The 40,435-nt window shown below is 72.0% G+C and carries 27 protein-coding genes and 2 pseudogenes (1 of these 29 running past the window's edge); 13 read left to right on the top strand and 16 right to left on the bottom strand.

Features of this window, described 5'->3' with window-relative positions; genetic code table 11:
• The 4 genes from RM479_RS04225 to RM479_RS04240 form a co-directional block, all read left to right on the top strand.
• A protein-coding gene (locus RM479_RS04225) for a TrkH family potassium uptake protein (protein WP_311510366.1) crosses the window boundary here: on the top strand, positions 1 to 997 show its 3' portion. It extends 458 nt beyond the left edge of the window; the window shows 997 of its 1,455 coding nt (coding positions 459–1,455); the start codon falls outside the window, past its left edge; its stop codon occupies positions 995 to 997.
• Positions 998 to 1,016: 19 nt separating this feature from the next.
• Positions 1,017 to 1,688 carry a potassium channel family protein gene (locus RM479_RS04230; protein WP_311510367.1) on the top strand — a complete coding sequence of 224 codons (672 nt, stop codon included), beginning with the start codon at positions 1,017 to 1,019 and terminating at the stop codon, positions 1,686 to 1,688.
• A gap of 78 nt (positions 1,689 to 1,766) precedes the next feature.
• Entirely contained in the window at positions 1,767 to 2,813 is a 1,047-nt protein-coding gene (locus tag RM479_RS04235) for a metal ABC transporter substrate-binding protein (protein WP_311510368.1), read from the top strand.
• A 290-nt stretch (positions 2,814 to 3,103) separates the two neighbouring features.
• The gene (locus RM479_RS04240) at positions 3,104 to 3,337 is read left to right on the top strand and encodes a DUF397 domain-containing protein (protein WP_311510369.1); all 234 of its coding nucleotides are present in this window, start codon (positions 3,104 to 3,106) and stop codon (positions 3,335 to 3,337) included.
• Between the two features lie 209 nt (positions 3,338 to 3,546).
• Here the strand turns inward: RM479_RS04240 and RM479_RS04245 are convergent, their stop codons facing one another.
• Both RM479_RS04245 and RM479_RS04250 read right to left on the bottom strand, forming a co-directional pair.
• Positions 3,547 to 4,410, bottom strand: a complete 864-nt coding sequence (locus RM479_RS04245) for a helix-turn-helix domain-containing protein (RefSeq protein WP_274808095.1) — start codon at positions 4,408 to 4,410, stop codon at positions 3,547 to 3,549.
• Positions 4,411 to 4,641: 231 nt separating this feature from the next.
• Complete coding sequence (locus tag RM479_RS04250; protein WP_311510370.1) at positions 4,642 to 5,139, bottom strand: ATP-binding protein; 498 nt, start codon at positions 5,137 to 5,139, stop codon at positions 4,642 to 4,644.
• A 279-nt stretch (positions 5,140 to 5,418) separates the two neighbouring features.
• Here RM479_RS04250 and RM479_RS04255 point away from each other — a divergent pair, with 279 nt between their 5' ends.
• On the top strand, positions 5,419 to 6,177 hold the full coding sequence (locus RM479_RS04255) for an SDR family oxidoreductase (RefSeq protein ID WP_311510371.1): 759 nt from the start codon (positions 5,419 to 5,421) through the stop codon (positions 6,175 to 6,177).
• 110 nt (positions 6,178 to 6,287) lie between these two features.
• Here the strand turns inward: RM479_RS04255 and RM479_RS04260 are convergent, their stop codons facing one another.
• The 6 genes from RM479_RS04260 to RM479_RS04285 all read right to left on the bottom strand — a co-directional run bounded on the left by RM479_RS04260 (position 6,288) and on the right by RM479_RS04285 (position 10,579).
• Positions 6,288 to 7,274, bottom strand: coding sequence for a serine hydrolase (locus tag RM479_RS04260; protein ID WP_311510372.1), 987 nt, complete (start codon positions 7,272 to 7,274; stop codon positions 6,288 to 6,290).
• 145 nt (positions 7,275 to 7,419) lie between these two features.
• On the bottom strand, positions 7,420 to 8,034 hold the full coding sequence (locus tag RM479_RS04265; RefSeq protein ID WP_311510373.1) for an energy-coupling factor transporter transmembrane component T family protein: 615 nt from the start codon (positions 8,032 to 8,034) through the stop codon (positions 7,420 to 7,422).
• Positions 8,031 to 8,711 carry an energy-coupling factor ABC transporter ATP-binding protein gene (locus tag RM479_RS04270; protein ID WP_311510374.1) on the bottom strand — a complete coding sequence of 227 codons (681 nt, stop codon included), beginning with the start codon at positions 8,709 to 8,711 and terminating at the stop codon, positions 8,031 to 8,033. Before RM479_RS04270 ends, RM479_RS04265 begins: the two co-directional genes overlap by 4 nt.
• Positions 8,711 to 9,376 carry a biotin transporter BioY gene (locus RM479_RS04275; RefSeq protein ID WP_311510375.1) on the bottom strand — a complete coding sequence of 222 codons (666 nt, stop codon included), beginning with the start codon at positions 9,374 to 9,376 and terminating at the stop codon, positions 8,711 to 8,713. The genes RM479_RS04270 and RM479_RS04275 overlap by 1 nt, the downstream gene beginning before the upstream one ends.
• A gap of 188 nt (positions 9,377 to 9,564) precedes the next feature.
• Complete coding sequence (locus tag RM479_RS04280) at positions 9,565 to 9,762, bottom strand: DUF397 domain-containing protein (RefSeq protein ID WP_311510376.1); 198 nt, start codon at positions 9,760 to 9,762, stop codon at positions 9,565 to 9,567.
• The gene (locus RM479_RS04285; protein ID WP_311510377.1) at positions 9,734 to 10,579 is read right to left on the bottom strand and encodes a helix-turn-helix domain-containing protein; all 846 of its coding nucleotides are present in this window, start codon (positions 10,577 to 10,579) and stop codon (positions 9,734 to 9,736) included. The genes RM479_RS04280 and RM479_RS04285 overlap by 29 nt, the downstream gene beginning before the upstream one ends.
• 211 nt (positions 10,580 to 10,790) lie before the next feature.
• On the opposite strand from RM479_RS04285, the gene RM479_RS04290 reads away from it, so the two are divergent.
• Both RM479_RS04290 and RM479_RS04295 read left to right on the top strand, forming a co-directional pair.
• Complete coding sequence (locus tag RM479_RS04290) at positions 10,791 to 11,288, top strand: ATP-binding protein (protein ID WP_311510378.1); 498 nt, start codon at positions 10,791 to 10,793, stop codon at positions 11,286 to 11,288.
• Positions 11,285 to 11,512: a hypothetical protein gene (locus RM479_RS04295; protein WP_311510379.1), complete on the top strand. Its 228-nt coding sequence runs from the start codon at positions 11,285 to 11,287 to the stop codon at positions 11,510 to 11,512. The genes RM479_RS04290 and RM479_RS04295 overlap by 4 nt, the downstream gene beginning before the upstream one ends.
• 434 nt (positions 11,513 to 11,946) lie before the next feature.
• Here RM479_RS04295 and RM479_RS04300 read toward each other — a convergent pair whose 3' ends face one another.
• Positions 11,947 to 13,146 (bottom strand): lactonase family protein, encoded by a 1,200-nt coding sequence (locus RM479_RS04300; protein ID WP_311510380.1) that lies wholly within the window; start codon positions 13,144 to 13,146, stop codon positions 11,947 to 11,949.
• A gap of 420 nt (positions 13,147 to 13,566) precedes the next feature.
• Between RM479_RS04300 and RM479_RS04305 the strand changes: the two genes are divergently transcribed.
• Together RM479_RS04305 and RM479_RS04310 are read left to right on the top strand one after the other, a co-directional pair.
• Positions 13,567 to 14,064 carry a globin domain-containing protein gene (locus tag RM479_RS04305; RefSeq protein WP_311510381.1) on the top strand — a complete coding sequence of 166 codons (498 nt, stop codon included), beginning with the start codon at positions 13,567 to 13,569 and terminating at the stop codon, positions 14,062 to 14,064.
• 51 nt (positions 14,065 to 14,115) lie between these two features.
• Positions 14,116 to 14,748: a pyridoxamine 5'-phosphate oxidase family protein gene (locus RM479_RS04310; RefSeq protein WP_311510382.1), complete on the top strand. Its 633-nt coding sequence runs from the start codon at positions 14,116 to 14,118 to the stop codon at positions 14,746 to 14,748.
• A 53-nt stretch (positions 14,749 to 14,801) separates the two neighbouring features.
• Here the strand turns inward: RM479_RS04310 and RM479_RS04315 are convergent.
• Positions 14,802 to 14,930, bottom strand: a pseudogene (locus RM479_RS04315) (DUF3418 domain-containing protein); the annotation flags it as partial.
• A 109-nt stretch (positions 14,931 to 15,039) separates the two neighbouring features.
• Here RM479_RS04315 and RM479_RS04320 point away from each other — a divergent pair.
• Together RM479_RS04320 and RM479_RS04325 are read left to right on the top strand one after the other, a co-directional pair.
• On the top strand, positions 15,040 to 15,312 hold the full coding sequence (locus RM479_RS04320) for a type II toxin-antitoxin system TacA family antitoxin (protein ID WP_274807443.1): 273 nt from the start codon (positions 15,040 to 15,042) through the stop codon (positions 15,310 to 15,312).
• A 7-nt stretch (positions 15,313 to 15,319) separates the two neighbouring features.
• Positions 15,320 to 15,811 carry a GNAT family N-acetyltransferase gene (locus tag RM479_RS04325; RefSeq protein ID WP_311510384.1) on the top strand — a complete coding sequence of 164 codons (492 nt, stop codon included), beginning with the start codon at positions 15,320 to 15,322 and terminating at the stop codon, positions 15,809 to 15,811.
• A 40-nt stretch (positions 15,812 to 15,851) separates the two neighbouring features.
• Here RM479_RS04325 and hrpA read toward each other — a convergent pair whose 3' ends face one another.
• Positions 15,852 to 19,850 carry an ATP-dependent RNA helicase HrpA gene (gene hrpA / locus RM479_RS04330; protein ID WP_311510385.1) on the bottom strand — a complete coding sequence of 1,333 codons (3,999 nt, stop codon included), beginning with the start codon at positions 19,848 to 19,850 and terminating at the stop codon, positions 15,852 to 15,854.
• Positions 19,851 to 20,034: 184 nt separating this feature from the next.
• Between hrpA and RM479_RS04335 the strand changes: the two genes are divergently transcribed.
• Both RM479_RS04335 and RM479_RS04340 read left to right on the top strand, forming a co-directional pair.
• The gene (locus RM479_RS04335; RefSeq protein WP_311510386.1) at positions 20,035 to 20,598 is read left to right on the top strand and encodes a TetR/AcrR family transcriptional regulator; all 564 of its coding nucleotides are present in this window, start codon (positions 20,035 to 20,037) and stop codon (positions 20,596 to 20,598) included.
• A gap of 95 nt (positions 20,599 to 20,693) precedes the next feature.
• The gene (locus tag RM479_RS04340; RefSeq protein WP_311510387.1) at positions 20,694 to 21,056 is read left to right on the top strand and encodes a cupin domain-containing protein; all 363 of its coding nucleotides are present in this window, start codon (positions 20,694 to 20,696) and stop codon (positions 21,054 to 21,056) included.
• Between the two features lie 36 nt (positions 21,057 to 21,092).
• Here the strand turns inward: RM479_RS04340 and RM479_RS04345 are convergent, their stop codons facing one another.
• The 5 genes and pseudogenes from RM479_RS04345 to RM479_RS04365 all read right to left on the bottom strand — a co-directional run.
• Positions 21,093 to 27,278, bottom strand: coding sequence for a type I polyketide synthase (locus RM479_RS04345; RefSeq protein WP_311510388.1), 6,186 nt, complete (start codon positions 27,276 to 27,278; stop codon positions 21,093 to 21,095).
• Positions 27,279 to 27,317: 39 nt separating this feature from the next.
• Positions 27,318 to 30,614 carry a type I polyketide synthase gene (locus tag RM479_RS04350; protein ID WP_311510389.1) on the bottom strand — a complete coding sequence of 1,099 codons (3,297 nt, stop codon included), beginning with the start codon at positions 30,612 to 30,614 and terminating at the stop codon, positions 27,318 to 27,320.
• On the bottom strand, positions 30,601 to 38,649 hold the full coding sequence (locus RM479_RS04355) for an SDR family NAD(P)-dependent oxidoreductase (protein WP_311510390.1): 8,049 nt from the start codon (positions 38,647 to 38,649) through the stop codon (positions 30,601 to 30,603). Before RM479_RS04355 ends, RM479_RS04350 begins: the two co-directional genes overlap by 14 nt.
• Before the next feature lie 389 nt (positions 38,650 to 39,038).
• Positions 39,039 to 40,298 (bottom strand): styrene monooxygenase/indole monooxygenase family protein, encoded by a 1,260-nt coding sequence (locus tag RM479_RS04360; protein ID WP_311510391.1) that lies wholly within the window; start codon positions 40,296 to 40,298, stop codon positions 39,039 to 39,041.
• A 71-nt stretch (positions 40,299 to 40,369) separates the two neighbouring features.
• Positions 40,370 to 40,435 (bottom strand): annotated as a pseudogene (locus RM479_RS04365) (ATP-binding protein); the annotation flags it as partial.

Genomic DNA, 40,435 nt, shown 5'->3' on the forward strand with positions numbered 1-40,435 from the left:
CCGCGCCCTGGCGGTGGGACAGGTCAGGGGCATCGCCACCCGGGTGCTGAAGGTCAGCCTCATCATCGAGGGCCTCATCCTCGCCCTGATCTTCCCTCGCATGTGGCTGGCCTACGACATGTCCTGGTGGGAGGCGCTCTACTCGGGCGTCTTCCACGCCGTCTCGGCCTTCAACAACGCCGGCCTGTCCCTGTACGGGGACAGCCTGACGCGCTTCTCCGGCGACGCCTTCATCCTCTTCCCCGTCGCGGCGGCGGTGATCCTCGGCGGCATCGGCTTCCCCGTCCTCATCGAACTGCGCCGCTCTTTCCGGACCCCGCACGCCTGGAGCCTCCACACCAAGATCACCATCGCCACGAGCGGTGCCCTGTTCCTCGTCACCATCGTGCTGGTGATCATCATGGAGTGGAACAACCCCCTCACCCTGGGGCGTCTGGACTGGTGGGCCCGCATCACCGACGGCCTCTTCCACGGCGTGATGCCGCGCAGCGGGGGGTTCAACGTGGTGGACACCGGCTCCATGAACGATTCGACCCTGCTGCTCACCGTCATGATGATGTTCGCCGGCAACGGGAGCGCCGGAACCTCGGGCGGGATCAAGGTGGCGACGCTGGCCGTCCTCTTCCTGGTGGTGTGGTCGGAGATCAGGGCGCACGACCGGGTGCACGTCTTCGGCCGCCGGCTGGCCCCGGAGGTCATCCGGCAGGCGCTGAGCCTGACGTTCCTGTCGATGACGGTGGTGGCGGTCAGCACCGTGATCCTGCTGCACACCACCCCCTTCACCTTCATGGAGACCCTCTTCGAAGTCGTCTCGGCGGTCGGAGTGGTCGGGCTCTCCACGGGGATCACCCCCGACATGGAGCCCTGGTCCCAGCTCTTCCTCACCTTCCTCATGGCCGCGGGCCGGATCGGCCCGGTGACGTTCGCGACCGCGATCGCCTTCCGTGAGCGCAAACGCCGCTACGACTTCGCCGAAGCCCGGCCGATCATCGGCTGATCTCTCTAGGAGCTCCGACATGCCGCAACAGAACAAACTGAAGGACAAGCGGATCCTCGTGATCGGGCTGGGACGCTTCGGCAGTTCCCTCGCCCTGGAACTGGTCAACCACGGCTGGGAGGTGTTGGGCATGGACTCCAACCCCCGCCTGGTGCAGTCCTACTCCGAGGCCCTCACCCACACCGTGATCGCCGACGCCACCGACGACGAGGCGCTGCGCCAGGTGGGCGCGGCCCAGTTCCAGAGGGCCGTGGTGGCCATCGGCACCCACCTGGAGGAGAGCATCCTCGCCACCTCCCAGCTCGTCGACCTGGGGGTGCCCGACATCTGGGCCAAGGCGATCAGCAGGCGTCACGGGCGCATCCTCGAACAGGTCGGGGCCCACCACGTCGTCCTGCCCGAGCACGACATGGGTGAGCGGGTGGCCCACCTGGTGTCGGGGCGGATGCTCGACTACGTGGAGTTGGAGGAGGGGTTCTCCCTCGGCAAGACCAAGGCGCCCAAGGAACTCCTCGGCCGGCCGTTGCGCGAGACCAAGGTGCGCCAGAAGTACGGGATCACGGTGGTCTCGGTGAAACGGATCAACTCGCCGTTCACCTATGCGACGGAGGAGACCGTGCTACAGAAGGGCGACGTGATCGTCGTCGCGGGCCGGACCGAGGACGTGGAACTCTTCGCCGAGATCGTCTGACCCCGACGGGGGGCGGTACAAGATACCGGACACAACGGTCAAATTGACAACCGTTTTCATTTTCCCGATCATGGTCCCATGCGAACCGGAACGATCCTGCGAACCGCCGCGCTCGGCGCGGTGGCACTGATGACGGCCACCGCCTGCGGCGGTGGCGAGGGAGGGGGGGCCGCCGAGACGGGCGGCCCCGCTCCGGCCGACCCCGAGCTGACCCTGGTCACCGGCGTCTACCCCCTGGAATGGCTGGCCCAGGAGATCGGCGGTGACCGGGTGGCGGTCGTCCAGCTGACCGAGCCCGGCATGGAACCCCACGATCTGGAGCTGACCGCGCGCCAGATCGGCGAGATCACCGAGGCCGACATCGCGTTCTACGTGTCCGGGTTGCAGCCGGCGGTGGACGAGGCCGTGACCCAGGAGGCGTCGGACAAGGCGCTGGACGTCGCCGACGTCGTCGAGCTGCACCCGGCCGGCGAGGACGGCCACGACCACGGGGACGAAGAGGACCACGGCCACGAGGACGACCACGGGCACGACGACGACCACGGGCACGACGACGAAGAGGGGCACGAGGACGAGGCCGAGGGCGACGGGCACGACCACGGCGACTTCGACCCGCACTTCTGGCTCGACGTGGATCTCATGGCCCAGGTCGCCGACGCCCTGAGCGCGCGTCTGGGTGAGCTGGACCCCGAGGGCGCCGACGAGTACACCGCGAACGCCGAGGCCGTGAGCGCCGAGCTCGCGACGATCGGCGGGGAGTACGAGGAGGGCCTGGCCTCCTGCGAGCACCGCGAGGTCGTCGTGGGGCACACCGCCTTCTCGTACCTGACGGAGCGGTACGACCTGGAGCAGATGGGGGTCAGCGGGGTGGACCCCGACACCGAGCCCTCTCCCGCCCAGATCGCGAAGATCGCCGACTTCGTCGAAGAGCACGACGTCAACACGATCTTCACCGAGCCGCTCATGCCCCGGGCGACCGCGGAGACCATCGCCGCCGAGACCGGCGCCGAGGTGGAGGTGCTCGACCCGCTGGAGGGTGTCACCGACGATTCCCCCGGAGACGACTACCCGTCGATCATGCGCGGGAACCTGGAAGCGCTGAGGACCGCCCTGGTCTGCTCCTGACCCTGAGCCCGTACGGCCCCGCCGGAATGCGACCCCTCGCCCGGCGGGGCCTTCGCGTGTGCGGAGCCGGTTCGGGTCGGGTGGCCCGCGGGCCGGTACGGGCGGCGCGCGGTGGGACACGCCGGCCGTGAAGAGCCTTCTCATATCACGTGGGACTCGGGATGCCGAACTCCCGGACAAGTGGCGAGTGTCACGCTATGCTTGTGAACATGTCAGTGCTTATGCACGTGCATTTGGCAGTGCAGTCGCACGACACCTCCCCTCAAGGAACTCCGAAGGAGAACGTCCACATGACCGCGTACAACGGCATCAGCGCGTCCGACCTCACCGAGGCCGCCTGGCAGAAGGCCCGGCGCAGCAACTCGCAGGGCGCCTGTGTGGAGATGGCCCGCCTGAACGATGGATCGATCGCCGTCCGCAACTCCCGCTTCCCGGCCGGCCCCGCCCTGGTCTACACCCAGGAGGAGATCGACTGCCTCATCCTGGGCGCCAAGGACGGGGACTTCGACAACCTGTTGAGCTGAGGAGGCTCCGGTCGGGGCCGACCGGCCCCGGGATCGCAGGTGGGGGGTCACGCCACGACGAGGTGGGACCCCCCGCACACGCGCCGACCCGTATCGCCCGAGTCCGTTCCACGCGAGTTCGCACGAGCACGGTCCGTGTCCTCGACGGATCGGCGCGGCAACGACGAAGGACCCCGTCGGGGGACGGGGTCCTTCGTCGTAGGGGGCGGTCAGACGGGGGTGACGGGCCCGTCGCCGGAAACGGAGAAGTCCTCCAGGATGCCCTTGAGCATCTCCAGGGTCTGGTCGGGGGTGGCCGCCGACACGCTCAGCCGGGTCATCGCCTTGGTGTAGGCCTCCACCACGGACCGCTTGTCGTTGAGCTCACCGTCGTGTAACCGCTCCAGGTACACCATGTCCGCGAGCTCGTAGTCGGAGTAGCGCAGCAACGTGAAGGAACCGGCCTCGGCCGCGTGCGCGCCCACCGCGAAGGGGATGATCTGGATGGTGATGTTGTCCTTCTCCGTGCTCAGCCGGATGAGGTGCTCGATCTGACGGCGCATGACGCCCAGACCGGTGGTGGTCGCGCCGATGGGGCGGCGGACCGCGGCCTCGTCCAGGATCACCCACATGCGCATGTTGTCGTCGGTCTCGACGCGCTTCTGTCTCTTCAGGCGCGCCTCCAGGCGCTGCTCCGCGACCGTGTCGGCCTCGACGCCGCCGAAGATGATCTCGCGGGCGTACTCCTCGGTCTGGAGCAGACCCGGGATGAACTGCGACTCGTAGATGCGGATCTGGTCGGCGGCCTCCTCGAACCCGATGTAATGGGTGAGCCACTTGTGCAGGGAGTCGCCGTACTCCTTCCACCATCCGGGCTTGTTGGATTCCTTGGCGACTTCGAGCATTTCCTTGATCGTGCGGCGGTCGGCGCCGTACAACTTCAGGAGGTCCTCGATATCGCGGAGCTTGAAACCGACCCGGCCGAGTTCCATCCGACTGATCTTCGACGCGGAAGCACGAATCCTGCTCCCCGCGTCCTCTCGACTGATACCGCGCTGTTCGCGTCGGCTGCGCAGTTCGTGGCCGAGCAGCATGCGACGCACGGTGGGGCCACTCCCCTTGCGCAATCGAGCGATATCCACGTTCGCCGCCTCCCTGTCATTCCCCTGCACGAGGGCGTCCGCTCTCCTCGGGACGCCCGTGTACACGATATAGCCGATGTGACCGCGGTACCGGGGTCGGTGGCCTCCGGTCCCCGCCACCCCGGACACGGGTCCGGGGCCCGGGGTCCGTGCGGGGCACCGTGATCATCCGACGCCGTCGGATCACACGAATTGCGCCCAAACGAACTTTCCCCCGGGCGGAGTGGGAATCACACCCCACTCTCGCGCGAAGGCGCTCACCAAGGCAAGTCCCCGACCACCCTCCATGGTCGCATCGGCCCTCCTTCTGAGCGGCAACCGATCTCCGCCGTCCCGAACGGCACAGATGAATTCGCTCCCGCTGCGCATGAGGGAGAGTTGAATACCCGCCTCACCCGCCCCGATGGAGAGCAGGGGACCACCGTGGCGGACCGCATTGGTGACCAATTCCGAAACGACCACGGCGACATCGGGGGACAAGTGGGTCATGTCCCATTCCCGAAGCAGGACGGCGGAAATCTCGCGTGCGGCCGACACGGAGTGGGGGCGGGGGTCGAAGGTCCACGTGACGGCGTCGTGCCGGTCTCCGCACACGGGTGTGTTCCAGCGCCGGGAGCCGTGCGTCAGCACCCTGAGCCACCATCCCCCCGTGGGCTCCGTGACCGTCTCCGCACACTCCATGCCTTCCACTCCTCCCCGACTGGTCGGGCGCGTGCTGCTGCACGGATCGAATGCACGTGCATCCTGGCCTTGCAGGCAATCGTAGGCCAAGGGAGGACGGCGTGCAGGAAAACCGGGGGACCCGATGGGCGGCATCTTCGCACCGGGGGACGACACCCAGGTGGCACCGCACAGGGGCGCGGGGAAACGTGCTCGGAGAGGCCCCCCGGCCACTTACCGACCGGTCGGGATGGAGATAGGATCCCTACGCGCCCACCACGTGAATCCTGGAGGTAACCCATGTCCGCAACGCCTCGTGTGGCCATTGTGACCGGAGCGGCCCGTGGTATCGGCGCCGCCACGGCCGAGCGTCTGGCGGCCGAAGGCCACGCCGTCGCCGTCCTGGACCTGAAGGAATCCGATGCCCAGGAGGTCGTCGACCGCATCGGCGCCGCCGGTGGCAGCGCCCTCGCCGTGGGCTGCGACGTCGCCGACGAGGAGCAGGTCAACGCGGCGGTCGACACCGTCGCCGAGCGGCTCGGCGCGCCCGCCATCCTGGTGAACAACGCCGGTGTGCTGCGCGACAACCTGCTGTTCAAGATGTCCGCCTCGGACTGGGACACCGTCCTGAACGTGCACCTGCGGGGCTCCTTCCTGATGAGCCGGGCCGCCCAGACGCACATGACCGCCCAGAACTGGGGCCGGATCGTCAACCTCTCCAGCTCCTCCGCGCTGGGCAACCGCGGCCAGGCCAACTACTCCGCGGCCAAGGCCGGGCTCCAGGGCTTCACCAAGACCCTGGCGATCGAGCTGGGCAAGTTCGGCGTGACCGTCAACGCCGTCGCCCCGGGTTTCGTGGAGACCGCGATGACCCGCGCGACCGCCGAGCGCGTCGGCGTCTCCTATGACGACATGAAGAAGTTCAAGGAGGCCGAGATCCCGGTCCGCCGGGTGGGCCTGCCCGAGGACATCGCCAACGCGGTGGCCTTCTTCACCTCCGAGGACTCCGGGTTCGTCTCCGGCCAGGTGCTGTACGTGGCCGGCGGCCCGCTCGACTAGGACGTGTTCTCGTGAACCTCCCTCCGCCGCGGTTCGTGCGGTGAGGGCGTCGGCCGCCGCCCCGCGGGAGCGGCGGTGACGGGCGGAGCGGGGTCCCGACCGGGGACGTCTCAGCGACCCGGAGGGGCACCCGCCGGTGGATCGACCGGCGGGTGCTCCAGGGTCGAGACGACCTCCGCGACCACGCTCTCGACCACGGCGATGCCCGAGCCGTAGTCGGTGTGCCCGTCGGACATGACCGCGATGAGGTGGACCCGCTCCGGCCCGGCCACGTAGCCGACGCTGTGGATCATCCAGCGGCCGGAGTCGGACTCCCGAGGCGTCCACCCGTTCTTGAGGCCGACCACGTCGCCCTCCGCCGCCGCCACGGACACGCCCCAGGCCTGTTCGGGGGCGACCGACTCCATGAGGTCGCGGACGTAGGCGCGTTCGTCGGCGGTGAGCGGCCCCTCATCGGTGTACAGGGCGCGCAGCAGCCGCATCTGGTCGGCGGGGGTGGTGAGGGTGCCGCCCCACACGCCGTGGGGATGGGGCTCGGTGTCGGTGAACCCCAGTGTCTCCGCCCCCTCGACGAAACCGGGGTTGTACCCGATCCGCTCGTACAGACCGTTGGTGACGTCGTTGTCGCTGTAACGGATCATCACCGACGCCTCGGCGCGTTCGGTCTCGGTGAGTTCGCGGCCCTCCTCCCGGGCGCGCAGCAGCAGCATGGTGAGGATCGTCAGCTTGACCACGCTCGCGGTGGCGAACGGTTCCCGGGATCCGTGGCTGAAGGTCGCGCCGGTGCGCAGGTCCTGGAGGGCGATGCCGACCCGGCCGCCACCGTCGGCGATGATCTGCTCGACCCGCGCGGTGAGGTCGTCGTGCTGGCGTGGGGTGAGCACGGGGCCCCCGGTCGCGGGTCCGGTGACGGGGGCGAACGGCACCAGGGCCATCGTGCTCCGGGACAGCATGGCCTGCACGGCCGCGGGGTCGGCCTCCGGCAGCGCCTGGGAGGAGGGAGGGGACAGGACCAGGAGGAACAGCAGGAGGACCGGCACCATCACGACGAGCGTGCGGAAGGGGCGGGGGAAGTCGGCGAGGAGACGTCGGAGCACACGATCACCGATCCGTCGTCGACAACGTTCTCAGTGGCTGATGCGCCCATTATCCCGTCCGTATCATCCGGTGCCACGGCTCGATACGGAATCGATACGGATGTAACACGCCGTTGAGGCGACGTTCCCTTCGTGAGAGAGGGTGTCAGGGCCGGGCGTCCTCGTCGATGCCGCGGGCCACGAGGGCCTCGCCCGTCGCCTCGGCCATGCGGAACAGCTGCACGATGAGCGGGGTCACCAACAGGTGGGGGCGTCCCGACAGCCCGCGCGCCCGGTAGCCCTCCACGGCCGCGCGCCAGGCGGCGGCGACCATGGGGATCGAGCGGATCGTCAGGGCCAGGACCAGGGCGACCCGCTCGGAGGAGACGCCGAACCGGCCCAGGGGCCGGGCCAGCCGCTCGAAGAGGTCGAGCATCTCGCGGACCCGGGTGGTGAGCGTGACCGCGTTGGCCAGCAGCACCAGCGCCAGGAGCTGGGAACACAGGCGCACCCCCGTGAGAGGGTCGCCGAAGAGCCCCTGGAAGACCCCGATCGCCAGCAGGAACGGCCACAGCGTCCGCAGCACCCCGAGGACCCGCTTGAAGGGCAGTCCCACCGCCGGGTAGAGGAGGACGGCGGCGAGGAGGAGCCCCACCGACACCCGCGGGTCGGCCAGCGCGATGACCACGACGCAGACGACGAGCAGGCCGGCGAGTTTGGTCCGCGCCCGGAGCCGGTACAGGACGCCGTCGCCGGGGATGTAGAGGCCGAGCGTGTTCACCGGTCGTCCATGAGCTTGACGTAGTGGTCGACCGCGTCGGCGGGCAGGCCGTCGAACACGATCCGGCCGTCGTCGACCACGAGGACCCGGTCGAAGGCGTCGAGCAGGTCCAGGTCGTGGGTGAACAGGACGACCTGTTGCTCCAGGGTGTCGAGGACCCGGTGGACCATGCGTGTGTTGCGCAGGTCGAGCAGGGTGGTGGGCTCGTCGCAGACGAGGATCTCCGGTTCGGTCGCCAGGACGGCGGCCAGGGCCAGCAGCTGTTTCTGGCCGCCGGAGAGCAGGTGTCCGGGGTGATCGCGGTGCCCGTCCAGGCCGTACCGCTCCAGCAGGGTGTCGACCCGCCGGGCCGTCTCCTCCCGCCCCAGTCCGAGCGCGCGCAGACCGATCTCCACGTCCTCGGCGACCGTGGGCATGATGATCTGGTTCGCGGCGTCGGAGAAGACGAATCCGACCCGGCGGCGGATGTGCCTGGCGTGACGGCGGGTGTCCCACTCCCCGAGCGTCACCCGGCCCTCGTCGGGGACGACGAGGCCGTTGAGGGTGCGGGCGAGCGTGGACTTGCCCGATCCGTTCGCCCCGATCACGCCGATGCGGTGCTCGGCGAGGTCCAGGGTGATGCCGCGCAGCACGGGGCGCGCGTCATAGGAGTGGGAGACACCCTCCAGGCGGAGCATCAGGCGTCCTCGCCCCTGTCGGCCTTCTCGGCCTCGGCGGTCCTCTCGATCGGCTCGACGTCCTCGATGACCGGACGGCCGGCGGGCGGGATCGGGTAGGCGCGGTACACGGCGGAGGCGATGAGGGCGGCGATCACGGCCTTGGCCAGGTCGCCGGGCAGGTACCAGACCATGGCGGTGAACGCGGCGAGGTGGTCGTTGCCCATGGCCACGCCCAGCCAGGGGACGCCGACGGCGTAGACGACGAGGATGCCGCCGACGACGTTGACGGCGAGTCCCGCCCAGAAGAGGTAGCGACCGTTGCGGACCATGAGGTCGGTGAGCAGGCCGATGATCAGGGCGGCGGGGATCCAGCTGAGGATGAACCCGGCGGAGGGGCCGGCCAGGACGCCCAGGCCGCCGGCGCCGCCGGCGAACAGGGGCAGACCCGCAAGGCCCAGGACGAGGAAGACCGCGACGGCGAGGGTGCCGCGCTTCCAGCCCAGGAGGGCCGGGACGAGCATGATGCCCAGGGTCTGGAGCGTGATCGGGACCGGGGAGAAGGAGAGGTTGATGGCACCGGTGATGCTGAGGACGGCGATGAACGCGGCGAACACGGCGATGAGCGCCAGGTCGCGGGCGGTCAGTCCCTTGTAGCGGACGCCGGTGGTCCGGGTCGTGGGCATGGGCTTCCCCTCGGAAGACGAACAGGAGTGGAACAGCACCCATTGTCCGTTATCGGGGGTCGCCGACGGGATGGCGGGGGTGTACAGAACCCGAGCTGCGGGAATTGTCGGACTCCCCCTGAGACGCGGGTCACATTCCGCCTCGCCGGACGCCGACGCCGGGCGGCGCGCGTGGGAACCCGCCGGACCTACCCGGCCACGGTGTCCTCCCGCAGGAGGGACAGGAGCGCGCCCCAGTCGGAGGAGGGGAAGGTGAGGTGCCCGAGGGGGCGGTTCTGGGTGTCACGGACGTGGACGTGGGCGGGGGTGTCCGCGACCTCGACGCAATGGCCTCCCTGGTTGCCGCTGTAGCTGGACTTACGCCAGCGAGAAGGGGTCGATTCCATGGCTGTGTGCCTCCTTGTAGCGGGAGATGAAGTCAACGGACTCGTCCGGAGAGAGGGACATCGAACGCAGCACACCGAAGCGCAACGCGCATTGTTCCACCTCGTCGGCGTCGGCGGTCACTCGACCACTGCCCGGAATCTCGGCGTAGGCCATACGCTCACCACCCTCCATGTCCAGGACGGTGAAGGCGCCATCCAACGCCGCGTGTACACCTTTGGCGAAAGGGAGGACCTGAAGACGTACACGAGTTCTTGCGGCCAGCTCAAGGAGGTGTTGAAGCTGAGCGATCATCACTTCCCGGGGTCCCATCGGACGCCGCAGGACACTCTCATCGAGCACCGACCACATCAGTGGCGGCTGTTCCCGATCCAGGATCTCCTGACGGGCGATACGGGTGTTGAGCAAGCGCTCGACCTCTCCGTCTTCGCTGGGCGGCCAGCTCGCACTCAGCACCGCCCGCGCGTAGTCCCTGGTCTGAAAGAAGCCGGGAACCACCTGGGTCTGGAAGTCATGAATGGCTCTGGCTTCGCACTCCAGATCCACATACTCCTTGAATCCGTGCGGGTAGCCTTCCTGGCCCCCTGGCCAGAGGCGGAGAAGGGCACCACGCGCACCGAGCACCTCGTCCGCCTTCTCCGCGAAGCTCTTGCGTGGAGCACGCTCCGCGCGCTCCACCGCCCCCAGCATTTGATGGGAGATCAGCGTCGCCTTGGCCAACTCCCGCTGGGACAGATCCGCTACGCGACGTAGACGCTGAAGCTCGTTCCCGAATTGTACTAATGCCGCTTTTGTGACTGCCTTCCGACCACTGCCCATGACCACAGTTGACCACAGCAAGACACATCGTGCTGCATTTTTCTACAAGCTGCTACTTCTGATAGCAGCGAAGGATTTTCAGGTGCCTGCCGTGTCATTGTGGCCAGGTGAAGCCGGGATGCGACCCAGCACTCACGCAAACGGCCCTGGACGGTGGACGAACACCGAACCAGGGCCTTGGCCCACAACCTGAGTAGACAGGTGAGGACCCATGTCCAACCGTATCGTTCCCAACACCCCCGAACCGCGTCGGCGGCTGCCGCTGCGGCGTTGCTCCTTCCGTTTCGTCGGACGTCCCGAGAGCGTGAAGGAGGCCCGTGACTGGATGGAGCGCAAACTGGCCTTCGCGGACGCTCCGGAGGAGACCGCCGAGAACACCCTGCTCCTACTCTCGGAGCTGGCGACCAACAACGTCCGGCACGCCCCGAACGGCGACGTGGCGCGCGGTGACTTCTACGTCCGGGCGTTCTTCTTCCACGGGTGGCTGCGCGTGGAGGTCCTCGACGCCTACGGGCGGGCCCCGTCCGTCCACGTCGTCAGCCCCGATCCCTACGCCGAGGGTGGGCGCGGCCTGCTGCTGGTGAACGCCCTCGCCTCCCGCTGGGGGCGCTTTCGGTCCCTGCGCGGACCCGGGATGTACTTCGAGCTGCGATGGCCCGTGCCCGAACCGCCGGCCCCGGCGGTCCCCCTCCCCCGGAAGGCCCGGTGAGCACCGTGGAGGGCCACCACGGGAGGCCGAGCGCCACGGTTCTGACACTGCGCGAGGAGTTCCCCGGCTTCCTCGTCCGCGAACCGCGCGGAGATCGGGGACGGCCCCGTCCCATGGCGATCAGCACCCGGACCACCGACGGCGGCCGGCCCGAACCGGTCGTGTGCGCGGGCGCCGAGGAACTTCGGAAGGCCCCGAAGGCCATGGAAGGCGGTGCGGCATGACCGCCTTCACGACCCCGGAGACCGTCGGAGCGTCCATTCCGCAGCAGGTGAACCACCTCCGCGCCACCTACCGTGAGCACGGGTGGACGGTGTGGCACGGCAGCTCGACCGGCCGGTACCGGGCGGCGCACACCGGACGCATGGTGATGCTGAGCGGTGACAGTGCCCCGGAGTTGGCGGCCGAGATCGAGAAGACGCAGCCGAGCAGGCCGGTCGTGGCGGTTCCGGCTCGGTCACGGCGATGGCACACGGAGCCGCCGCCGAGGCCGGGGCCGCGAGGGTCGTGGAGCCGGTCCGGTGCGGTGGCGACGATGGGGACAGGCGTCAGTCGGTGAGGCTCGTGGCCCGGGGCCGACCGTTCCCGGGCCACACGTACGTCCGGGGTGGAGTCGGACGAAACGGAGCGACCGGAGCGCCGCCCCGGGGCGCGCCGGTCAGGCGTGATCGCAGGCGCGGCGGATGCGGTTGATGGGGACCGGCAGGACGCAGACCGGGATCGGGATCTCCAGGCGGTGGCCGGTGTCGGTGGGGACGCCGGTGTCGGGGTCGATGCGCAGCGAGCGGAGTTCGTCGCCGTTCTGGGCGGCGACGACCAGGTGGTCGGGCTCGTCCCGGTGGCCCCGGACGACCGCGAAGTGGCGGGGCCAGTCCCCCACCGGGGTGTCGGCCAGGTGCTCCAGGCGGGCGCCCTCGTCGCGGACCGCGAAGGTGGAGACCACGTTCGCGCCCCGGTTGGACACGTACACCCGTCCCTCGTAGGTGGTGGTCATCGGCAGGGCGTCGCCGTCGGCGATCTCCCGGCCGGTGACCTTGAGGCGGTGCAGGGCGATCTCCGCCGGGAAGTTCGCGTCGTGGACGCCGCCGATGGTCGGGACCGAGCCCAGGTGTTCACCGGTGCCCCGGCGCGGGTTCCACCGGACGACGTGCACCCGGGAGTCGAGTTCGCCGGCGACGTAGACGTGGTCGCCGTTGACCGCCATGTGGCGGGGCCCGGTGCCCGCTGGCAGCCTCACCGTGCCGAACAGGCCCTCGTCCGGGTGGGCCGGCTCCTCGTCCCGGACCGGCACCGCGTACTGGTACACGCGCAGTTCGTCGGTGCCCAGGTCGGCGGTGAGCAGGTAGCGCAGGCGGCGTTCGTGCGAGTTCAGCACCACGGCGGTGCTGTGCGCGTGCGGGCCCTCCTGGCGGTCGGTGACCGGGCCGCTCCCCCGGTACGCGAGTTCGCGGTGGGGCGGGGCGGGGACGCCGTCGGCGTCGGTCGGCACGAAGGTCACCACGCCGTTGGCGTAGTTGGCGACGGCGACCTGTTCGGGGCCCAGGTAGCGGACGTGGCAGGGCGATCCCCCACCGGTGGGGACCTCGCCGAGTTCGGTGAGGTCGGCGCTCCCGTCGATGCGGAAGGCCGTCAGGGTGCCCTTCTCCCGCTCGTTGACCGCGTAAACGGTGGGCGGCTCGGGCCGATAGGCCAGGAACGAGGGTCCCGGGGTGCTCGCCGCCACCCCCTGGTCGAAGAGTTCGCCGGTCACGGGGTCGAACCCCACCCGGTGGATCCCCCGACCCGCGCCGGGCGGGTCGGAGTCCGGGGTGTAGGTGCCCACGAGCAGCAGCCGTCGTCCGTTCACCGCGTCGCCCAAGGGGACCTCGTTTCCTCGCGTCTGTGCCGACGGTGGTCTACACCACCCGCCGCATGCTATCGCCCCGCGACCTCGCGAAGAAGGGACCGGGCGGGGTCGCGGGCCCACGGCGGCGCAACAGAACGAGGACACTCCTCCCCGTAGCAGATCTGTTACAGTTCCCCCTCAAAAGACCGAGAAAAGAAGACAAGGGTCACTTGCACCCCACCCGTCCCGTTGTTTCCTCTCTCGTCCCGCACCGTTCGCCGGCGGGGCTCCTGGTGGGACGGGTGGATCCGAGCCCCTCGGCGCGAGACCGCGTCCCGGTCGCCGAGGACCTCCCCGGTGCACGACCCCGTCCTCTTCGGTGACGGCGGGCTCGCAGCGCCCCGCCCGCTGACGCACCGTGGTTCCCCTCTCACCCGAACCCTGGACCCGTCCTTGACTCTTCGCCGTATATCCGAGGTACCGCTCCCCGACCGGGAGATCATCGAGCTGGTCCGCCAGTCGTGCGTCGACCTGCCCGAGGGATCGACCCGCCTGGCCAAGTCCTTCTACGACAACCTGTTCGAGATGGTCCCCGCCGTGCGGGACATGTTCTCCGCCGACCTGCGGCCCCAGCAGCAACGCATGGCCGACGCCCTGTTGTCGGTGGTGCGCCACCTCGACTCCCCCGACGAGATCGCGCACTACCTGCGGCGCCTGGGCAGGGACCACCACCGGGACCTGGGTGTGCTCCCCGAGCACTACCCCCATGTCGGACGGGCCCTGGTCCGCGCCGTCAGCGAGGTCTCGCCCACCTGGTCGTCCTCGATGAGTTCGGCCTGGGTGCTGGTCTACCAGTGGATCACCGCGCAGATGCTCGCCGGGGCCGAGGAGTCCGCCGCCGCGTCGGCCCCGCCCGCCCCACGGTCCACCATGTCCCGCAGCGCGCGCTGACGGGCGCGCCGGCCCCTCTCCCACACCGCACACCGTCGAAAGCCCCACCTCATGACACAGACCAGCCAGAACCACTCGACCGGCACGGAGGGAGAGCGGTACGTCCAGCACGTCATGGGCACGACCGAACGCGCGGAGCGCTTCTACCGCGACCAGATGCTGGACCACCTCAACGCGGAGATGCGCGCCTTCATCGCCCGGCAGGAGATGCTGTTCATCGCCACGGCGGACGGCCGGGGCGAGTGCGACTCCAGTTTCAGGGCCGGCCCCCCGGGTTTCGTCCACGTGATCGACGACCGCACCCTGGCCTTCCCCGAGTACCGCGGCAACGGCGTCTTCGCCAGTGCGGGCAACATGTCCCAGAATCCGCACATCGGCCTGATGTTCCTCGACTTCCTGCGCGACCGGATCGGCCTCCACGTGAACGGCCGGGTGAAGATCATGGAGGACGAGCGCCTGCGGGACCACGTGCGGGACCTGCCCCTGCCGGAGGTCCCGGGCCAGCGGGCGCAGATGTGGGTCCTGGTACAGGTGGAGGAGGCCTACATCCACTGCCGCAAGCACATCCCCCACCTGCGCAAGGTCGGGGCCGAGGAGGACTGGGGCACGGACGACACCCTCCGCAAGGGCGGGGACTTCTTCGGGGCCAGGCAGGAGAACGCCGCCCGGCGCGCCACCCCGTAGACCACCGCGCCCCGGCCCGCACGGGCCGGGGCGCGCGTCCGTCGCGCGGGCGGCTACCGCCCCGCGGCCTTGACCGCCTCGACCGCCTTCATGATCCTCTTGTCGGAGACGGGGAAGGCGGTGCGGATCGCCCCCTGGGCGAACAGGCTCACCCGGTACTCCTCCAGCATCCAGCGCAGTTCACACCCCCTCCCAATGTCCGTACAAATGCCGTACACTCGGGGGCGAGTCCCGGCTGTGCGTCCGACACCGCCGCCCGGAAAGATCGCCCACCAAGAAAGACCTGCGCCCATGAGCATCGCCACGGAACGGATCGAAGTCCGCGTCACGCCCGAGGACAAGGCACTGCTCCTTGAGGCAGCCCGTATCAGCCACGAGTCCGCTTCCAAGTTCGTCGTCCGAACCGCCAGGGAGGCGGCCACGGAGATCGTGGAGCGCGAGCAGGCCACCACGGTCCCCGCCGCGTTCTTCGACGCCATGGTCGAATCCCTGGAGGAGCCCGCTCAGCCGATCGAGGAACTGGCCTCCGCGGTGCGCAGGCACCGCTCCATGGTGAAGAGGTAAACCGGCCGTGTTCGTCTGTCAGCCCCTCCGGCGAGAGCACCGCACCGACACCTTCTCCTGCGGGAAGGAGGAGCTGGACGCCTGGCTGCGCAGAAGCGCGCTGCACGCGCGTGCCAACAACACCGCGGCCACCTTCGTCTGGTGCGAGGAGGGCTCCACGGAGGTGGTGGCCTACTACTCCTTCACCTCCATGACCCTGGAGCGGGAGGAGCTGCCCAGATCCCTGGCCCGAGGCGGCATGCACAAGATGCCCGCCGTGCTCTTGGCGCGGCTGGCCCTGGACACACGCCACCAGGGGCGAGGTCTGGGACCCGTGCTGTTGGTGGACGCCTTCGAACGGGCCCTGACCGGCAACGAGGTCTTCGCCGTACGGTTCTTCGTGGTCGACGCCCTGGACGAGGAGGCGTACACCTTCTATGAGAAGCACGGGTTCCGGGGCATTCCCGGGAGCATGCGGCTGTACCGGAAGATGAGCGACATCGCCAAGACCCTGGCGTGACGCCGCCGAGGCCCACCCGCCTCACGGGTGGGCCCGCAGGCTACCTCCCGGCGGCCTTGACCGCCTCGACCGCCTTCATGATCCTCTTGTCGGAGACGGGGAAGGCGGTGCGGATCGCCCCCTGGGCGAACAGGCTCACCCGGTACTCCTCCAGCATCCAGCGCAGTTCGACGACGTCGGGGTCGGCGGAACGGCCCGGCTTGAGACCGCCGACCACCTTGGCGATCGCCTGGCGCATCTGTTCGACCCTGCTCATCTCGACCTGGTCGCGGCGCGGGTTCTCCGGCAGCTTCTCCAGCCGGTACTCCACGGCGCGCAGGTAGCGGTGCAGGTCGTCGAGGCGACCCACCCCCGTGGCGGTGAGGAACCCGTCGCCGACGAGGGAGACGAGCTGGCCCTGGACGTCGTTGAGCGACGGCAGGACCGCCAGGGACGTGGTGCCCTTGACCTTCTTGGCGACCTTGCGCCACAGCACCAGGACCCGGGCCGCCTTGGGCAGGATCTCCGCGACGACGTCGCCCAGGTCGGTGCGGACGCGCTCGGCGAGCGCGGCGAAGTCGTCGCCGTTCCACACCGGTCCGCCCGCGCGGGCGAGCAGGTGGTCGACGGCCGCCGTCTCGGCGTCGGCGAGCAGCTTCTTCGTGGACCCGTACGGGTTGTCCGCGAGGGCGAGCTTGTCGGGGTTGTTGAGCCCCTTGCTCACCACGGCCGCCGGCGAGGGCAGGTTGAGCAGCAGCAACCTGCGGGTGCCGGTCCACATGGCGGCGCGCTGTTCGAGTTCGGTGTCGAAGATGCGCACGGCGACGCTGTCGCCCTCGTCCACCAGGGCCGGGTACCCCTTGACCTTGGGGCCCAGTGCCTTGCGCTCCAGGGTGCGCTCCAGCGGGCCGAAGTCCCAGGAGGTGATCCCCTTCTTCTCCACGCCCTTGGCCTCGGCGGAGATGGCCTCGCGCAGACGCGGTTTGAGCTTGGCGCGCAGCCGTTCGAGGTCCTTGTCCTCGGCCAGGGCGCGCTGCCGGTCGTCCACCGCGCGGAAGGTGATCCGCAGGTGGTCGGGCACCCTGGTCAGGTCGAAGGCGTCGGCCGGGACGCGCTCCCCCGCCATGCGGGTGAGTTCGGCGGCCAGCGCCGAGGTGAGCGTCCCCTCGTAGGGGGTCAGCCCGGCCAGGGCGCGGTCGGCGTTGTCCGGCACGGGGACGAAGTTGCGGCGCAGCGGCTTGGGCAGGGCCCGGATGAGCGCGGTGACCAGGTCGGCGCGCAGCCCCGGGATCTGCCAGTCGAACCCGTCGGCCTCCACCTGGTTGAGGACCTTGAGCGGGATGTGCGCGGTGACGCCGTCGGAGTCGCTGCCCGGCTCGAACTGGTAGGTGAGCGGGAAGACCAGCGCCCCCTGACGCCAGGTGTCGGGGTAGTCCTCCTCACTGACCACGTCGACGCCGTCGTTGATGAGGTCCTCGCGGGTGAAGTCGAGGAGTTTCGGCTCGTCGCGACGGGCCTGCTTCCACCAGGCGTCGAAGTGGGCGGCGGAGACGACGTCCTCGGGGACCCGCGCGTCGTAGAACCGGAACAGGGTCTCGTCGTCGACGACGATGTCGCGGCGGCGGGCCCGGTGCTCCAGGTCCTCGACCTCGTCCAGCAGGGCGCGATTGTCGCGGAAGAAGTGGTGACGGGTGTCCCAGTCGCCCTCCACCAGGGCGCGGCGGATGAACAGCTCCCGGGACAGCTCCGGGTCGACCCGCCCGTAGGACACCTTGCGCTGCACGACGATGGGCACCCCGTAGAGGGTGACCCGTTCGAAGGCCATGACGGCTCCGCGCTTGCGCTCCCAGTGCGGTTCGCTGTAGCTGCGCTTGACGATGTCGTCGGCCAGTTCCTCGGCCCACTCCGGTTCGATGCGGGCGACCATGCGCCCCCAGAGCTTGGAGGTCTCCACGAGTTCGGCGGCCATCACGAAACGGGGCTGCTTCTTGAACAACGCGGAACCGGGGAAGATCGCGAACCGGGCCCCGCGGCCACCGAGGTACTCGTGCTTCTCGGGGTCCTTGAGGCCGACGTGGGACAGCAGCCCGGCCAGCAGGGACATGTGGACGGCGCGCGGGTCGGCGGCCTCGGGGCGCAGCGGCGGCACCTCGATGTCCATCTGCCGCAGCACCTGCTTGAGCTGGCCGTGGATGTCCTGCCACTCGCGCACGCGCAGGTAGTTGAGGAACTCGTCGCGGCACATGCGGCGGAACCGGTTGCCCGACAGCTCCTTCTGCTGGTCGCGCAGGTGGTTCCACAGGTTGAGGAAGGCCAGGAAGTCCGATTCCTTGTCGGCGAACCGGGCGTGCGCCTGCTGGGCCTGCTGCTGCTTGTCGGTGGGCCGTTCACGCGGGTCCTGGATGGACAGCGCGGAGGTGATGACGAGGACCTCGGCCAGGCAGTCGCGCTGCTCGGCCTCCAGGACCATGCGGCCCAGGCGGGGGTCGACGGGCAGCTGGGCCAGGCGACGACCCATCGGGGTGAGCCGGCGCTTGGCTCCGGAGGGGTCCGGGTGCAGGGCGCCGAGCTCGTTGAGGAGGTTGACGCCGTCCTTGATCTGACGGTGGTCGGGGCCGTCCACGAACGGGAACGCGGCGACGTCGCCCAGTCCCAGGGCGGCCATCTGGAGGATGACCGAGGCCAGGTTCGTGCGCAGGATCTCGGGGTCGGTGTACTCGGGGCGGGACAGGAAGTCCTCTTCGGAGTACAGCCGGATGCAGATGCCCTCCGAGACGCGACCGCAGCGGCCCTTGCGCTGGTTGGCGGAGGCCTGGGAGACCGCCTCGATGGGCAGGCGCTGCACCTTGGTGCGGTGGGAGTAGCGGGAGATGCGCGCGGTGCCCGGGTCGATGACGTACTTGATGCCCGGGACCGTCAGGGAGGTCTCGGCGACGTTGGTGGCCAGGACGACGCGGCGTCCGGAGTGGGAGGACCACACCCGTTTCTGCTCGGCGACCGACAGTCGGGCGTAGAGCGGCAGGATCTCGGTGTCGCGGAGCCGGCGCTTCTCCAGCGCCTCGGCGGTGTCGCGGATCTCCCGCTCACCGCTGAGGAAGACCAGGACGTCGCCGGGGTCCTCGCGGGAGAGCTCGTCGACGGCGTCGAGGATGGCCTGGGTCTGGTCGCGGTCGGTACCGCCTCCCGGGCTCCTCTCCCAGCCCGCCCCACCACCCTCGACGGACGGCCTTCGGCCGCCGTTCTCCTCGGGGTCGAGGACGTCCTCGGAGATGGGCCGGTAGCGGACCTCGACCGGGTAGGTGCGGCCGGACACCTCGACGATGGGCGCGTCGTCGAAGTGGCGGGAGAACCGCTCGGGGTCGATGGTCGCCGAGGTGATGACGACCTTCAGGTCGGGGCGCTTGGGCAGCAACTGCTTGAGGTAGCCCAGCAGGAAGTCGACGTTGAGGCTGCGCTCGTGGGCCTCGTCGATGATGAGCGTGTCGTAGGCGCGCAGCATCCGGTCGTGCTGGATCTCGGCGAGCAGGATGCCGTCGGTCATCAGCTTGACGAGGGTGTCGTCGCCGGAGGAGTCGGTGAAGCGCACCTTGTAACCGACGGTGCCGCCCAGGGGCGTGCCGATCTCCTCGGCGATGCGCTCGGCCACGGTGCGGGCGGCCAGCCGGCGCGGCTGCGTGTGCCCGATGGTGCCCATGACGCCGCGGCCCAGTTCCAGACAGATCTTGGGGAGCTGGGTGGTCTTGCCCGAACCGGTCTCACCGGCGACGATGACGACCTGGTTGTCGCGGATGGCCTCGGCGATCTCCTCACGACGGCCGCTGACCGGCAGCGACTCGGGGTAGGTCAGCTCGGGAACGGCCTCGCGGCGCAGTTCCACGCGCAGCCGCGCCTCGTCGACGTCCCGGGCGAGCTGCGTGAGGACGGAGGCGCGTCGGCGTTCGTCGCGCATCTTGGCCAGGCCGTCGATACGCCGACGGAGCCGGTGGCGGTCCACGGGCATGAGGTCGCGGAGCCGGGAGCGGAGATGGTCCGCGGTGGGTGCGGGCGTGGTGGTGCTCATCAGTAGTCAAGGGTAGGAGGGACGGCAACCGGTTTTTCCCACGGTGCCGCACGGGCCGAGGCTTCGGGCGGGGGCCCTGGGCACATCCACTCAACGTCACCACGACGCCCTTTGTTCCGGGACCGGATACCGCGCGGCACACGATGCCCCCGGTCTGTACCGGCAACGGGTCTAACATGGGTGAATGCCTCACGACACGCGCAATGTGCTGTTGGCCTCGGCCACCGCCCTCCTGGACGAGGGTGGAGTCGAAGCGGTGACCCTCCGTGAGGTCGGCCGTATGAGCGGCGTGTCCCACATGGCCCCCTACAAACACTTCCACGACAAGGAATCCCTGCTGGCGGTCATCGCCACCCGGGAGGTGGAGCGGTTGGGCCACATGATCGACCACGCCGCCGACGCCCCCGACGATCTCGGCGGAACGCTCCACTCGGTGCTGCACTCCTACGTCTCGTGGGCCCTGGAGCATCCGGTGCGGTTCCGGCTGATCTACTGCGGTCCGTGGACCCGCCCCCGCCGCGAGTTGGAGGAGGCCCTCGGGCGCACCTCCGAGAGGGTGACGGACGTGGTGCGCCGTTGCCAGCGCGGCGGTGAGCTGGCCGGGCACGACCCCGAACGGTGCACCTGCCTGCTGCTGGCCGCCGCGCACGGCGCCGTCCAGTTGAGGCTGGCGGGACATCCGGCCTCGGCCGGCGACCCGGACGTCGTCGTGGACGATCTCCTCGGCCTGTTGCGCTCCCCCCGGTAGGGGCGCGGCGGACCGGTCGATCTGTCATGCATCGGCCCCCGATGGGAACACCGTGTCGGTTCCCCGCGGGGGCCGTCGCGTTCATGATGGAGGACATGAACACGCTCTCAGCCCTCGCACCCTTCGTCGCGCGCGTCGCCGACGTGGACCTCGAACCCGAGCCGCTGGACCCGGCGCTGATCGTCGCGGGCGACCCCGTGGTCACCTCGCGCGTCCTGTGGGAGTCCGCCGACGGTTCCCAGAGCCGGGGCATCTGGCAGATCACCCCGGGGGTGGTCACCGACACCGAGGCGGACGAGGTGTTCGTCGTGCTGAGCGGACGCGCCACCATCGAGGTGACCGGTGGACCCACCCTGGAGGTCGGGGCCGGGGACGTGTGCCTGTTGCGCGCCGGCGACCACACCCGGTGGACGGTGCACGAGACCCTGCGCAAGGTCTACCACGTCACGGAGGCCTGACCGGCCCCGCCGTCGGCGACGGCGGGGCCGACGGGGTCACAGACCGCGCGCGGTGAGCCAGTCGTGGAAGAGCGCGCCGACCACGTCCACGTGGCCCTCCAACATGGTGAAGTGGTCGCCGGGGACGCGCAGCACCTCGTGTCCGACCGTCCAGGTGAACGGCGCGAGCCGCCGGCCGTCGCGGTCGACGGTGGCCTGTTCGGGACGCACCTGGAGCACCGGCGTCTCCACGGGGCCGGGCCGCCAGTCGCGGAACAGGCGCAGGTAGGCGCCCATGGCGGTGAGTCGGACACCGTCCATGATGCCGATCATCTCGGCGCGTTCGACCACGCCCGTCTCGATGGTGGGCAGACCCGAGACGTCCAGGTCGGCGGGGTCGGGGGTGTCCATCAGCGCCGTGATGACCGGGGCCCGGGCGCTCCCCCGCCGTTGGAGGTCCTCCAGGCGCCGCAGGACCTCGTGCGCCACCCATCCGCCGGAGGACCGGCTGACCAGGACGTAGGGGTCCGCTCCGGCACAGGCGGCGACCGCGTCGGCCAGGACCTCGGCGACGGCGTCGATGTCCTCCGGGAGCGGTTCGCCGTCACCGAACCCGGGTTGGGCGATGACGTCGACCTTGCGGTGGCCCCGGATGCGCCCGGCGAACCGGGCGAACTCCTGGACCCCGGAGACCATGAGGATCGACGGCAGGCAGATGAGCCGGGTCGCCTCCCCCTCGCGTGACAGCCGGACCGGGGCGCGGGGCGGGCCGATGTCGGCGGTCCCGGTGAAGGTGGGCCGCATCCGGGAGGCCGACCACAGCAGGTCGAGACCGTCCGCGATGCGCCGCCGACGGCAGGCGTCCACGAACAGGTCGACCAGGCCGTCGGAGGCCGCCGACCCCCGGGACGTCTCCGCCGGCCGTTCCTGGACGATCGTCTCGGCGGCCAGGTGGGCGGCGAGCGCGCGCGGGGTCGGGTGGGCGAACGCCAGCCCGGCGGGCAGCCGCAGACCGGTGGACGTGGCGAGCCGGTTGCGCAGTTCGACCGCGGTGAGCGAGTCGAAGCCCATCTCCAGGAAGGGGGCGTCCGCGCCGACCTCGGTCGCGCCGGTGTGACCGAGCACCTCGGCGGTGGCCGACAGCACGTGGGCCAGGGTGACCTCCGCGCGCCGGTCGAGGGGGGTGCGCGCCAGGGTGCCGCGCAGGTCGTCGGCGGTGGGCCCGGAGGTGCCCGCGCGGCGGCGCGGCGGGCGCACCAGCCCGGAGAGCATGGTGGCGACCGCGCCGGTGCGGGCGGCCCGGGCCCGCGCCCCGGCCAGGTCCATCGGTACCGGCAACAGGTGGGGGCGGCCCGTGTTCAGGGCGTCGTCGAACAGGGTCAGCCCGTGATCGGTGGCCATCGGAGCGGCCAGGCCGAGGCGGGCGTAGCGACCGATGTCGCTGTCGTCGAGGCGGGCTGTGCCGCCGCCGCGCCGGGCCCACATGCCCCAGGACAGGGACACCGCGTGCAGGCCCGTGGCGCGCCGGTGGTGGGCGAGCATGTCGGTGTAGGCGTTGGCGGCGCTGTAGTGGGCCTGGCCGGGGCTGCCCAGGGTGCCGGCCGCGGAGGAGAACAGCACGAACGCGGACGCTCCGGGGAGCAGGTCGTGCAGATGGCGCACGGCGTCGACCTTGGGTCGCAGCACACGGTCGACGGCGTCGGGGGTGATGGAGGTGAACAGGGCGTCGTCCAGGTCGGCGGCGACGTGCACGACCCCGGTGACGCGGTGGCCGGACAGGAGGGCCGCCGCGCGGTCGCGGTCGGCGATGTCGCAGGCGGCCACGGCGACCCGGGCACCGCGGCCGGTCAGGTCGGCTTCGAGTTCGGCGGCTCCCTTGGCGTCGTGCCCGCTGCGGCTGACCAGGAGCAGGTCGCGCACGCCGTGGCGGTCCACGAGGTGGCGGGCGATCTCCCCGCCCAGGGTGCCGGTGGCCCCGGTGACCAGGACGGTGCCGTCCCCGAAGGAGAGGGGCGTGTCGATCCGTTCGGTGCGGACCAGGCGGGGCGACAGGGCGACGCCGGCGCGGACCGCCGTCTGTTCGCCGCCACCGGTCAGCGCGGCGACCAGGACGGGGGCGCAGCGTCCGGGGTCGTCGGTGTCCACGATGGCGAACCGGCCGGGGTGTTCCTGGGCGGCGGCGCGCACCAGCCCCCACAGGGGGGCGTGGACCAGGTCGGGGACGTCCTCGTCGGCCGTGGCGGCGACCGCTCGGTGGGTGAGGACGACCTGGTGGGCGTCCCGGGTGCGGGGGTCGGCGAGCAGTCGCTGCATCGCGGCGACGGCGTCCTTGACGGCGGCGCGCACGTCGGCCGGGTCGGGGGCGACCGGGGCGATCAGGCGGGGCAGGAGGACGTGGTCGGGTACGGGCGCCCCGTGGTCGAGGGCGGTGAGGAGGGCGTCGACGTCGGGGTGGGCGCGGACGGTGTGCCCGGCGGCGGTGAGCGCGGAGGCGATGTCGAGGAGGTCCTCGCCGACCACGGCCCACCCTTGGCGTCCGGGGGCGGCCGGGGCGGCGGCGGGCGACCACGCGATGTGGAACAGGTCGTCGGAGAGGGCCTTCGCGGCGAGGTCCGCCGCGGGGGCCCGCAGGACGAGGGACTCGACCTCGGCCACGGGGGCGCCCTCGGAGTCGGCGAGCAGCATCGTCACCTCGTCGGTGCCGGTGGGCCGCACGTGGACGCGCAGGCGGGTGGCGCCGACGGCGTGCAGGGTGACGCCGCTCCAGCCGAAGGGCAGGCGCACCCCGTCACGGGGCATCCAGGGGGCGCAGCCGATGGCGTGCTGGGCGGCGTCGGCGAGGGCGGGGTGCAGTCCGAACCGGGCGGCCTCGGCGTGCCGGGCGGCGGGCAGGGCGATCTCGGCCCACACCTCGTCGCCGCGCGTCCAGGCCGCGGTCAGGCCCCGGAAGGCGGGCCCGTAGGAGTAGCCGAGGGCCTCCAGCCCGGCGTAGAGGTCGACGATGTCGACGGGTTCGGCTCCGTCGGGCGGCCATACGACGAGATCGCGGGGGTGCGTGGCGGGTTCGGGGGCGAGGGTGCCGCAGGCGTGCCGGGTCCAGGGCCGTTCACCCAGGTCGGGGGCTCCGGGGTCGCCGGCGGGGCGGGCGTGCACGGTGATCGCGCGGTGCCCGTGGTCGTCGGCGGCCTCGACGACGACCTGGAGCTGGACGCCGCCCCTGTCCGGCAGGACCAGGGGGACCTGGACGATGAGTTCGGCGACGTGGGGGACGCCGAGCCGTTCACCGGCCGCGAGGGCCAGGTCGAGGAAGGCGGTGCCGGGCAGCAGCACGGTGTCACGGGCGGCGTGGTCCGACAGCCAGGGGTGGGCGCCACGGGAGAGGCGGCCGGTGAACAGGACGGTTCCGCTGTCGGCGAGCGGCAGGGCCGCGCCGAGCAGCGGGTGCTCCTCCCTCTCCAGGCCGGCGGAGGTGACGTCGCTCCGGCCGCCGTCGGCGGTGAGCCACAGGCGACGGCGCTGGAAGGCGTAGGTGGGCAGGTCCACGAAACGGGCGCCGTCGCCGAACACCGTGGACCAGTCGGGCGCGGCGCCGTGGGCGAAGGCCTCGGCCAGGGCGGTGCGCAGGCGTTCGGTGCCGCCCTCGTCGCGGCGCAGGGTGCCGATGGCGGCGGCGTTCGCGCCGGTCTCGGCGAGCGTCTCGGCGATGGGGGCGGTGAGCACGGGGTGGGCGCTGACCTCGATGAACCGGGTGTGTCCGGCCGCCAGGAGGGCCTCGGTGGCCTTCTGGAAGAGCACGGGGCGGCTGAGCCCGGCGTACCAGTGGTCGGCGTCGGCGGGCCGGTCCAGGAGGCCGCCGGTGACCGGGGTGTACAGGGGGACGTCGGGCTCGGAGGGGGTGAGGTGCGCCAGTCCGCCGAGGAGTTCGTCACGGACCGCAGCGGTGTGGGGGGTGTGGGAGATGAGGGAGTCGGCGAAGAGGCGGGCGCGCACGCCCCGGGCGGTGGAGGCCTCGATGAGCCGGAGGACCGCGGCGCGGTCGCCGCCCACGACGGTGGTGCCGGGGCTGTTGGCCACGGCGACGTGCAGGTCGCCGGTGTCGGCCAGGTGCGGTTCGAGGTCGGCCGCGCCCTGGGAGATCACCGCCATGGCGACGTCGCCGTTGAGCCGTCCCAGCACGCGGCTGCGCACCGCGATGACCTCGGCGGACTGTTCGAGGGTGAGGGCTCCCGCGATGTGCGCGGCGGCGACCTCGCCCTGGGAGTGGCCGACGACGGCGTCGGGGTGGACGCCGTGGGCGCGCCACAGGGCGGTGAGGCCGATCATGACCGCCCACAGCAGTTGGGGGACGACGTCGGCGCGGTCGGGTGAGGGGGCGCCGGGGCGGCCGAGGAGGACGTCGGTGAGCCGCCAGTCGTTGTGCGGGGCCAGGGCGCGTTCGCAGTCGGCGACGCGCGCGGCGAACACGGGGGACTCGGTGAGCAGGGTGCGGGCCATGCCCTCCCACTGGGAGCCCTGACCGGGGTAGACGAACACGGTCCGGCCCTCGCGGGCGCGACCGCGCGCGATGCCGGGCTCTCGGACGGCGCCGGCGGCGAGGGCGTCCAGGCGGGCCAGCAGGGTGGCGCGGTCGGCGCCGACGACGGCCGCCCGGTGGGTGAACGGGGTGCGGGCCGTGGCCAGGGTCGCGCCGACGTCGGCCGGGTCGAGGTCGGGATCGGCGGCGACCCGGTCGCGCAGGCGGCGGATCTGGTCGGCCAGGGCGTCGGGGCCGTGTCCGGACAGTACCCACGGCACGGGGACGGGCTGGACGGCGGGGGTGAGCGCGGTGCGTTCCCGGGCGGGGGCCGGCTCGGCCTCGGGGGCCTGTTCGAGGACGACGTGGACGTTGGTGCCGCTGGCTCCGAAGGCGGAGACGCCGGCGCGGCGCGCACGTCCGGTCTCCGGCCAGGGGCGGGCCTGGAGGATCGGTGCCACCCCTCCCGACGCCCAGTCCACGTGCGGGGTGGGCGCGGACACGTGCAGGGTGGGCGGCAGCGTGCCGTGGCGCAGCGCCTGGACGGTCTTGATGACCCCGGCCACCCCGGCGGCGGCGCCGGTGTGACCGACGTTGGACTTGAGCGAGCCCAGCCACAGGGGCTCGCCGGCGCGGTCGCGGCCGTAGACCGCGGTGAGCGCGCCGGCCTCGATGGGGTCTCCCAGGCGGGTGCCGGTGCCGTGCGCCTCGACGGCGTCGACGTCGGCGGGGGTGAGACGGGCGTCGGCCAGGGCGGCGCGGATGACGCGCTCCTGGGCGGGACCGCTGGGGGCGGTGAGTCCGCTGGAGGCGCCGTCCTGGTTGACGGCGACGCCCCGGAGGAGCGCCAGGACGTGCCGGCCGTTGCGTCGGGCGTCGGAGAGGCGTTCCAGGACGATCATGCCCGCCGCCTCTCCCCAGCCGGTGCCGTCGGCGTCGGCGGAGAACGCCTTGCAGCGGCCGTCCGGGGCCAGGACCCCGTGCCCGCCGAAGGACACCCAGGGGGACACGTCGGTGTAGACGCCGACGCCGCCGGCCAGGGCCAGGGAGGACTCACCGGCGCGCAGGGAGCGCACGGCCAGGGAGATGGCGGTCAGGGAGGAGGAGCAGGCGGTGTCGACGGTGACGGCGGGGCCCTCCAGGCCCAGGGTGTAGGACACCCGGCCGGCGGCGACGGCGGGCATGGCGCCGAGCATCCGGTAGCCGACGAGTTCGGGCGGCGACTCCTGGACGGGCGGTCCGTAGGTCTGCCCGACCGTGCCGACGAACACCCCGGCGGGGGTGGCGCGCAGGGACGCGGGGACGATGCCGGCGTGTTCGAGGGCCTCCCAGGCGGTCTCCAGGACCAGCCGGTGCTGGGGGTCCATGGCCAGTGCCTCGCGGGGGTTGATCCCGAAGAAGGCCGGGTCGAAGTCGCCGGCGTCGGCGATGAGGGAGGCGGAGCGCACGTAGGTGGACCCGGGGTCGTCCGGGTCCGGGGACAGCAGCCGGTCCAGGTCCCAACCGCGGTCCTCGGGGAAGGGACCGAGGGTCTCGCGCCCCTCGATGACCAGGTCCCACAGGCCTTCGGGATCGGTGATCCCGGGGAAGCGGCAGCCGATGCCGACGATCGCGATCGGTTCGTGGTCGCGTTCCTCCAGCTCGGTGACCCGTGATCTGGACTGGCGCAGATCGACGGCCATCTTCTTGACCAGTTCGCGGAACTTGTCCTCGTTCGTCGTACGCGTCATGCGTGTGCTCTCACCACCGTGATCGTCGGGCATCCGGGTTCAGGAGATCCCGAACTCCTGGTCGATGAGGGCCAGGAGTTGGTCATCACCGACCCCGTCCAGGTCGGGGCCGTCCGGGTCGGGTACGGCGTCGACGCGGCGCAGCAGGCCGCGCAGCCGGTCGGACAGCTCCCGGCGGACGTCGTCGGGGACCGACCCGTCGGTCTCGGCGGCGGACACCGCGCCCTCCAACCGGGCCAGTTCGCCCAGGAGAGGAGTCGGGGCGTCCCGGTCGTCGAGCAGTCCGGTCAGGTGGTCGGCCAGGGCGGCGGGGGTGGACCGGTCCAGGACCACCGTCACCGGCAGGTCCAGCCCGGTGCGCTCGATGATCCGGTCGCGCAGGCGGACCGCGCCCAGGGAGGTGCCGCCCGCGTCGAGGAAGCCGCGCAGCGGTTCGACCGCGTCGGGCCCCTCGTGGCCCAGGATCGCGGCGGTCTCCACCCGGACCAGGTCCAGGACGGCGCGGGCGCGTTCGGCCGGGGTCGTCCCCTCGGGCGGGGTCCAGGTCCCCTCGGCGGTCTCCGGCCCGGGGCCCGCCACCGACGCGGGCGCGGCGGTGGTCGGGGTGGCCGGGTCACGCCAGTAACGGCGGCGCTGGAAGGCGTAGGTGGGCAGGTCCACGAGGCGTGCGCCGTCGCCGAACACGGTGGCCCAATCGGGTGCGACACCGTGCGCGAACGCTTCGGCCAGGGCGGTCCGGAACCGGTCGGGACCGCCCTCGTCCCGGCGCAGGGTGGACACGACGGCGGCGTCGCGGACCCCCTCGGCCTCGGCCGTCTCCACCAGGGCGGGACCGAGCAGCGGGTGCGGTCCGATCTCGATGAACAGGTCGTGTCCGGTGGCGACGAGGGCCTTGGCGGTGTCGTGGAAGCGGACGGGTTCGGCGAGGTTGCGGTACCAGTAGCGGGCGTCCAGCTCCCCCTCCCCCACCGGGGCGCCCGTGAGGCAGGAGTGGAAGGGGATCTCACCGGCGCGGGAGACGATCCCGGCCAGGTCCGCGTGGACGCGTTCGCGCAGGCGGGCCACGTGGGGGGTGTGCGAGGCGTAGTCCACGGCGATGCGACGGACCCGCACGCCCCCCTCGTCGTACTCCTTGACCAGGCGGGCGACGTCCTCGGGTTCACCGGCGACGACGGTGGAGGTGGGACCGTTGACCACGGCGATGTGCAGGTCGGCGTCGCGTCCGGCCAGGTCGGCGCGGACCCGCTCCTCCGGCAGGGCCACCGAGGCCATCCCCCCGGTCCCCGACAGCTCCAGGACGGCGCGGCTGCGCAGCGCCACCACGGCGGCGGCGTCCTCCAGGGACAGCAGGCCGGCCGCGCAGGCGGCGGCGACCTCGCCCTGGGAGTGGCCGACGACGGCGTCGGGGCGGACGCCGTGGGCGCGCCACATCCCGGCCAGGGCGACCATGACCGCCCACAGCACCGGTTGGACGACGTCGACCCGTTCCAGGGAGGGCGCGCCGGGGTCGCGGCGCAGCACGGCGGTCAGCGACCAGTCGGTATGGGGCGCCAGGGCGCGTTCGCAGTCGGCGATGATCCCGGCGAACACCGGGGATCCGGTGAGCAGGTCCACGGCCATATCGGCCCACTGACCGCCCTGACCGGGGAACACCCAGACGACACGGCGGTCGGCGCGCGCCCGACCGGTCACGACGCCGGGGTCGGGTCGGTTCTCCGCCAGGGCGGACAGCGACGCCGTCAGGGCGTCGCGGTCGGGGCCGACGACGACGGCGCGGTGGTCGAAGGCGGTGCGCGAGGTCGCCAGGCTCCAGCCGACGTCGACCGGGTCCACGGCGGGGTCGCCGGCGACCCGGTCGCGCAACCGGGCGGCCTGAGCGGCGAGTGCGGCGGGGCCGCGGGCCGACAGCGGCCACAGGATCGGACCGGCGTCCCGGCCCGGGGCCGGCGCGTCCTCCGTCTCCGGGGCCTGCTCGACGACGAGGTGGGCGTTGGTGCCGCTCATCCCGAACGACGAAACGGCGGCGCGGCGCGGAGCCCCGGTGGCGGGCCAGGACCGGGCCCGGTCCACCAGGCGGACGGTGCCCTCGGACCAGTCGACGTGCGGGGTGGGCTCGTCCGCGTGCAGGGTGCGCGGCAGCACCCCGTGCCTCAGCGTCAGGACCAGCTTGATCAGGCCCGAGATGCCGGCGGCGGCCTGGGCGTGACCGAGGTTGGACTTGAGGGAGCCGAGCCACAGCGGCCGGTCGGGGGTGCGCGCGCGGCCGTAGGCGGAGATGAGGGCCTGCGCCTCGATGGGATCGCCGAGAGCGGTGCCGGTGCCGTGCGCCTCGACGAGGTCGACGTCGGCGGGGGTGAGGCGGGCGTCGGCCAGGGCGGCGCGGATGACGCGTTCCTGGGAGGGGCCGTTGGGGGCGGTGAGACCGTTGGAGGCGCCGTCCTGGTTGACGGCGCTGCCCCGGATCACCGCGAGCACGGGGTGACCGGACCGGCGCGCGTCGGAGAGCCGTTCCAGGACGACCATCCCGGCCCCCTCGGAGAACCCGGCGCCGTCGGCCCCGGCGCCGAACGCCTTGCAGCGACCGTCGGGGGCCAGCCCGCGCAGGTGGGTGAACTCGGTGAGGATGCCGGGCCGGGCCATGACGGTGGCCCCTCCCGCGAGCGCGAGGGAGCACTCGCCCGCGCGCAGCGCCTTCACCGCCAGGTGCACGGCCACCAGGGACGAGGAGCAGGCGGTGTCGATCGTGATCGCCGGGCCGGTCAGGCCGAGGGTGTAGGACAGCCGCCCGGAGGCGACGCTGGTGGTGGTGCCGCTGACCGCGAACCCGTCGCCGGGGGCCTCGGACAGGGAGGGTCCGTACTCCTGGGCGATGGCGCCGACGTAGACGCCCGTGTCCGTACCGGCGAGGGAGGTCGGGGGGATACCGGAGCGCTCCAGGGACTCCCAGGCCACTTCGAGCAGCAGTCGCTGCTGCGGTTCCATCGCCTCGGCCTCGCGAGGGGAGATCCCGAAGAAGGCCGGGTCGAAGGCGGCGGCGTCCGTCAGGAACGCGCCCCGGGACATCGCCGACCGGGGCCCGTCGGTGTCCCCACCGAGCAGGGCGTCCAGGTCCCAGCCCCGGTCGGCGGGCAGGGGGCCCGTCACCTCGTCGCCGCGTTCGAGCAGTCCCCACAGGGCGTCGGGGGTGTCGATGCCGCCGGGCAGCCGGCAGCCCAGCCCGACGACGGCGATGGGCTCGGGCGCCCGGTCGAGCCGTTCCTGAAGGCGTTCGTTCTTCTTCAGCGCCGAGCGCAGGGCCGTGACGAGTTTGGCGGTCTGGTCGCTATCGGTGGCCATCAACGGTCTCCTGTTCGCCTTCGATGAGGGAGTCGTCGTCCTCGCCCAGGGCGAGGTCCAAGAGCCCTTCCACGTCCATGTCGTCGATGCGGCTGTCCTCTAGGGGTCCGTCGGTGTCGGGCACGGGGTCGGCGGACGTCTCGGGGAAGAGCGCGTCGGCGACGTATCGGGCCAGGGCCCGGGGGGTGGGGTGATCGAACACGACGGTGGCGGGCAACCGCAGACCGCAGGCGGCCCCCAGTCGGTTGCGCAGCTCCACCCCGGTCAGGGAGTCCAGCCCCAGTTCCTTGAAGGGCCGGTCGGCGGGCACCTCGGCGGCCTCCTCCGCCTCCCGGCCCAGGACGACGGCGGTGTGCGCGCGCACCGCCGAGACGAGCGCCCGTTCGCGTTCGGCGTCGGGGAGCCCGGCCAGGCGGGTCGCCGACAACAGCGGGGCGGTGGTCTCCTCCTCGGGCGCCCCCTCCTCACGGGGGCCGATCAGTTCGCTCAGGATCGGCAGTTCGGCAACGTGGTCGAGGTCGAGCAGGGCCGGGGCGAGCGCGGCCCGGTCCAGGTAGAGGGCGGCGTCCATCCGGGCCAGGGCGCGGTCGGTGGCCATGGGCAGCAGACCTCCCCGCCCCAGGGCGTCCAGGTCGCCGTCGTCGAGGTGGCCGGTCATCCCGCTGGCCTCGCCCCACAGCCCCCAGGCCAGGGACAGGGCGGGCAGACCGCGCTGGCGGCGGTGGTGGGCGAGCGCGTCGCAGAACACGTTGGCCGCCGCGTAGTTGGCCTGCCCCGGGGAGCCCAGGGTCCCGGTGATCGACGAGAACAACAGGAACGCGCCCAGGTCGAGGCCGACGGTGAGCTCGTGCAGGTTCCAGGCGGCGTCGACCTTGGGCCGCAGGACCGTCTCGATCCTGTCGGCGTCCAGGGAGAGCACGGTGGCGTCGTCCAGGACGCCGGCGGTGTGCACGACGGCGCCGAGCGGCCGGTCCAACGATCCGAGCAGCCGGGCCAGGGAGGCGCGGTCGGCGACGTCGCAGGCGTGGACCTCGACCCGGGCGCCCAGGGCCCGCAGTTCCTCGGTGCGGCCGTCCTGGCCTTCGGATCCGGCGCCGCCACGGCTGACCAGGACCAGGTCACGAACCCCGTACCAGGTGGCCAGGTGGCGGGCCACCCGATGGCCGAGGGTGCCGGTGCCGCCGGTGATGAGGACCGCGGCGCCCTCGGGGAAGGGGGCGGGCACGCGCAGCACGGTCTTGCCGATGGTCTCGCCGCGCTGGAGGGAGCGGAACGCCTCGCGGACGTCGCGGATGTCGTGCGCGGTGATCGGCAGGGGCCGCAGGGCCCCGGAGGCGAACAGCTCCATGATCCGTTCGAGCATCTGCCCGATCCGTTCGGGGGCCACCTCGGGCAGGACGAACGACTGGTAGCCGCGGCCGGGGTGGGCGGCGGCGACGTCCGCCTCGTCACGGACGTCCGTGCGGCCCATCTCCACGAACCGACCGCCCACGCCCGCACCGCCGCCGGGGGCGCGCAGCAGGCGCAGCGAGGCGTCGACGAACTCGCCGCTCAGGGAGTTGAGGACGACGTCGAAGCCGCGGCCGCCGTTGGCGGCGCGCAGGGACGTCTCGAAGTCCAGGTCGCGGGAGGAGGACAGGTGCTCTCCGGGGACCCCGTACTCGACGGCGACCTTCCACTTGTGCGGGCTGGCGGTACCGAACACCTTGGCGCCCATGTGGCGGGCGAGCTGGACCGCGGCCAGCCCCACGCCGCCGGCGGCGGCGTGGATCAGGACGCTCTCCCCCGGCCGGACCGCCGCCACGTCCACCAGGGCGTGATAGGCGGTGAGGAAGACGATGGGGACGGCCGCCGCCTCCTCGAAGGTCCACCCCTCGGGGATGCGGGCGACGCGTCTGCGGTCGGCGACGGCCACGGGTCCGAAGGCCGACCCGAACATGCCGGCGACCCGGTCTCCGGGGACCAGGTCGGTGACCCCGGGGCCGACGTCGAGGACGGTCCCGGCGCCCTCCAGGCCGATGCCGTGCTCGTCGGGGATCATGCCGAGGGTGACCACGACGTCGCGGAAGTTGACCCCGGCGGCGCGGACGGCGATCCGGACCTGGTGCTCGCCCAGCGGTGAGGCGGCCTCGGGCGCGGGCAGGGGGGTCAGCGCGTCCAGGGAGCCCGGGGCGGTCGCGGAGAGCCGCCACAGCGGGCCGGGCGGAACGAGGGCGCCCTCGTCGACGGCGGGTACCAGGCGGGGCACCAGGACCCGGCCCGATCGCAGCGCCATCTGGGGTTCGCCCAGTTCGGCGACGCGGGACAGTACCCGGTGGGAGTCCTCCGACCCGTCGGAGTCCACGATCACGAGCCGGTCCGGGTGCTCGCGCTGGGCCGAGCGCAGCAGGCCCCACACGGAGGAGGCGGCCAGTCCGCCGAGGCGGTCGGCGGGGTGGGTGACCACCGACCGCCAGGTGACCAGGACCAGGCGGGCGCGGGCGGTCCGCTCGTCCGACAGCCAGGTGCGGATCGAGGCCAGGGCCGAGTCGAGGCCGGCGCGCACGGCGGCGGGCACCGACCCGTGATCCGCGTAGACGGCGCGGGCGGGGAGTTCGGCGTAGACGACGTCGGGCACCGGGCCGTCGACGGCCGATCCGTCCAGGGACGGCAGGTCCGTGGGGACCGCGCCGTCCATGCCGGGGCCGTCGATCTCCTGCCAGCGCACCCGGTACAGGTCGGGTTCCTCGTCGGGTGCGGACGGCAGGGCCGCGGGGTCGACGGGGCGCAGGACCAGTTCGTCGACGGCCAGCACCGGGGCTCCGGTGTCGTCGGCGGCCGTGAGCCGGTAACGGTCGCCGTCGACGTGTTCCAGGAGGGTGCGCAGTACGCGGGGCGGCCGGGCGGGCGCGGCGGAGCGGACCCCGCTCCACGCGAACGGGACCAGGGGGGCTCCGCCGTGGGAGCCGTGGAGCAGCACCGCGTGCAGGGCGGCGTCGAGCAGGGCGGGATGCGGGCCGGTGAAGGGCCCGGGTGCCGTCCCCTCGGGCAGGGCGGTCTCGGCGAGCAGCGACCCGTCGACCCGGCGCCACACCCGGCGCAGCCCCCGGAAGACCGGCCCGTAGGCGTACCCGCGGCGCAGCAGCCCGGCGTAGGCCTCCCGTTCCTCGAATCCGGCGTCCACGACGCCCTCCCCCGGCCAGTCCGTCGGCACCGTCCAGGGAATCTCCTCCTCCGGTGAACCGGGAACCCCCGGGGAGGCGATGGACGTACCGGGGGACTCCGCGGTGAGGCCCCCTGAGGCGTGACGGACCCAGGCGCCCCCGGGGGACCGGGCGTGGATCGTGAGGGACCGGTGGCCGTCGGCGTCCGGGGCCCGGACCGTGACCTGGAGGTCCACCGCACCGCCGCGCGAGAGCAGGACGGGGCTCTCCAGGGTGAGGTCGGCGACCCGGGGGGCGCCGCTGCGGGCGCCGGCGTGCAGGGCCGCCTCCACCAGGGCGGTGCCGGGCAGTAGGGTGCGGCCGAGCAGCCGGTGGTCGGCGGTCCAGGCCGGGTCGTCGAGACCGACGGTGCCGGTGAACACGGTGTCGCCGCCGACCAGCTCCAGCCCTTCGTCCAGGAGCGGGGACGCGGCCGAGGCGGGCGCGGCTGCCGGTTCCACCCAGTGGCGGCGCCGTTGGAAGGGCAGGTCCGGCAGGTGCACCGGGGCACCCTCGTCGGCGACGCCCTCCAGGATCAGGTGGGCGTTGGTGCCGCTGATACCGAACGAGGACACCGCGGCGCGGCGGGGCCGTCCGGTGTCGGGCCAGGGTTCGTTGTCGGTGAGCAGCCGCACCCCGCTCCCCTCCCACTCCACGCGCGGGGTGGGTTCGTCCACGTGCAGGGTGCGGGGCAACCGGCCGTGGCGCAGCGCCTGGACGGTCTTGATCACACCGGCCACGCCGGCGGCGGCCTGGGCGTGACCGATGTTGGACTTGAGCGATCCCAGGCGCAGCGGTTCGTCCCGGTCGGCGCCGTAGACGGAGATGAGCGCGTTCGCCTCGATCGGATCGCCCAGACGGGTGCCGGTGCCGTGCGCCTCCACGACGTCCACCTCGCCCGGTTCGAGTCCGGCCGCGGCCAGGGCCTGCCGGAGGACCCCTTCCTGGGCGACGGGGTTGGGGGCGGTGAGGCCGTTGGAGGCACCGTCGGAGTTGATCGCGCCGCCCCGGATCAGGGCCAGGACGGGACGCCCGGCGCGGCGGGCGGAGGACAGGCGTTCCAGGACGATCACGCCCACGCCCTCGGACCAGGCGGTGCCGTCGGCGTCGGCGCCGAAGGCGCGGCAGCGGCCGTCGGCGGCCAGCCCGCGCTGGGCGGAGAACTCCAGGAACATGCCCGGGGTGGACATCACGGTGACACCGCCGGCCAACGCCATCGCGCACTCGTTCCGACGCAGCGCCCCGGCGGCCTGGTGGATCGCCACCAGGGAGGAGGAGCAGGCGGTGTCCACGGTCAGCGCCGGCCCGCGCAGGCCCAGCACGTAGGAGATCCGGCCCGAGGCGACACCGGCGGTGGAACCGGTGAGACGGTACCCGCCGTCGCCGACGCGGGCGGGGTCGGCGAGCCTGGGCCCGTAGTCGGAGGCCATCGCGCCGACGAACACGCCCACGGAGGAGCCGCGCAACTCCTCGACGGTGAGGCCGGCCCGGTGGACCGCCTCCCAGGAGGTCTCCAGCAACAGGCGCTGTTGGGGGTCCATCGCGTCGGCCTCGCGGCGGGAGATCCCGAAGAAGTCCGCGTCGAACAGGTCGGCGTCGTAGAGGAACCCGCCTCGCCGGGTGTAGGTGCGCCCGGGCGTACCGGGTTCGGGGTGATAGAGCGCGTCCGTGTCCCAGAAGCGGTTGTCGGGGAAGTCGCCGGTGGCGTCCGCGCCCTCCTCGACCAGGCGCCACAGCTCCTCGGGGGAGGTCGCCCCACCGGGCAGCCGGCAGGCCATGGCGGTGATGGCGATCGGGTCGTCCTCGGCCGCGGCCGTGGGGGCCGCCGGTGGGGCCGCGACCGGTTCCGGGGTCGCCCGGGGGACGGCCGCCGCCGTGGCGCCCCCGCCCAGGGTGACCTCGTCGTCGCCCAGCTCCTCGGCGAGGAACCGGGCCAGATCCGCCGGTGTGGGCCGCTCGAACAGTGCGGTGTCGCCGAGGCGGACCCCCGTGGCGCGGTCCAGGGCGTCGCGCAGCTCCAGCATCATGATCGAGTCGAAGCCCAGGTCGCGGAAGGCGCGCTGTTCCTCGCCGGGCGCCAGGGACCCCCGGGACAGCACCCGCGCGGCCTTCTCGCACACCAGTTCCAGTACCGAGGCGGTGCGCCCGGGCACCGCCTGCGCCTCCTCGGGGACGGCCGACCAGTCGACGGTCGTCCCGGTGCGCGCGCCGGTGGCGTTCTCGGGCCAGAACCGGCGACGCTGGAACCGGTAGGAGGGCAGGTCGGTGCGGCGCGCCCCGGTGCCCTCGAACAGTCGTGGCCAGTCGACGTCCACCCCGGCGGTGAAGGCGCGGGCCGCCGAGTTCAGCAGCTGCGTCTGGTCGCCCTCGCCCCGGCGCAGGGTCTTGAGGACGTGCCCGGACACTCCGGCCCGGTCCAGCGAACCCCGGAGCCCGTGTGCGAGCACCGGGTGCGGACCGACCTCCAGGAACACCCGGTGACCGTCGCCGACCAGGGCGTCGACGGCGTCGGAGAACCGCACGGGGTTGCGCAGACCCGCGTACCAGTAGTCGGCGTCCAACGGCACGTCGCCGAGTTCCGCGCCGGTGAGGGTGGAGTAGAAGGGGACCTCGGGGGCGCACCACCGCACCCGGCCCAGGTACTCGGCGACGCGGTCGCGGATGAGCTCCACGTGCGGGGAGTGCGAGGCGTAGTCCACGTCGACGAGGGTGGCGTGCACGCCCCGCTCCACACAGTGTTCGACCGCTTCGCGCACCGCGCGCGGGGCACCCGACACCACCACGGAGGCGGGTCCGTTGATCACGGCGACGTGCAGGTCGGGCAGGGTACGGGCGAGGTCTTCGACCTCCTCCACCGGAAGGCCCAGCGAGGCCATGCCGCCGCTGCCGGCGAGCCCGGTCAGCGCCTGGCTGCGCAGCGCCACGATCCGGGCGGCCTCCTCCAACGGCAGGGCGCCGGCCACGCACGCGGCGGCCAGTTCGCCCTGGGAGTGGCCGATGACGGCGGCGGGGCGCACCCCCAGGGTCTCCCACACCTTGGCGAGGGAGACCATGACGGCCCACAGGACCGGCTGGATCACGTCGACCCGGGCCCGGGAGCCGGTCACCGGGGGCGCCTGCGGTTCGCCGCGCAGCACCGAGGACAGGGACCAGTCGACGTAGGGTCCCAGGGCGCGTTCGCACTCGCGGACCCGGGCGGCGAACGCCTCGGCCAGGACGCCGTCGGCGTTCAGCAGGTCGCGGCCCATGCCGATCCACTGTCCGCCCTGCCCGGGGAAGACCAGGACCGGACCGGGGTCGCCGACGGAGGCGACGCCCTCGGGGCGCACCGACTCCAGTTCCCGGGTGCCGCCGTCGCCGGGGGCGAAGACCACCGCGCGGTGTTCGAACACGTCGCGGGTGGTGGCCAGGGAGAAGCCGATGTCGTGGGCCTTGAGGCCGGGGTGGGCGGACACGTGGGCGTGCAGGGCGGAGGCCTGGGCGCGCAGTGCCTGCTCCGAGCGGGCCGACAGCACCCACGGCACGGGGTCCAGGGTGCGGGTGATCGGCCCCTCGCCGGCGGACCGGTCGGCGGGAGCGGGCCCCAGGACGAGGTGGCAGTTGGTGCCGCCCATGCCGAAGGAGGACACCCCGGCCATCGGCGCGTGGCCGGGCCAGGGCTCGCGTCGGGTCTGCACGGTCAGCCCCAGGGCGTCCAGGTCGATGCCGGGCGCGGGCTCGGTGAAGTTCAGGGTGGGCGGGATCTGTTGGTGTTCCAGGGCGAGCACGGTCTTGACCAGGCCGACGATCCCCGCGGCGCCCTCCAGGTGCCCCACGTTGGTCTTGACCGACCCGACCCGCAGCGGTTCCCCCCGACCGGCCGAGAAGACCTCGCCGAGGGCGGCGGCCTCCACCGGGTCGCCGGTGGGGGTGCCGGTGCCGTGCAGCTCGACGTAGCCGATGCGGTCCGAGTCCTTGCCCGCGTCGGCGTGGGCGGCGCGGATGACCTCGGCCTGCCCCCGCACGGTGGGCCTGGTGAGGAAGGAGTCGCCGCCGACGTGGTTGACCGCGCCGCCGTGCACGACGGCGTGGATCCGGTCCCCGTCGGCCAGGGCGCGGCCGAGCGGTTTGAGGACGACGACGGCACCGCCCTCGCCGCGCACGTACCCGTTGGCCTCCGCGTCGAGGGGGCGGATCCGGGCGTCGGGGGACAGTCCGCCGAAGCGGGCGATCTGTTCGGTGCTCTCGGGGACGAGGATGAGGTTGACGCCGCCGGCCAGGGCGATCTCGCTCTCGCCCCGGCGCAGGCTCTCCATCGCCAGGTGCACGCCGACCAGGGCGGAGGACTGGCCGGAGTCCACGGTGAGGCTGGGGCCGCGCACTCCGAGGAAATGGGACATCCGGTTCGCGATCATGCCGCGGTGGGTGCCGGTGAGGGTGTGGTGGGTGATCGCCCCGGGGCCGCCCCGGTCGTGCAGGAGCGCGTAGTCGGAGCCGATGGCCGCGACGAACACGCCGACGCGGGCGTCGCGCAGGGAGCCGGGGGCCGTGCGGGAGTTCTCGATCGCCTCGCGGCCCAGTTCGAGCATGAGCCGCTGTTGCGGGTCCATCGCCAGCGCCTCGCGCGGGGAGATCCCGAAGAAGTCGGCGTCGAAGTACTCGGCGTCGTGGAGGTAGCCGCCCCAGTGGGGGCCGCGCTCGGGGGATCCGCCGCCGAGGCGTTCGGGCGGGGCGGCGATGGCCTCGCGTCCCTCGCCGAGCAGACGCCAGAAGGCCTCGGGGGTGCCGGCCCCCGGTAGCCGGCAGGAGACGCCGACGATGGCGATGGGGTCCCAGGTGCCGGGGGCAGGGTCTCCGGTCGGTCCGCCGTTCATCGTTGCCCTTCCCTTTCGACTGCCCTCGCCTGACCCGAGCACGCTCCCGTTCCGGGACGCTGCCCGTGCAGGTGCACGAGAACGCCGATTCGGGCGTGATGAAATTCGGACACTGGGCAACTCCGGAACCCACAATCTCAGAGATTCACGGCAACTAACCCACGGAACGGCATTCGGGGTCAAACAGGAACCAACCTGAAGGAGGGTAACGCTTGCTCGCAAGCGCTGACAACAGTGGGGTCTTTTTCGGACAGAGGATTGGGCCTGGTCCGTACGGAGTTAATGGGAGCGCAACAGTTTACGGACGCAAGAGAAACCGAAAAGGTGGGGTTTTCGGGCAAGAGAAGAGCCCGGCACCCGGAGGGCGCCGGGCTCTTCCCCGGTTCCGATCAACCGCCGTTTCGGGCCTGTACCTCGGAGATGTAGCGCTGGGCGACCTCGGGGTCGAACATCCAGGATTTGTAGTCGGACGGGGAGTCCCAGCCCTGGATCCAGCGGTCGGCCACCTCTTCGTACTGCACCGCCGCGCCGAGCATGTTCATGATGTGGTCGGGCAGCGACTGCTCGACCATGGTGGAGGCGAACTCCGCCCAGGCCTGATTGTCCTGTCCGAATTCCCAAAAACGGTCGAACACCCGGACCATGAAGTCCTCATCGAACGGCTTGTCTCCGTGCTCGATGATCCCTTCCAGGTAGGCCTGGGCGCAGCGGGTGGAGTTGTTCCAGCTCTGTCCCACGAACGGGTCCATGGTGACCACCACGTCGGCCATGCCGATGGCGAGCCCGCCGGAGGGGAGCCGGCCCACCGGGTTGCGCACCTGCGGCGTCAGATCCTCGACGATGGTGCTGCGCCCGTCCACCAGTACCGCGTCCTTGGACCGTTCGAAGAACTCCGGCGCGTACTTGCGCATCAGGTCCTTCATCCGACGCAGCTGCTCCTCCGGCCCCGGGCGGTCCGGCCAGGCGTCCATCGGGCCGCCCTTCTTGTCCACCAGGAGCAGGTTGTGGGCGGGCCCCTCCTGGGTGAGGATCGGAACGAGCATGATGTTGCCCGCCTCCTCCGTCACCCCGAACCAGCCGATGTTCTCCGATTCGCCCGGACTGGGCGGCCACAGGTCGTAGACGTAGGCCTGGGCCAGGGCCCGGGGGCGGGTCCCGCTGAACCGGCTGGTGTCGTGGTCGAAGAGCTGGCCCAGCTCCCCGTGGCCGACCGCGACGATGATCAGCTCGAACATCCGGGAGAAGTAGTCGAGGTCGGTCACGGTGACCCCGTGGATCACCACCTTCCCGCCACGATCCTCGAAGAACTCCAGCCAGTCGGCCATCTTCACCCGACGGTCGACCGCCACCGTGTAACCGTTCCCGGGGTGGGAGCGGCCCTTGATGGCCGTGACCGGCTTCCCTTCGCGGAAGACGGCCAGCTTCTGTTCGCGGATCTGTGGGGAGAGCGCGCTCCAGAAGTCGAGGTCGAACTTGCGCTCGTACTCCAGGGCCGTGGGAAAGGTGAACTGGGAGATGGAGGGCCGGCCGGTCCGGATCTCCAGCGAGGACTGCCCCGTGATCACCGTGACGTCGTAGCCTTGGGTCAGGAGCCCGTGGGCCAGGTGCAGCCCGGCGTGGCCCGCGCCGACGATGAGGATCTTGCGCATGTGTCGCTTACTTTCCTGGGGAATCTACGGGACGACCGGGGGGAGCGTGCCGGGGGCGACCTCCCCGCCCGTCAGGCGACGGGCTCGCTGGCGCGGTTGTGCTCCAAGGCGTACCTGAGGAGGGTCTTGAGGACCTC

It is taken from the genome of Nocardiopsis lambiniae (assembly GCF_031845465.1).
Taxonomy (GTDB): Bacteria; Actinomycetota; Actinomycetes; order Streptosporangiales; family Streptosporangiaceae; genus Nocardiopsis; species Nocardiopsis lambiniae.

Excerpts from the sequence above, each read along its gene's own strand:
- RM479_RS04230 (WP_311510367.1), top strand. The coding sequence starts at position 1,017 with ATGCCGCAACAGAACAAACTGAAGGACAAGCGGATCCTCGTGATCGGG.
- RM479_RS04235 (WP_311510368.1), top strand. The coding sequence starts at position 1,767 with ATGCGAACCGGAACGATCCTGCGAACCGCCGCGCTCGGCGCGGTGGCA.
- RM479_RS04240 (WP_311510369.1), top strand. The coding sequence starts at position 3,104 with ATGACCGCGTACAACGGCATCAGCGCGTCCGACCTCACCGAGGCCGCC.
- RM479_RS04245 (WP_274808095.1), bottom strand. The coding sequence starts at position 4,410 with ATGCTGCTCGGCCACGAACTGCGCAGCCGACGCGAACAGCGCGGTATC.
- RM479_RS04250 (WP_311510370.1), bottom strand. The coding sequence starts at position 5,139 with ATGGAGTGTGCGGAGACGGTCACGGAGCCCACGGGGGGATGGTGGCTC.
- RM479_RS04255 (WP_311510371.1), top strand. The coding sequence starts at position 5,419 with ATGTCCGCAACGCCTCGTGTGGCCATTGTGACCGGAGCGGCCCGTGGT.
- RM479_RS04270 (WP_311510374.1), bottom strand. The coding sequence starts at position 8,711 with ATGCTCCGCCTGGAGGGTGTCTCCCACTCCTATGACGCGCGCCCCGTG.
- RM479_RS04275 (WP_311510375.1), bottom strand. The coding sequence starts at position 9,376 with ATGCCCACGACCCGGACCACCGGCGTCCGCTACAAGGGACTGACCGCC.
- RM479_RS04280 (WP_311510376.1), bottom strand. The coding sequence starts at position 9,762 with ATGGAATCGACCCCTTCTCGCTGGCGTAAGTCCAGCTACAGCGGCAAC.
- RM479_RS04285 (WP_311510377.1), bottom strand. The coding sequence starts at position 10,579 with ATGGGCAGTGGTCGGAAGGCAGTCACAAAAGCGGCATTAGTACAATTC.
- RM479_RS04290 (WP_311510378.1), top strand. The coding sequence starts at position 10,791 with ATGTCCAACCGTATCGTTCCCAACACCCCCGAACCGCGTCGGCGGCTG.
- RM479_RS04310 (WP_311510382.1), top strand. The coding sequence starts at position 14,116 with ATGACACAGACCAGCCAGAACCACTCGACCGGCACGGAGGGAGAGCGG.
- RM479_RS04320 (WP_274807443.1), top strand. The coding sequence starts at position 15,040 with ATGAGCATCGCCACGGAACGGATCGAAGTCCGCGTCACGCCCGAGGAC.
- hrpA (WP_311510385.1), bottom strand. The coding sequence starts at position 19,850 with ATGAGCACCACCACGCCCGCACCCACCGCGGACCATCTCCGCTCCCGG.
- RM479_RS04335 (WP_311510386.1), top strand. The coding sequence starts at position 20,035 with ATGCCTCACGACACGCGCAATGTGCTGTTGGCCTCGGCCACCGCCCTC.
- RM479_RS04340 (WP_311510387.1), top strand. The coding sequence starts at position 20,694 with ATGAACACGCTCTCAGCCCTCGCACCCTTCGTCGCGCGCGTCGCCGAC.
- RM479_RS04345 (WP_311510388.1), bottom strand. The coding sequence starts at position 27,278 with ATGACGCGTACGACGAACGAGGACAAGTTCCGCGAACTGGTCAAGAAG.
- RM479_RS04350 (WP_311510389.1), bottom strand. The coding sequence starts at position 30,614 with ATGGCCACCGATAGCGACCAGACCGCCAAACTCGTCACGGCCCTGCGC.
- RM479_RS04355 (WP_311510390.1), bottom strand. The coding sequence starts at position 38,649 with ATGAACGGCGGACCGACCGGAGACCCTGCCCCCGGCACCTGGGACCCC.
- RM479_RS04360 (WP_311510391.1), bottom strand. The coding sequence starts at position 40,298 with ATGCGCAAGATCCTCATCGTCGGCGCGGGCCACGCCGGGCTGCACCTG.